This window comes from Macellibacteroides sp. (genome assembly GCF_050251695.1).
In the GTDB taxonomy this organism is placed as follows: domain Bacteria; phylum Bacteroidota; class Bacteroidia; order Bacteroidales; family Tannerellaceae; genus Macellibacteroides; species Macellibacteroides fermentans.
Map to the genome: position 1 here is coordinate 1 of NZ_JBFWMI010000016.1, position 44037 is coordinate 44037.

The window sequence follows — 44037 nt, forward strand, 5'->3', positions numbered from 1 at the left end:
CAAATTTTTCTACATGTTCATTTGTTATCATACTGCAGTTTATTTAAAATAAGAACCATACTGTTATAAATAGAACACATCCCACAGAAAATCAGCTTTAAAATAAGTTATGTTTTTCAACACAGATTATGGTTTATAATCACCTAAGGTGCTCCCTTCATTATATCTCTGATTATTATCCAGTCCTTTTCGTCCGACTCCTACCAACATTAACTCTTTCAATTCTTCCAAATGGTTCGTGTAAATGTCTCGTGGTGTTTCTCCATATTTCTTACACAAAGAAGCTGCCATACCAACCACTTCCCCTAAAATCCCGGTGGTACGCATTACCCGTACGGTTCCTAATGCTACGTGAGTAACGCTTATATTTCTTCCGGCCATAAATAGATTCTCGATATTTCTGGAATATAAACACCTGTATGGTACCGGATAAGGATGAATTGGTTTATGCTTGGCTATGGATTTGAATTCGGCACCCGGAAAATACTTTGTGTTATCCGGATCCGGATAATGCAAATCTATTGTCCACGTTGTGGAGCCGCTTCCATCCGGATAAATGCGATAATTTGTCAAATCGTTTTCTGTAAGGATATGATCTCCAAGCAATCGTCTGGACTCCCTTTTTCCCGAAATAAAAGCAACCCATCCAAGCGCACGATTCTTATAGAGGTTATTCTCCTTAAATTCGTTTTTCAAAAAAGACCAATTAGAATATACCACCATCAGTCCGTAATCGCGGATTCGTTCAAAATCGTTAATCTGATCATAATTCATTCCGGTTTCCCAGGTCCACTCCCCCATGGTGACCTTCTCTGAACTTAAATTATCAAATGACAAACCGTATTTAAATATGGGGAACGATACAGGCTCTTTTTTATCTACTGAATACCATTGAACGGAAGCTCCCATAGTTAATTTATCTGCCTCTTCAGGAGCCGTACTCTCATTGAATTCAGCTTTTGACTCACGTCCCATTTTATAGTCAGCTCCAGCCAAAAAGCCTATTGTACCATCGCCTGTACAATCAGAGAAAACAGCTCCTTCAAAAGCCATTTCCATCCCTGTTTCAATGTGCTTTGCTATCACTTTATGAATCTTATTACCGTTCATTTCAACGGCAAAAGCATGATAATTCGAGAATAACGTAATATTCTTTTCGCCCTCAATAATAGCCGCCTTCTTTTCATCCTCGTAATAGTCCTCAGGCTGAGCATTTCCACCACGTAGCGGACCGAACTCTTTTTGCAGACTGCCTAATTCCGTATACGGTTTCGATTCGATACGTCCGCCCAAATGAACCCGCACTTCCGAACTGTTATTCCCCCCCAGTACAGGGCGGTCGTGCACAAGTGCCACCTTCACGCCAAGTCTTGCAGCAGAAACAGCTGCACTGATCCCGGCAATTCCGCCTCCTATAACAACCAAATCGAAGGTTCCTGCATTTTTAGGAATTTCAGGAATTCCAAGTTTTTCCTTTCTAAATAGATTTAACGACGTCAAGTCAGAGGGAGGCACCATAGCATCATCTGTTGTAAAAAAGATAGCATCGCATCGGCCGTTAAAACCCGTAAGGTCCTGCAGACTGATTTTTGTCATTCCTGCTGGAATTTTAACTTTTCCGGCCAACTGCCATAACCATTTCTTTCCGGTAGTTCCTAAAACAGTGGATAACTCTTCTCCATTTATTGAAATTTTGAAACGTCCGGCCCCCTCTCCATCACTCCATGGAGAGGTCCAGTTAAATGTCCGTACATATACATTATAGACTCCGGATTCACGAAAAGTAACCTCGGTAAATGCATTCTTTACCGGATTTCCCATTCCATGAGCCATTAAATAAGGGGAACCCATTTGATCCATGAACTGCTGATCAACCACCCATCCACCTTTATGTTTAAAGCTTTCTGCCTCAACAAGTAATTCTGCAGCCGATAAAATTCCTCCACATACCAATAAGAGGCAAATAAGAATACTTCTTGTTTTCATAATTTATATCAGTTATATTCCAACCACGTTTTAACTTCGGCATTCGAATCTGTAACAAACCGGATCCACTTTGCCTGAAAGGAAGATGGGAAATTATGTACAAACTCCTCCCCGGCTTTTACCGGATAAACTGCGTATTTCATCCAATCGCCATTTCCGGTCGGATCTACCTCAACCGTAAAATGAACCGTCTTTGTTTCTTTATGAGACAGTTTCAGAACTCGTTTATCATAGAATCCAATTAAAAAAGGATCAGAAGTTTCATTAGCCTGAACCTTATCATCTACCCACGGTCCACCGTGCCCGTTCGGTTTCCCCATTTGCCATAAATCGTCTATGACTCCTGCCCAGACAGCAGCTTTCTGATCATCAGAGATAATTATATGAGGATTCTCGGCGCTATTTTGCATATTAACACCTGTAATTATCAGCATACCTCTGTATGAAGCATAGTCGTTAATCTTAAATTGATGCGATGCGATGGGACGAATTTTTGCAAATCCGTCTGCGTTTTCTGCAGGCAGTTCATAAAATGTTCCGTGGCAATTAAATAAATCCCTTTCCGTAGCTACTTCCCGGCAAATACGCAATTCGCCTTTATTTGTTGTCTCAGTAAATTTATCATCCCCTAACGGCAACCGCCATCTTCGATCTTTATCATCAACAATTAAAACCGAACCTTCATCAATAGAAACAACTTGTTGCGGAATTGCAAATTTATCTCTTATGAAGGTGGAAGTTTTAGGATCTTCGGTGCGGACAAGCTCAAATTCATCCTTCATCTCATAATAACCGGTTTCTATGGTTTGACCATTTTCGGTCGTGTTGGCCAATATTCCTAAACTCCGTCTGTTATCTCCAAGACCGTACAACAAGCCCCCGGAGCTGTTTTTATCATTTACATCTGCAATTCCATTAAACATTTTGTCTGCATTGGTTAGTCTGGCATCTTTTGCTGTATACGAGAATGTTACTGTTGCAGAGGTATTTTTATTTGCTGTTACACGAACCCATTCTCCGGTCTCTTTTTCTGAAAATGGAAGAAACAATGACGATTTAGCCTCAACCTCAATTACCTTGAGTCGAGTCCATTCTTTATTCCCATTTTTATCTACCTCAAAAAGAAATTGAACATGCTGATTGCCATCATTTTTTATCCAGGCGCAACGCTCTGTCCATCCCGAAAACAAAAACGGATCGGAAGGGACTCCACCTTTTACAGATTCATTGATCCAGATGGAACCTTCGGCTGTAGTCGGACCTAATTGATCTGGTTTATCTTCTGATGTAAACCAAAGGTTTGAGTTTGATTGTCCCGGACCTTCGATGCTTCCCTTCACCTTTCGCTTGTTCAGAAACTCTTTCTGTGCCGAATCATCACATCCAAACACCAATTGATCGTTCCATCTTGTAAAATCGCCAATAACTTTCAGATAAGCAGATCGGGGTCTGATACCGGAAGCATCAGAGGATTTGAAATTTTGGGGGAATTTCCAGAACATGCCATGCATTGTCATTAACAAATTTGGTTCAGACGGAGTGCCTATATCCCGTATCCGGGGCCATTCGGTATTCCATCCATGAGCTCCGTCGTAACTATGACTAGCTTTAGGTAACCGGTAAAAAGCCCATTCTCCATTTTCTCTCACACCAAGAAGAACAGACTTATAATCCCAACCGGTACTCCATATCGGATCACTTTCGGGATTCTTATTTCCATAAATTCCACCCGGTCCTGTAACCTCGGTAAATTGATTCCGTCTCACCAGTTTCCAATCCTTTCCATTCCATTCCGACAACGATCCTGCCTCAATATTAAAATGAGTAAGCGCCTCTTTACTGTCTTCACCATTATTGGAATAAACTAATACACCCTGCCCCGAATACAAACCCTTTCCATGGCATCCGGGGAGAAGAGGACTGAACTGACCTGCGTCACTCTCTTTTCTCAATAGGTTTCCGTCTTTAAACAATGTTTTACCCTGAAGAGTATGTACGTCAAATTCGTAAAATCCCTCTTCCATTGTACCTGCATATATTTTATTTTCAGGGTCAGTCAGGTGTCTTGCCATTCCAGTATATCTTCCAGGGTACTCCTTTATGGATATGGTACGAACTTTTCCTGTATCGTCAATAGCATATGATCCTATGAAAAGCTGGTTGCTTTCTTTATGAATCATACGATTGGCGGGAGTCCCTCCCACACTTTCAGAACGGACAATCTGCTTATAATCTTTTGTAACCTGATATAGTTTGTCGGAAGACCCAAATGGCAAATGAGGACCGTACGTAATTACCCATAAGTCGCCCGCCCAAGGAACTACGGACCCTGTTCCACATTCTCCTTCGTTATTATAATATGCCAACGACGGATATATGCCCGATATGGAATCGGGGTTGGAAACAGTTTCTTTTTGAGTACTGCAAGCCGATAAGTAAACAAGCAACAAACAACACACTATTATTATATTTCTCATATTATTAAATTTAAAAATACAAAGGCCTCTCTATTGAGTTGATTCCATAAAGAGGCCTTCATTAAACCATATCACAAATTAATACCCTGGATTCTGACTAAGATTATCATTTATAAGCACCTCTTTAGTAGGTATAGGCCATAAATATTGTCTGTCATCCCAGTTACGCTTTGACAGAACTGTTATCTGACCCGCATTTTCCATCTCCGAGAAATCAGGAATCCCGTCTTCATCCAGCTTAGGTGTTACAGGCCAAAACCATAAGCCTTTGCTGGTAACCTTTTCACGAAGCAATGCTGCAGGATACAAAATTCCGTAGCTCTTATTTGTAAGAGCCTTCGTTGCTAAACGCCAACGTACCAAATCCATATACCTCAATCCCTCTTTTGCAAATTCCATACGTCTCTCTGTTCGCAGAATCTTACGTAACGATGCTTGTCCCTGATTTGTTACTGCCGGATAATCATTCACCGCAGCCTTATCCACTCCATAAGCCCGTGAACGAACTCTGTTTATCGCGTCCAGCACGGATTCATCTATTTGATTAAGTTCTATTTTCGCTTCAGCATACATTAGCAGCACATCTGCATAACGGATAATTATCTTGTCCGGATCTGCATCCTTTCCATTTTCGAGCCACGACTCATCTACTCCCTTTTTCCATATCAACGCATTAAAAGATGCATACTGTGCATTAGCCCTGTTATCATTATTCTTCTGCATTTTGCCTGTATTATAATTAAGTACTTCTAGAGCATCAGGATGAGGATCGTACACAAAGCCTAAATGACGGGAACCAAATTCAACAATCGTAGCATTACATCTGGGATCGCGGTTTTTAAAGGGTTCATGCGGGTTAAAAAGAGGCGATTCATCTATTGGCTTGCCATCCGTACAGGTATAAGCTGCAAGTAAATCCCATGATGGATCCATAGCTGCCCAACCGCCCGGATTACGTGAAATAGTATTTAAAACGGTACCATTTCCTATGGTCACCTTGTTTGTTATAGATCGGGGTATAACAAAAATTGATTCTTCCGAATTCCGGGTAGTGGTAAGAAAGAGTTTCGTATAATTTGAATGTAATTTATAAACATTCAGATCCATACAAGCTTTCGCCGCATCGGCAGCAACCGACCAATCACCGTTGTATAAAGCAAACCGGGCCTTTAAAGCCAATGCGGCTCCTTTTGTTGCCCTTTGAGACCCACCAGAATATTTAACAGGAAGTCCTGCTGCAGCTTTATCAAAATCCGCATAAGTTGCCTTAATTATATCTGCCTTTGGTGTACGCCCAATGGTAAAAGCAGTTTCAATATCAACAACTTCTGTCAGGTATACCACATCTCCAAAATGAGAAACCAAACGGGCATACATACAAGCACGCATAAAACTAGCCTCGGCGATATATAAATCTATTTTAGATTGATTAATTCCTTTGGAAGCCGCTTTTTCCATATTAGCCAATATGGTATTGGCTCGTGCAATCGCTTTATACTGATTTGTCCACAATGAGGTAACAGAACCATCTTGTCCATTCAGTGTTCCATTTACAATACTTGAATTTGTTTCTCTATAAGTATAATCATCCGTCCAATCTTCACTATCCATTGGCCAGAAAATATCCCTGTACAGATCTTTGAGAGCCATCTCTATTTCGACCTCATTTGAATACCAATTTTCGCTGGAACCTTCAGCCAGCGGATTAAGATCAAGATCATTGCAACTACTTGTAAGAAGAACAAATCCTATCAATAATGTCCATATATTTTTTTTCATTACATCTTCAATTTAAAAGTTAACAGATACTCCTAGTAGTAAAGAGGTAGTTATCGGATAAGAAGAAGATCCCATTTCCGGATCCCATCCTTTCGGAAATTTACTCAGACAAAACAGATCATTAGCAGAAGCATAAATCCGGATTTTATCAATACTAACTTTATTCGTCAACGATAAAGGCAACGTATAACCCAAAGTAAGATTCTTTAAACGGACATATCTGCCATTAAACAACCAAAAATCAGACATGGCTTGGTTGGAGGATATGTTTGAACGGGTAAGACGCGGGTACCTTGCCTTGGCATTTTCCGCTTCAGATTTTAACGAACTCCAATATTTTCCATCCAAAATAGAAGGTATATTACCCCAGTTTTCACTCAATGGCTCTATCATCATACTATTTAAACGAACAAGCTGACTTCCAACTCCCTGAAATGCCATAGAAAAATCAAAGCCTTTGTATTTTGCTGATACATTTCCTCCAAACATATAACGTGGTAAAGATCCGCCAAGCAGTACACGGTCGTATTCGGAAGAAATTTTCCCGTCGGGAACTCCGTCCGGACCTGAAATGTCTTTATACTTTACATCTCCCACCTTCACGTTATTATTTATCTTAGCCGAATTATTTAAATCTTCCTGCGTTTGAAACAATCCCTCACTAATGTATCCATACCACTCATTGAACTGACTACCCTTCATCTTCACCTGATCTCCAATAAACTGGGTTCCTCCCAAATCGCCCATTTCCGAAAGGAAATCTGAAAAGTTAACGGATACACTGTAACTAAAATCACCAGCCTTGTCATTCCAGCCAACCTCAAGTTCATATCCGTTTGTGCTCATTTTACCCGTATTTTTATCCGGATTATCAAAACCTACATAATCAGGAATTTCCAGGGCAAGCAACATATCCTTGGTTGTTTTATGATAATAGTCTCCGGTGAATCGTAATCTATTATCCAAAAACGAAAGGTCCATTCCAAGATCGAGAGATTCCGTAGTTTCCCACGATATATTCTGAATTGCATATTGTTGCTGAGCTGCTGTCAGTTCTGAAACAGCAATTCCGTTTTGGTAAAACAGAGCATTACTAAAGGCAATTGTAGCCTGATACGGATAATTTCCGATACGTTCGTTTCCCAAGGTACCCCACGAAGCGCGCAATTTTGCAAAAGACAACCAATTTAAATCGGCATCTTTCATAAAACTTTCTTCACTTACCACCCATCCGGCAGAAAAAGAAGGGAAAGAACCCCATCGATAGTCTTTATGAAAACGAGACGAACCATCATAACGGATATTAGCCTGTAAAAGATATTTATTCGCATACGAATACATTATTCGGCCGAACATAGACCGATAAGCAGTTTCGTATGCACTACCACCATTATCACGTAAGGAAAGGGGACCCAGATCCAGGTATGGATAATTGGTCAGCTCGTACTGATCTCTTGAAGCAAAAAGAGTTTCATTATATTGAAAATAGTTTTCATAACCCAACATTACATTTAAGTCATGTTTGCCCAGTGTTTTAAGATAGGTTGCAATAAACTGGGTGGTAATGTTATAACTATCGTTACGGTCCTCATTTAACTTAGTTGTTGAATGTCCTTCGTAATATCCCCCAATTGTATTGGGGTCATTAGCTAAAGTATAGGCTGCGGCAAGACTGAATGATTTAATTTTATCAAAATTATAAATCGGAGCTACGATACCCGATATTTTCAATCCTTCTATCGGAGTAAAATCAATGGAGGCTTTTCCTCCTATCTGATTATACCATGAATCCTTACTTCCTCCATTTTCCATAATTGCATACGGATTCGATCCGGATTTACCTTCGGCCATCCGTCCGTCGTCCCAAACAGCTGCATAAACCGGAGCAGCAATTCGCATTCTGTTTATAGGGTCAAATACGGGCTGATGGGATTTCGATCTTTTAAAATTAAAATCCAATGTAGCACCCAAATAGTTATTGATCTTGAAATCGTTATTAACACGCGTCATAAACCGCTCGTAATACCGATCTGCATACAGCCCATCTGTCTTGTCGTATGTAACAGACGCTTTGGTGCGGACCGACTTACTTCCCCCTGCAATATTCAACGAGTGGGTTTGTCGGGGTGCAGAACTTTTTAAGATTAAATCCGTCCAATCAGTTATCGGATAATTGTTCGGATCCGTGGCGTTATATTTAACCCAGTTCTCTACCTGGTCCTGGGAATAGGTCTGATACATTCCCCCGGCATTATTATCGTTATACCTCAGCTCATTTGTCATCTCTAAAAACCGCTGTATGCCTACATATTCCGGTTGCTTGGTTGGAATTTCCCATCCATACTCAAAATTATAACCTAACGTAAGATCATTCTCACTGGCTCGTTTGGTTGTTATCAGGATAACACCGGCAGCAGCTCTGGAACCATAAATAGATGCTGAGGCAGCATCCTTCAATACAGACATATTTTCTACATCGTTCGGATTTACCTGATTGATATCTCCGGGAACACCGTCAACAATTACTAAAGGGCTTGAATCTCCGATGGTGGTTACCCCCCTTATCTTAATACTCCCGGCCGTTGCACCAGGAGCACTGTTATCTCTTGTAACCAACACACCGGCCACAGCACCTTGTAAGGCAGCAGACAATTGCGTTGTTTTTCTTGAAGATAGCAAATCTCCTTGTAATGAAGCAACTGCACCCGTAAGATCTTTCTTTTTAACAGTACCGTATCCAACCACAATTACTTCGTCCAACCCCTGACTATCAAGGGTTAGCTGTACATTGTAATGATCTTCTGATCCCACTTTCAGATTTGCTGAAACATACCCAACATAGGTAAGCAACAGGTCGGCATTTAAGGGAACATCTAGTGAGAATTTACCTTCTAAGTCGGTTATTGTTCCATTGGTTGTACCTGCTTCCACCACGTTGGCTCCGATAACGGGAATACCGGTTTCGTCTACTACAACTCCGGTAATTTTCTTTTTGGATTGAGTGGATTTAAAGTTATCTCTGGGAATAAGGGCGATCTGATGATCGGTAATCTTATATTGCAGATCTGTTGTTTTCAGCAACAGATTAAGAACATCCTCAATCTTCTGATTGTCTGCTTTTAAAGTAACTTGTTGACGCAAATTTGTTTTTATCGCATCATAAAAAAAAGTATAATCACTAGCGGCCTCAATTTTCTTTATAGCTTCTGCCAACGTGACTTTTGCAAGGGGGATTGTAATTCCTTCGGCATTCTCCATTGCGAAAATTCGGGGCGATGAAAGAAAAATAAAAACGGCCAAAAGCAATAAACCGAATCTCCTTCTTATGAATATTCTCGTATAATTCATATCTTTGTATAAATTTAAAGTTAACATTATGTGAACCAGCACCAAACTGACATTTGTTAAATGGCTCACGTTGAAATTTTAAAGAGGAAGTAATTCCGAAAGGCATAGACTATCAGCTATGCCTTTTTTAATAATATCATTTACATAGGCATCTCATTTTAAAGGTTCTACATTTTTTATTGTCACCACATTGTTTTTATCAAAAGAATAGGATATAGGGTTGATACTCGCCATAATTCGAAGAATTACCTCAAGCGGTTCTTGCTTAATTGTAAATGTATAGGCCTGAGATAATGAAAGTGCAGGATCCAGTACAATGTCTACATGATACCATTTTTCAAGATATCGTACGATGTATTCAAGTGGTTTAGCTTCGAAAGTTATGGAAGAATTTGCCCAAAATGATTCAAAATTCACATCATCCTTTAAGAATGTAAGCTCACGAGATGTCTTACAATAAGTAGCCACCTGTCCGGGGATCAAGTATTTCTCCTCTTTGCAATCATTTTTATAGACAGAAACGGAACCTTCAAGCAATGCAATTTTAACATCCTTATTCTCCGGATAAGCATTCATATTAAATTTTGTACCATATACTTTTGTACAAAGATCGGCTGTATGGACGATGAAAGGTTTATCCGGGTCTTTTGATACAGAAAAGAAAGCTTCTCCTGTAAGTTTAACCTCCCTCGACTTTTCATAAGCAGAATAATAGGTAAGTGTTGTTTCATTATTCAACCAAACAACAGAACTATCCGGTAGAATTACTTTAGACTTTCCACTCATAGACAGGTAGGTTAAGGCCTTGGGTGTTTCACGGTTAAATTCCGCACCCAGATAATAACTGGCGCCAATGGCAAGCATGATAAATAACAAGGCGACCATACCTGCCATCCGAAGAAATGAGAATGTAAACGTATACTGTTTTTTTGCAGAGCGATGCATTTTTTGTTGCATTTCGGCCCAATAGTAGGATAAATCGGGATTATAAACACCCGACTCTTCCCTTACTTTATTCCAAACATTCTCCAGTTCAGCAAAAAGAAGGCGATTATCAGCGTCAAGCATCCATTGTTTGAACAGACTCTCGGATTGCTCGTCGGTTTCATTTTTAAGATGGGCAAGTATCAGTTTCCAGGGTATATCTTTTTTCATAATAAGAATCACTTTCAAATGTGACACATCAAAAAGAAGAAACCCTAACGCCAACTAAATAATTTACCACAAAAATGAATAACTGTCTCCCAGATATTCTTTTATATATTTAAGAGCTTTTGTAATCTGAGCTTCAACCGTTTTTACCGTTATGCCCATTTCATTTGCAATTTCCTTATTGGACAAATTGTCAAACCGGCTTTTTCTAAAGACCGCTTCACATTTTTCAGGAAGCGAACAGATAGCCTCCTCAATTAAATTCAATAATTCCTGTTCTTCTAATTTAGAATCGGTTTCGGCAAAATTAAATATAGACATATCATTTATCCATATAAACTTCTCATTATTGCGGATATAATTCAATGCCCTGTTGCGGGCCGACTGAAACAAATAAGCTTTGAAAGTAACCTTAATATGAAGAATTTCCCTTAATTCCCAAACATTTTCAAAAACTTCGAGTACAATCTCTTCTGCCTGGGTACCCTCTTTTACATACAGCCGTACAAATCGGCATAGCGGTGTAAAATAAGTCTCAAACAATAATTTAAAAGCCTGTTCATTTCCTTTACTGATCAGCTTCAGCAAAAAAATATCATCTTCTTTAGCGTCCATTCATCAGTAATTAGACTGGTTGCGGTGGTCCATGTGGGGTCTTTCGGTTCGCTTTAGCGGAATGCTCATGCCGTCTGTAGATTCCAGCCAGTTGTAAAGATCATGATTCAGCTCTTTAATCAGTGCCTGGTGTTGGGGGGCGGCAATCAGATTCCTTGTCTCATAAGGATCTTCCTGCAGATCGTAAAACTCGTTGGTATCCCATACGCCATGGTAGCGGATGTATTTATAACGGTCCGTACGTACACCGTGCATGGTGGGTGTTTGGGGGAATTCATGCTCCCAGTAATATTCGTAAAATATACGGTCTCTCCAGGGAATATCCTTCCCCTGCAGTAACGGCAGAAACGAATAACCAACCATCTGCGGAGCCTTATCCAATCCGGCACAAGCCAATATGGTAGGTGCCACATCCACATTCTGCACCATTTTCTCCAGAACTTGTCCGCCTTTAATCAGTTTCGGACTACGGATCAGCATCGGTACACGGACAGATTCTTCGTAAAACTGCCGTTTGTCTATCAATCCATGCTCACCCCAGGCAAAACCATTGTCGCCCATATATATCACCACCGTATTCTCATCCAGTCCCGCCTCTTTCAGGTAATCAAGCACAGAACCGATACTTTCGTCTACCGAACGCAACGTTTCACAATAGTTCCTCACCTGATCTTCCCACGGGCGGCCGTGGTAGGAATAGTCGACGCCATGCCAGCTTTCCCGCTGATTCTTCACCCAGTCGGGCAGCATATTCTCGCCATAATAGTCCTTTCCCGCTGCAGCTTTGCCTGTTGACGGATCGATGGTAGGAAGTGCCTTTATCTTCTCCTTCGAAGTATCGAAAGAGGGAGGAATAACCAATGGTTTTCCGCTGTAACATCCTTTATGCCGTTTGGCCGGCGAGAAATTATCGTGCACCCCTTTATGGGAAAGATACACCATGAAAGGCTTATGGGAGGTTTGCTGCTGTTTCATAAACTCGATGGCATGGGTTGTAAGCAGATCGGTAACATAGGTACTGTCGGCATACCGGATCCACTTTCCGTTCACATTCAACCGCGGGTTGTAGTACTCACCCTGTCCGCTGAAAGATTCCCAGTGATTAAAGCCCGGCTGCGGATCGCCCGTATCGTTGCCCATATGCCATTTTCCAAAGAATCCGGTCTGGTATCCCACCTGCTGCAGATATTCGGGGAAGAAGGTGAGTCCGGCCGGCATGGGTGCGGAATTATCCACCACTTTATGGCTGTGCGAATACATCCCCGTCAGAATGGAGGCCCGGCTGGGAGAAGAAAGCGAGGTGGTTACAAATGCATTTCTGATCCAGGCTCCTTCGCGGGCCATCCTGTCCATCGCCGGCGTTTCCAGCCAGGGTACTTTGCCAACAAAACCCATGTAGTCGTACCGATGATCGTCGGACAAGATAAAGACAACGTTCAACGGCTTACCGGATTCAGAAAGTTTGGAAAGCTGCTGCCGGGCAACCGCAGTAGTGGAACTTCCTCCGGCAATCGCAGCACTGATCAATGCCAGGTTGAGACAAGATGGTTTCATACACAACAGATTTAAGATTCAATCATACAAACATACAGAATTTTGGCTGCAAACAGAACTTACAGCGAAAAAAAACAAATTTATAAAGAATAAAGACAAATTCATAAAAAGTTAAGAGAGTTGTTAATGAGAACTTTGTATCAAATATGATACCTTTGCGAAATAGAAAAACACAAATTAGCTCTATCATGGAAAAAAAACAAGCCATTCTGCTGGCCGGAGTAACAGCCCTTGCTGCAACCTCTTCCGCTTGCCAGGCTAAACAAAAAGCAGAAAACAAGAAACCGCTGAATATTGTCTTTATTATGACGGACGACCATTCATTGCAGACAATCAGTGCATACGACAAGCGATTCATCCAAACTCCCAATATCGATCGCATTGCCAACGAGGGTGTACTTTTTGCCAACAGTTTTGTGGCCAACTCCATCAGCGGTCCCAGTCGTGCCTGTATGCTTACCGGCAAACACAGTCACAAGAACGGATTTATCGACAACAATCACCATTTCGACGGGGCACAGCAAACGTTCCCCAAATTACTGCAGAAGGCCGGGTACCAGACTGCCGTAGTTGGTAAATGGCACCTCACCTCCAACCCCACCGGATTCGATTACTGGAATATCCTGATCGGTCAGGGCGATTACTACAATCCATTCTTTATCGACAACGGTGTAAAGAAACAGTACACCGGATATGCAACCAACATCACCACAGAGCTGGCATTGGACTGGCTGGGAAACAAGCGCGATAAGAACAAACCGTTCTGTCTGCTGCTTCACCACAAGGCTCCGCACCGTACCTGGATGCCCGATACCTGCGACCTGGGAATGTTCGACGACAAAGTATACCCGCTACCGGCCAATTTCTACGACAAGTATGAAGGACGCTTGGCTGCAGCCCAGCAGGAGATGAGCATCATCGAAGATATGGACGAAGTGTACGACCTGAAGATGGCCGACAAGGAGAATGAAGTCCGCACAAAAAGCAAAGGGCTGGAAGGAGCCGGACGTGCCATGTACAACCGGATGAACCCCGACCAGAAGGCTGCGTGGGATAAGTACTACGATCCGATCATCAAAGACTTCAAGGAAAAGAAAAGAACCGGTAAGGAGCTTGCCGAGTGGAAATACCAACGTTACATGCATGATTACCTCAGCGTGATCCATTCGGTAGACCGTAACATCGGTGTGGTACTGGAATACCTGGAAAAGAACAACCTGCTTGAGAATACGCTGATTGTCTACACCTCCGACCAGGGGTTCTATATGGGCGAACATGGTTGGTTCGACAAACGGTTCATGTATGAAGAATCGTTCCGCACACCGCTGCTCATGCGTCTGCCGGGCGGTAAAAAGGGAAAAGTGGATCAGCTGGTGCAGAATATCGACTATGCCCCCACCTTCCTCGAACTGGCTGGAGTGAACATCCCCAATGATATACAGGGTGAATCGCTGCTTCCATTGCTGAAAGGGAAAAAGCCGGGCGACTGGAGAAGTTCGCTTTACTATCACTTCTACGAATATCCGGGCGAACATGCAGTGAAACGTCATTATGGCGTGCGCGACAGCCGGTATAAGCTTATTCATTTCTATAACGACATCGATGTATGGGAACTTTACGACCTGAAGGAAGATCCAAGCGAGATGAACAACCTCTATGGCAAACCGGGTACTGAAAAGATTACAAACCGGTTGAAAGAAGAGCTTAAGAAGTTACAGAAACAATACGACGATCCAATCGAAAGCAAACTTGCAGAATAAACCGGAACCGTCCCTATAAATACAATCAATCCGTTCCCTCCTTCCGGAGTGGACGGATTTTTTTACTTCGTATGCAGGCGCCGCTGCTTCCACAGATGGGGTCATCTGCAGCACAAAAAAGATGGCGTAACTATTTATTGAGGCGCAGCTGCCTCAGCACATGAGCCATCTGCAATACAACCGGAAAAAAGAAGTAGTTTGATCGTTGTTATTTCTTTTCTAAATATATTTGTCGGCACAATAAGACACTAAAATTTAAAAAAATCATGAAAGTAAAAACAGTATTTAAAGGTGTATGCGGAATCATGCTTGCTCTGGCTTTTACCGCTTGTAGCAAAACTAGTATCGAAGGGTCATGGGTAGAACCTGTACCCGGAATGGAACAGATGATGCAAGGTTTTAAATTAGAAAAGAATGGAAAAGCGTCTTCTATCAATATGGCCACCTTGCAATACGAAACATGGGAAAGGAGTAAAAACTTGCTAATCCTTACAGGAAAAAGCATAGGAAATAGTCAGACCATTACTTTCTCGGATACATTAACTATTGAAGAGCTGACTACTGAAAAACTTGTATTAAAAAAAGGAAATTTAACTTTCTATTATCAGAAAACAGTAGATGCTAAACAGGAAAATGAGATACCTGTTGATATGCATACTGCCGAAATTTCTTTAGATTATTATGGAACCTATAAAGGAACCTTACCTGCCGCTGATTGTCCGGGCATTAATGTAACATTAACGTTGAACAAAAACAAAACATTTTCTAAAACTGAAGAATATATTGACAGAGACACATTCAACTCTACAGGAACATATAGCATTAATGGAAACTACTTATACACTATAGATGAAAGACAAGATACGGTCTTTTATAAAGTGGAAGAAAACCGTCTTCGTATGCTTGACAGAAATAAAGAAGTGATAACAGGCAACCTTGAGGAACACTACATTCTGAAAAAATAGATATCTCTATTGTCTATTTGATCCATAAAAGGTGACTGTTATATTGGGTGTTTGTATGCCCCTGCAGTAAAAACAACATTTTACAGTATAAAATTCATAATTTCATACTGTAAAATGATCGTATAGATCTGTTTTAAGAGTATAAAGAATTAGTAAAAATAGATATTTAGCTCAGTAGAATGAATTAAATTTAATCAATAAGATTTATCTTTGTCTTAAAAAATACGAATATGAATAAAGAAAAAGTAAACGAAAGTTTATCTATGGAAACAGAGACTGGTAACCCAATTGTTGTTACCATACGAGAAGGATTGTTTACTTTAAGTCGTGGTATCGGCCAGGTGATGTTCCAGAACAATGCATTCTCCGGAGTGCTGATGTTGGCCGGACTTCTATGCAATTCATGGCAATTGGCTCTGTTGGCTGTTTTGGGTAATCTTGTAAGTACAGCTACCGCCTTGATTTGTACGTATAACCGTGAAGCCATAAAAAATGGGTTGTTTGGTTTTAACGGAACTCTTGTTGGCATTGCCGTAGGAGTGTTTATGGAGATTACGTGGCTTTCAGTGCTGCTGTTGGCCTTTACTTCTGCCCTGTCTACATGGATCACCAGGCTTTTCAGCCTTCAGCAACACTTGTCGGGATTTACAGCACCTTTTATTTTGTCTGTATGGATACTGTTGATTGGATGCAATTGGTTCGGACCGTCTTTACTGCTGACCGGTGCAGCAGCCGATATCACACCCTCTCCCGATCTGCCGGCTGCCTTCTGCCTCAACATCGGACAAGTGATGTTTCAGGGGAATACGATATGGGCGGGATTGTTTTTTCTGCTGGCCATAAGTATCAATTCCCGGATCAATGCCTTTTACGTCATCCTGGCCTCCTCCGTTTCCATCGGTGTAGCGCTGATTACCGGCATGGATAATGCAGCACTTAACGCCGGACTGATCGGATACAACGGTGTTCTGTGTGCCATAGTGGTAGGAAGCAAAAGCCTGCAGTCCGGATTGTGGGCCGTACTCTCCGTACTGATATCCATCCTCCTGCAGTGGATAGGGATGCAATGGAATATTATAACACTTACAGCACCCTTCGTACTCTCGGTATGGGTAGTCACCATCCTTCGGGATTTCCTGGAGAAAAGTCGTTAAGATCCATTTCCTTTTTTCGGGGGAGATACATCCTACTCTTTTCCGGGGGATAACTCCTCCTAGAGATGGCATGCCTATTTATTGAGTCGCCGCTGCTTCATCACATGAGCCATCTGTAGTACAACCGAAAATACGATAAGCGTCAACCCGGCATAGAACGACAGGGTAAGCTCTTTGGCCTCACCCAGAATAAGCATGGCCAAGGCGATGCTGTAAACAGGTTCGAGGTTATAGCTTAAATTCATCGTAAAGGCAGAAATACTTTTCAGCGCCTGTATCTGAAGTATGCACATGCAGATGGTACAGAAAAAAGCAAAAAGGAAAAGATATACCAGGTCGGTTATGCCGGGTATCAGGTAATCCTGCGGATAAAAATAAAGATAAACCGGAAGCAGGATCGTTATAAACAAAAATCCGCCAACCAGCTCGTACAGCAAGACGGTAGACGGAGCCGTGATTGTACCCACTTTTTTATTGGCAACCGTAAACAAGGCGGCCAGGGCCGACGAGACAACCCCTAACAGTATCCCGTAACGGAAACGCATTTCAAAATGAAAGATCAGTACGATACCCAGTAGTGTTATCAGGCTGAAGCCCAACTCAAGCAGCGAGATGCGCTTCCGGTTCAAAAGCGGTTCAAACAGGGCGGTAAAAAAACCGGTCAGCGAAAAACAGACCACACCGATGGATACGTTAGACGCCTTGATGCTTCCGTAAAAGAACAACCAGTGGAGCGACAGGAGCATACCGGCTCCGGCAATCTTCATAAAACTACCCCAGGAGACCTTCCGCAGCTTCTTTCCCATCCACAGGAATGCCAGCAGCATCAATGAGGCGATAAGCATGCGGTACCAGACCAGCACCCCTTCGCTTAAGGAGATCAACTTACCGAATATCCCCGTAAACCCGGCCAACAGAATGGAAAGATGCAATTTTATAAAGGCTTCCCGCATAGTTTCTATTCATTATTTCTTATTGGACTTCAACACAGATCTTACACCGGCATAGAGCAACCTTACACCTACGGATACGGCATACAGGAATACTGCAATGGCCAAAACCCAAAGCAATTGAGTATAGAGCTCTTTCCATTCGGTATTAAATGCAACGATGGCATACACATTCATCAAAAACGACACCAAAAGGCATACACCAAACACAATCAACTCCGTGCGCTGTCTTTTTGCGGTAAATACAATATCTTTCATATAACTAGAATTTTACGACCTCGTTTTTTAACTATGCGTGATTTAAATACGGAATCTTATACTCCTCCGGGAAATCAATAATACTACGCTCTTCCATGGCTTTTAGTCCCAGCAGGGCAAGCACCGAAGAGTAGTAAGCCTCTTCCACCAACACCGGAATAGGCTTGCCGGTTATCACCGAGTCGCAGAACGAAGCCACCAGCTCTTCCGAACCGTCGCCCGCAGCTCCCGTTGTATTGGATCCATCGTGGGTCTTCACCTTATCTACAATAAATTCGCCGTTATCTTCCGATGCCGTCTCGGGCACCCAACTCGGACCGGCAAACGAAACCTGGTCGAACACCTTATGTTCAATCTGGTTGATCAGTTGCTGGATACCCGGGGCCGGTTTAACCTCTTCAAAAAAGTACTTCCCTTTGGCAAGCTCCAGGGTACCCTTATGCCCCAGTATCTGTTCATCCATCCCGTATTTCTTATTGGAGATGATCGACTCAAAGGTCATCTTCACGCCGTTGGGATAATGGTAAATCACATTCACATTGTCGTATACCTCGCGTCCATCTTTCCAGAAGGTGATATCTCCGCTACCCATGATGTAATCGGGGATCGACTTCAGCGCCCAGGTACCGATCTGCAGCTGATGTGTAGCCAGCTCCGTCATCAGTCCCCCGGAATATTCCTTATACAGACGCCAGTTTATCTGACGCTCCAGTGAAGGCTCCGGAACCGGCCTGCGCCAGTCGTTGTTACGGAACCAGAAGTTACGCAGTCCCACTACCTCACCGATGGTACCGTTATGCACCATTTCGAGGGCCTTGATATATTTTTTGTCGAACAAGCGTTGCTGACCGATATACAGAACCTGGCCGGTCTGCTTGTACACATCGTACATCTCCTTACACTGGTCCAGGGTGCGGGCCATGGACTTCTCGCTGAATACATGCTTTCCGGCTTTCATCCCGGCAATGGCGATGGGAGCATGTTCGTGAAGCGGACAGGCGATTATGATGCCTTGCACATCAGGCGAAGCAAGTACCTCCCGGTAATCACTGTATTTTTTTGCCTTCGGACAAAGGGCGGCTGCCTGGTCGAGGTGAGGTTTATAGATATCACAAAGGGCTACAATCTCAGCCTGACGGGTGTTGAGCAGGTTGTTGATGTGATACATCCCTCTTGAACCCGTACCGATGATTGCCAGTTTAGCCTTTTCACCCTTCAGCGCCTTCTGATTATCGGCGGCAAAGGATTGTAACCAAGGAAAAGCGGTAAGCAGCAATCCGCTGCTGCCCAGTGCTCCTACGGTTTTTAGAAAGTCTCTTCTTCCTATTTCTGTTGTTTCCATTCTTATTAGATTGTCAATAAATTATCAATAAAAACAACTTATTGAATATCCGCTTGGCCAGATTGCTCAGACACAGACGGGTATTCAATAAGTTCAAGGCATCAAAAGCTGAGCTCCGATGCAAAATTAAATCCAAACGTCGCGAATCCTTCCTCAATTTGCGTATATCAGTCTTCACAATACGACAAAATCTTTCATGGAATGCTGAAAGTGGAGATTCCTTCGTCCAATTCACGCTCTGTACCTTTCCAGCAGAACGTTCCGCCGGTACCTGCCGGCAGCTCGATACGTACCTGCAGGTCGCCTTTTTTCCCTATTTTATAGGATACAGCCACCTTACCCGCAGGGTGAGGCATGGATCCGGATACCTCCTTCAGGTTGCCCAGCGAAGGGGCAATCCTGATTTTACGGAAACCCGGAGCCGCACTGTCTATTCCAAGCAGGATGCGGTAAAATTCGATATTCGGACTGGCACCCCAGGCATGGCAGTCGGATCGCGACGGCTCGGGCATCTCCGCCCAGGTTGTTAGTCCCAGTGCCATCTGATCCCTCCATATCTGCAGGTTGTCCAGCAACTGATCTCCCATGCCGGCCTTGTTCAGGGCATTGTGCACATAGTATCTGAAATAGATGGTTGCCTGGGCCAGCGACGTATCCGCCAGGCAGCGGCTCATCACCCGTGCCGCTTCGTCGCCTTTCACCACATCGGCCAGCACAGCCAGCGAGTTAACATGCTGGGAGTAGCTTTTCTGCTCGTAGGTGTCGGCAAACAACCCCTTGGCCTCGTTCCAGTACTTGGCACGGATCGTGTTACGCATGGCAGTGGCTATTTCGCGGTAATGACCGGCCATGGAAGGCATCCCGAAACGCTCCTCCATGGGGGCGGCAGCATCGAGGGTGAGGATATACATCAGATCCTGAAATGCGGAATTCCCCTCCTTCTCGCGGATAGGTTCGCCATTGGGAAAATCGTCGCTCCAGTCGGCAAAGAACCAATGGGGCACATAAGCCAGACTGGCGTCCGGTTTCAGGTATTGTTCGTACCAGGATAAAATACCCCGATAGGCAGGTAACAGCGTTTTAAGATAGGCCTCGTCGCCGCGATACATCCAGTAATCGTGACCCATACATATCCACCACAAGGAGAAGGACGAAATAAACTGGTGCAGGTACGAAGGGTACCTGCTCATGGTGATGCCATCGGCTACGATGGACTGACGGCCCTGTTCAAGGGCATTCTTCACCATAAACGTATCACGCGTATTGAACATGGTAACCATTGCCTGGATACGTGTATCGCCAAAATATTGCAACTGCTCGTAATAGGGACAATCCATATAGGTCTCGTTGGCACACAGGCGGGCCGTACGCCAACCGATGGAAAGCATCTCATTCAGTTCGGGAAGTGCAGGTGCCGCAAAGGTAATATCTTGTTTGAACGGATAACCCGTAAAAGTGCCGTACAGGTCGTCCACCACCAGAGGCTCATCGGCGGTGGTGATGGTAAGCTGCACATAGCGCCAGGTACGCCACCACAAGGAGGTGAAAGAACGGCCGTCGCCACCGTCGGGCAAGAGCCTGTCTTCGTAACCGATCATCTTTTTACCTTCGATGCTGTCTCTGTGTCCTTTTACCGGGAGACTATAGGATTTGGTAGTCTTATCCACCTTATCTTCGTACATGGCCTCAGCATAGGTAATTCGTATTTCCGACCCTTTTCCTTTGCTGAACAGCAGGGTGAGGTAGCCGGTAGTAAGTTGTTTCTGATCCAGCAGCAGCACCGCTTCGGTATGTGCCGGTATATGTAAAGCAACCTTTTTCTGTGGAAAATCCTTGGGACAAGTGATGCCCTGTGCCCTGCGTACGGCCTGGAAACGCTCCGTATTCATCTCCATGGGCGGAATCGCACGCGGTACCAGCAGTCGGCCGGGATAATCCCTCGCCCCTTTGGCAGCTCCTTCCATTCCCGCACGTGCCTTCTTCCATCCGGCATCGTCGTATCGGGGTTGTTCCCATCCCCACGGATAAAGGGCGGCATCCAGCTGTTCGCAGGCACCAACGGCATAGTAGCCATGTACCGGCTTCCACCACGGTGCATAGGCCTTGTTGGTGGTACACAGCCAGCTTGCATCGGTATTCACCACCTCGTCGGTGGCAGAGTTGCCCTGTATCAGGAAACCGGTCTGATTAAAGCTTACCTGGGCCAGCGGCTTCTGCTCGGCAAAGTTCCACACCTCGGCAGCCAGCACGTTGACTCCCTTACGAAGCCAGGGTGAGAGATCCACCGTCTCGTACGACCAGTTATATACATCTCCCCGGGCCGGACCCAGCGAAACCATCGTTCCGTTCAGGAACAGCTTATACCGGTTGTCGGCTGTTACATGCACCAGAAAACGTTCCGGCAGGGTATCCAGTGAAAAGGATTTACGGAAATGGTATACTCCGTAGGTATTCGCCGCCTCGTCGGGTACGGAAATCCAGCGGGCCTTCCATCGGCCCTGCAGCAAAGAGGGGTTTATATCGTTTTGGCTGACTCCCATGAGCCGTGTCTGCGCAAACATAGGCAGACTTAAAAGCAGGATAAACAGGCAGAGAAGATGTGTTTTCATAATAATTGAGATATCAGATTAAAAAAAACGGAGTCCAAAGATAGGCTTTTTGAAAAAAAGGGAAGCAATTATTGCTTGATTATAATCAATCTTAACTCAATTTAAGGTTATCCGCAACAAATTCATATCCGTTTAAATTTATACCTTTGCAACCTAAATTTATCGATTCATATGAAAACAGGAATCCTATCTTCCATCCTTTTTCTGCTCTGTGCCATGGTGCTTTTCAGCTGTCAGGAAAAAACGCAGTATTTCGAAACTGCCGGTAGTCTGCATACCCCTTACCACATCAAATACAGCTATACCAAGGCATTGGACAAAGAGATACAGGAGGCATTGAGGGGATATTATCACTCCATCAATCCCTTCGACTCGACCTCCATCATATCGCAGGTAAACCGGAATGAAGCGGTGGAAGTAGATTCTCTCTTCGGTGTTGTTTTCAACAAGGCGATGGAAATCTCTCAAAAGACCGATGGGATGTTCGATGTAACCTGTGCCCCGTTGATCAATCTCTGGGGATTCGGGTTCAGCAAAAAAGACAGTGTCACACCCCAGGCGATAGATAGCATCCGTTCTTTTGTAGGCTATACCAAGGTGCACCTGCAGGGCAACCGGGTAACGAAGGACGACCCACGTATTCTGCTTAATTTTTCGGCCCTGGGCGACGGACTAAGCTGCGACGTGATTGCCAACCTGCTGGACAGCAAGGGTATCGAAAACTATATGGTGGAGATTGGCGGCGAAGTGATGGCCAAAGGGGTGAATCCCAAAGGCGAATGCTGGCGTATCGGGATAAACAAACCCACCGACGATCCGGCCGGACTGAACCAGGAGCTGGAGGAGATTGCACACTTGTGCGGTAAAGTGGGATTGGCCACCTCCGGAAATTACCGTAACTTTTATGAAAAAGGCGGTAAGAAGTATGGTCACACCATCAATCCGATTACGGGATATCCTGCCGAACAAGACATCCTGAGTGCCACCATCATCGCACCCGACTGTACAACAGCCGATGGCTATGCCACCTCTTTCATGGCACTGGGATCCGAAAAGGCACGCGAACTTAAAAAGAGGGTGCCGGAAATTGAATACTTTATTATTTACACCGATTCTGTAGGCAACTACAAAACCGAACATTCCGAAGGCTTCACCCAATACCTGGCGAATAAAGGGCGCTAAAGAATAAAAGAGAGTCTATAAAATCAGGATATGGTCTTGTATCAAATTAACAAAAGTGCCTGCTCAAATCCGGATTAATCAAGATTCAAATCAGTAAAAGTCACAATCCCCCCTATTGGAAAATCTTCCCTTAAGTGAAAATAAAACTTCTCTTAAGGGTAATTTTTTTTATCCTTAAGGAAAGTTTTACGTTCCCTTAAGGATAAAAAACATACTGAAATCGTTGACACCGGAGCGTTATTCCTTTATCAAATAACCAGTGTCTGAAAGGGTAACAATAAAATTATAAGAAAAATAAAAGTTTCCATCCAGCTTTTTTCATATTGACAGCATCTAATAGAAAGAACCATAAATTTGTTAGCTTATGATAAAGCAAGTTTTCCTTATTAACCTGATTCTTTGGTGTTCAATGACTTCTGTCACATCGCAGGTAAGCACCACCGGAGATAAAGCCCTGATGGAAAAAGGGTATATCCACATGAAAGACGGCTCTGTTGTGAAAGGTAAGTACATCTACTCATCCGATCTGGAAAAGATCCGGATCATGCAGGGCAAAGAGTCGAAGATTATCAACGCTTCCGAAGTTGAAAAGATCACCCTTAACAAACCGGAAGCAGCAACCAGACAAGCCAGGGAGAAAGGAGATGCCGAATTCTTCGATATCCGCCCCGGGAAATGGTTCAACCTTTCCGAAGGGGGAGTGATGATTGGCAATCCCGACAACGAGCATAAGGCTCCTTTTCTGTTTCATTCTTCCATGAATTATTCGTTCCGCAATAACCTTTCGGCAGGGGCCGGTATCGGTGTTGAATTCTACAATGAAACCTATCTGCCTGTATTTGCCAACCTGCTATACAAATTCAACAACCGCAAGGTGTCGCCTTTTGTATCGCTTCAGGCCGGTTACCTCATCGCCCTTGAGAACAAGACCCGCATCAGCGGCGGTTATTATCCTTACGACTACCTGAGTTCCTACTGGCCGCAACCCATCACCAGAGACAACCTCGATGCTCAGGGAGGTTTTCTTATCAACCCATCCGCCGGACTGTTTTTTAAAACCAGCCATGGATATGGCATTACGCTGTCGGCCGGATACCGCTTCCACCAACTTCGCTTCAGCGACAAGAGCGATTATAAATTACGGGCCGATTACAACCGGTTATCCATCAAATTAGGTATTCTATTCCATTAAAAAAACAGCTATATGAAACGAATCTACACACACTTGTTCTGCCTGCTTTCTCTGTTGGGAATGCTTTCGTGCACAGACAAGTACACCGAGATATTTACCGCCAACGCACCGGTATACATGAGTTACGACGATCTGCGGAGTGCCGTAAAGACATCATCCGCCCAGCCGATGAAGCATCCGGGCAAGATCTATTTCAAGGATAATTACATCCTGATAATAGAGCAGATGAAGGGTATTCATTTGATTGATGTATCCACTCCTTCCTCCCCCAAAAACATCGGTTTTATAGAGATACCGGGCTGTACGGACATGGCCATACGTAACCAGATGCTTTTTGCCGACAGCTATGTAGACCTTGTGGCACTGGATGTATCCAACTTAAGCAACGTAAAAGAGAGTCACCGGCTAAAGGACGTACTACCCTACCGGGTTCCCGCTACCGACAACGAATTTCCGGTAACCAGAATAGATCAGAAAAAAGGGGTGATTCTGGAGTGGGAGGTCATCACCGAGAAAAGGGAGCTGGAACCTAGCTACTATCCAAATTATCCGATGTACGACAACCTGATGCACTCCAATTCGTCGGATAAACTTTCGGCCGGAGGGATCAGCGGGAGCGGTTTTGGAAAGAGCGGATCCATGGCCCGGTTCGGGTTATACGACAAGTACCTTTACATAGCCGACACCTATATCCTGAATATATTCGATGTAAGCGGTACGCTGGTAAATGTGGGCAAATCGAGTCTGAACGGCAATGTAGAGACGATGTTTGTGTACGACAAACATCTCTTTTTCGGGACTCCCAACGGAATGCTGATCTACTCGCTGCAGGTTCCCAACACGCCTGCACTGGTTAGTACGTTCTGGCATGCCACCAGCTGCGACCCGGTGGTGGTGCAGGATGGATATGCTTACATCACGCTGAGAGGCGGACAGGTTTGTCACGCCGACTTCAACCGGCTGGATGTGGTTAAGTTGTCGGCCGACTATAAGACAAACACCCTCGCAGCCTCGTACAACCTTACCAACCCCTACGGACTGGCAATCGACAATAATACGTTGTTCGTATGCGACGGCAAAGCGGGACTGAAGGTGTACGATGCAACCGACAAGCAGGCTATCACATCGCATCAGCTGGCGGCATTTCCGGATATTAAAACCTACGATGTGATTCCGGTAAACGGATATCTCTTCATGGTGGGCGACGATGGATTTTACCTGTATGACTATGCCGATCTGCAACATATCAAGCAGATAGGACATATTCCCGTGGTAAAAGAGTAACCGCACGGCGTATGCCGGGGTTTAAATTTGACTAAACAATGTTTGAAAATATCTAAACTTTACTTTTTAAACAAATAACAAACTTCTTCTGGACATAAACAGACATCCTTTTTATACTAAACCCGGATATTTGCTGTGAACTATGAAATTCACTCAAGATTTAGGTTAGTATGAATATACAAAAGATTGTATTAGGTATCTGTTTGTGCTTTGTAACACCCGGCTACGCACAGCTGGGTGTTATTGCACAATCCAAACGCATCCAGGTAGTGCCACAGCCTGTGGCACAGGTAGATTGTCCGGGAACTTTTATGCTTACCCCCGCCGCCGCCTGGCAGGTAGAAAATGATGAACAGGCTGAAGTGGTGAAGCGCTTCGGGCAACAACTGGCTGCTGAGGAAGCCGGATTGAAATGGAAGATAATCTGTACAGAGATCGCCGGTAAGTTACCTGCATCGACACCAACGATGGCATTGCCGACAGCTTCGTCGGCGGCTTTGGTCTCCGGCACACGCCCGGCATCAACTACAACGATGGCATTACCGGCAGCTACGTCGGCGACTTTGGTCTCCGGGAAACTGTCTGCTCCTACACCCGCCCACAGCCCGCAGGTAATCAGTCTGACTCACTGCGATTCTCTGGCCGACGAGGGATACCGGCTCCGCATCACCCCCGATTCTCTTCATATACAGGCCTCCGGAAAGGCAGGCTTCTATTATGCGCTGCAGACCATCCGTCAGCTGCTGCCCCCCGACCTTCGGAAGGATACGAACAGCCAGACGCAGGAATGGGAGCTTCCCTGTGTGGAGATTACCGATCAGCCCCGTTTCGGGTACAGGGGACTCATGCTGGATGTTTCGCGTTATTTTATTCCCAAAGCAACCCTCCTGCGAACCATCGATTGCATGGCTCTGCTCAAACTAAATAAATTGCACCTGCATCTGGTGGATGATAATGGCTGGCGACTCGAAATAAAACGTTATCCGCGTTTAACCCAGGTAGGAGCCTGGCGGGTGAAAAGGGATGAACCTTTTCCGGCCAGAAAAAACCCGCTTCCCGGCGAACAAACAACTGAGGGGGGATTCTACACCCAACAGGAGATGAAAGAGATTGTCGATTACGCCGAAAGCCGGCAGATCGAAATTATTCCGGAAATAGAAATGCCCGCCCATACCAACTCCTCCCTTGCCGCTTACCCCGAACTGGCCTGTCCGGTGGTGAAATCCTTCATCGGAGTGATTCCGGGTCTAGGAGGTAAAAATGCAGAGATTATTTATTGTGCAGGCAACGACAGCGTATTTTCCTTTATCGAAAATGTGCTGGACGAGGTGATGGCGCTCTTTCCCTCGCGCTATGTACACCTGGGTGGCGACGAAGCTGCAAAGACCCACTGGAAAAACTGTCCGCTTTGTCAGCATCGCATCCATACAGAGAATCTGGCCAATGAAGAGGAATTACAAGGATACTTCATGGAACGGGTAAGCCGTTACGTACGCAGCAAAGGAAAAACCGTGATGGGCTGGGACGAGCTCACCAACAGCAAGCTTCCCGAGGGGGCCGTAATCTATGGCTGGAGAGGCGATGGCGAAGCTGCACTGAAAGCTGCCGAACTGGGACATCCGTTTATACTCACCCCCGCCCGCACCCTCTACCTGATACGTTACCAGGGTCCCCAATGGTTCGAGCCTCTCACCTATTTTGGGAACAATACCCTGAAGGATGTATACCAATATGAGCCGGTAAAGGATAAATGGAAACCGGGTTACAGTCAACTGCTGCAAGGGATCCAGGGTTCGTTGTGGACGGAATTCTGCAGTACCCCCCAGGATGTGGAGTACCTGATTTACCCACGGTTGGCCGCCCTGGCCGAGGTAGCCTGGAGCGAAAAGGGGAAAAAGGACTGGACCGGCTTCTTAAGCCGACTGGACCGTTTTAACCTTCATCTTTCGCATAAAGGAATCGATTATGCCCGTTCCATGTACAACATCGACCATAAGGTATTACCCCGCAACGGTGAACTGGAGATTTCCTTAAGCTGTATCAGACCGGACCTGGAGATTCGTTATACTACCAACGGAGACGCACCCGATGGCCGGTCGGCCCTCTACTCAACGCCTCTCACCATCGCCGGCAATTGCAACCTGAAGGCGGCTACCTTCAACGGATCCGAACAAAAAGGCGAGGTGCTTACCCTGCCGGTACATTTCAATATAGCAACAGCCAAACCGGTGACCGGAGAAAATATCAACACCCGTCTGCTTACCAACGGACTGAGGGGAAGCGACCGCCATACCGACGGTGAATGGTGCGGTTGGTATGCACAAGACGGATCCTTCGTGGCTGACCTGGGAGAGCGACAAAAAATCACCCGTGTAAGTCTGGGGTCCCTCAACAACTTCGGCATGGGGGTACATCCGCCCCGGTATGTAAAACTCTATCTGTCGGACAACGGTCAGAGCTACCACCAGGTGGCCACCATCCAACGCACACAGGCGCAAAACTTTGCAGAGGGTACTCAAGTCGTAGATATCCATCTGGATGTACACCCTCAGAAAGGGCGCTTCCTGAAAGTTGAGTTCGGCAACCCCGGCAAATGTCCGGCAAACCATGTAAGAGCACAGCAAGACACCTGGGTATACTTCGACGAATTGATTGTAGAATAGTTTTACCGAAAAAAACTATCTTTACATCCTGAAAGAAGACCAGTTAATCAACTTACAGGATAAACCATGAATCGGATACAAAAGAAACTAGTATTACCGGCAGCGGCGTTGCTGTCAATTTTTACGGCAGAAGCACAGAAACAGCCCAATATAATTGTCATCCTCATGGATGACATGGGCTACGGAGATATCGGAACCCAGGGAGCTATTGGATACGAAACACCCAACCTCGACAAGATGGCCAACGAGGGCATGCGTTTCACCCGTTTTTACTCCGTACAGGCGGTAAGCGGAGCCTCGCGTGCGGGACTGCTTACCGGTTGCTATCCCAACCGTATCGGTTTTTCAGGAGCACCCGGTCCGGATGCGGTTACGGGCATCAATGAAAACGAAAGCACGATGGCTGAGGTGCTCAAACAAAAAGGATATGCCTGCGCCGCCTACGGTAAGTGGCACCTGGGTCACCATACCAAATTCCTCCCCACACACAACGGGTTCGACGAGTATTACGGCATTCCCTACTCCAACGACATGTGGCCCCATCATCCAACCGGAACCTATCCGGATTTACCTTTATACGAAGGAGACAAGGTGATTGCATACAACCCGGATCAAAGTCAGTTTACAACCAACTTCACCGAACGGGCCATCCAGTTTATTGACAAAAACAAAAAACGTCCTTTCTTTATCTATCTGGCCCACCCCATGCCCCACGTTCCGCTGTTTGTTTCGGATAAGTTTAAGGGAAAAAGCAAACAGGGACTGTATGGCGACGTGATAATGGAAATTGACTGGAGTGTAGGGCAAATACTGCAGAAGCTACGCAAAGAGGGTCTGGATGAGAATACGTTGGTGGTGGTAACCTCCGACAATGGACCATGGATTAATTACGGCAACCATGCCGGAAGCACAGGCGGTCTGAGGGAAGGCAAGGGCACCAGCTTCGAGGGTGGTCAGCGTGTACCCTGCCTGATGCAATGGAAAGGAACCATTCCTGCAGGATCTGTATGCAACAAACTGGCCGTAAACATCGACCTGCTGCCTACCTTTGCCCATATCAGCGGTGCAGCGATGCCGTCTCATAAAACGGACGGTGTAAATCTGTTCTCTCTATTGCAAGGAGATACAAAATCTACTCCACGAACCAGCTTTCTATATTATTACAGAAGAAACAGCCTGGAAGCTGTAAGTGATGGCGAGTTTAAACTCATCTTCCCTCACCCCACACGTACTTACGAAGGTTTTGCCCCCGGAAACGATGGCATGCCGGGCCGGGTGGACGAAAATAAGATGTTGGAAGAGAAGATATTGATCGATTTACGCAGAGATCCCGGCGAGCGTTATAACGTTCTTTCGCAATATCCCGAAGCTGCCGGCAGACTGGAACAAATGGCCAACGAAGCCAGGGAAGACCTGGGCGACGATTTACAAAAGAAAGAGGGAAAAAACAGAAGGGCCATCGGAACCCTTTAATCCGTACAATCCACACAGACAGGCCTCCGAAAGGAGGTGCTGTCCCTTTTAGTTTAATGTAATGGGATTTTGTTAAAGAGAATCAATAAAATAGATTGCAAAACCATTAAATTTCTATTATTTTTCAATGAAAAATAGAGTTCCGATGCTATTTTTTAATAAAAAGATGTTGAAAATACAAAAATATATCACATCTTTGTAGTCAGTATATCTGTTACGAACAAACCATTTGTTGTCATTCCCGTGGGGGTGACGAACCTTTGGTATGCTGCACAAGAAGCCCTTAAGCCAAAAGAACCCTTTAAAATTTTAGAAATGAAAACGAACATTCAAGCTAAGTTAAGCAAACTAGCCCAGATTAAGTATCTAAGCCGTTGGATTATATTTACTGCAGATCTTACTACCTCCACTGCGGTAACATTATTCACCATCTTTTTTCTGCGTTATGCCATCAATCTGAATGTAGATTTGGCCATGTTCTTGCGGATGGGGACCTTTTCCATTTTTGCAAGCATTCTGTCATTTGCCGTTTTTCAACCCTACAAGGGAGTGGTACGCCATTCCACCCTGCAGGAATTGTGGCGAATCGGACTAGCTGCAGTGGCGAAATCGACCCTGTTACTGCTATTAGTCTACATGCTTGGATCGCCCAAACCCATGAAATTCTGGATGATGTGCTTCTTTATCGATACGCTGACTACCAGTGCATTACTTGTGGGCCTGCGTGTAACGCTGATCAACATCTACAATTTTATATTAAACAATACGGGCAAGACCCAGCGCAGCCTCCTTATCTACGGAACCACTCCCCAAAGCATCACCGCAGCAGCCCTGATGCCCCACGCCTACCTGAGCGAATATAAAGTAGGAGGCTATCTGGTGGTTGGTCCCAAGGGAAAAGAGCTGAGCATCGGAGGGTTGCCGGTTTATTATGTGGAAGACAGGCTGGCACTCACCACCCTGATGAACCGGAATGCCCTGGAAGGGATTCTGTTTGTAGGGGTAAACGATGCCAAACAAGAACAAGACCGGTTGATTCGTTATTGCGAGAAACTGAATTTACGGACTCTTATCCTCCCCCCGATGGAAGAACTGATGGATGGAAAGGTACGCCGTACGGTTCGTCCGGTACGCATCGAAGACCTGCTGGGACGCGACGAGATTAAGATCAACATGAGCGAGATTGGCAACAGCCTTGCCGGAAAGACTGTGATGGTAACCGGTGCCGCCGGATCCATCGGCAGCGAGATATGCCGGCAGCTTGCTAAATTCCATATCAAGCACCTGGTATTGTTCGACAGTGCCGAAACACCTATGCATAACCTGCGTCTCGAGCTTGAAGAGAAGTTCCCAACCCTGCCTTTCACCCCGGTGATTGGTGATGTGCGCAGCGAAACCCGTGTAGATTCCATTTTCGGCTGCTATCAGCCCAACGTGGTATTCCATGCCGCTGCCTATAAGCATGTGCCCCTCATGGAGAGCAATCCCTGCGAAGCCATCCGCGTAAACGTACGGGGTACCCGCAACGTTGCCGATATGGCCGTAAAATACAATGTGGAACGCTTCGTGATGGTGTCTACCGACAAGGCCGTGAATCCCACCAATGTAATGGGTTGCAGCAAACGTCTGGCAGAAATATACGTTCAGAGTCTGGCAACCGCCCTTAAGAACGGAAGCAAGCAGGGATCCACTAAATTTATAACCACCCGTTTCGGAAACGTACTGGGCAGCAACGGATCGGTGATACCCCGTTTCCGCGAGCAGATTGCCAACGGCGGACCGGTTACGGTGACGCATCCGGACATCATCCGCTACTTTATGACCATCCCCGAAGCCTGCCGTTTAGTACTTGAGGCCGGAACCATGGGTAAGGGTGGCGAAATCTTCATATTCGAGATGGGCGAACCAGTAAAGATTGCAAACCTGGCACGACGTATGATCGAATTGGCCGGATTCGAACCAGATAAAGACATCCGCATCGAATATACCGGTCTGCGTCCGGGCGAAAAACTCTACGAAGAGCTGCTCAGCGACGAAGAGAATACCTTGCCTACCCCGCACGAAAAGATCCGTGTAGCCAAAGTAAGGGAATACGACTACAGGGAAGTAGAGCCCCGCATCGATTTCCTTACCGAAAACGCACGCTCCGGAAAGGTGTTGGACACGGTACGCATCATGAAACAGATTGTGCCCGAATTTATCAGTCAGAATTCCGTTTACGAAAAATTCGACATCAAGGAAAACTCCGAGGAAAAAAAGAATGTAAAGAAGCTGATTATCTGATTCTGAGATAAAATAAGATCCACAAACAGGAAAGGTTGCCCAAACAAGGCAACCTTTTCTGTTTTATACCTGTAAAGCCATAACCACCTGCAATGATAGTCAGTGGCCTGTTGTAACACAATATGAGACGATACTGATCAAGCCATGGCAACTTATGGGTAAAGGCCCGTATATAAGAGAGTTGTATAATTATCGAATCGTTAAAATCAAAGCATAATGTCAGTAATTTGCAATAAATTGGCATGATTCGCTCTGATAATTAAAAAAAATAGTTTGAATATTTGTCGCAAAGGAATATTTCTTCTAACTGATTTCAGATAAATCTCCAGCGAACACTACTTTTCTTATTCCTTTAGAATATCTCATGTATGTTCTTTAACCTGAAAAGCAGGAAAGAATCATACAGAGATATTTCATTTTTATGCTACCTATATTATATTTTGATCGGTCTCAGACAAAATGAATTAAACTTTTTATCAGCGTAATTGGAAGTCTTCCCGTCCAGCGGCGTGTAAAAAGACCGGAGTTTCTGATGGAGCCCATTGGGTGTATCATTGAATTTCTTCTTACAATAATTTGTAAAATGAGAAGACGATGCAAAACCAAACTTTTCAGATATTGCATTCATCTCCGCATCGTGAAACGATAAGCTCTGAAGTATTTGTCCATCCCTTTTATCTGCAATCCACTTTCCCGGCGAAACTCCGAACTCCTCGGTGAAACGTCGTGAAAAGTTTCGCACAGACATATTACACTTTTCTGCAAGCTCAATAACATTTATCAAAGGATGAAAGTTAGACAACACCTGATGTCTGAACATCCTGTTGCTGGTACGGAGCGGAGCCAGAAACGAGGTGTAGGATTCTTCAGGATAAAAGATGGCCATCAAACGAAAAAACTCCTCTATTTTAAGATCATGCAGATGTTGGCAATAGATATCCGCCCTTATATAATCGTCGACCGAGAAAAGGAAACGCTGCATCTCTTCGATAATCCGGGTTTGAGTGAATGCCCTCTCTACAATCTCGTTCGTGCATTTTTGAAGCATATATTCCAACACCAGACTTTCCAGATTCTTGAATTTAAGGATCAGCAGTTCGGCCCTGTTCAGGCTGGTTATGTGTATGGAGGCATCTCCCGATGTACAGAGTGACATCGTTCCGGCGGATAATTGCATCCGGTTCTCACTATCAGAAATGATAAGGTCGCCATCCATTCCGAACAGAAACAGATTACAATCCCCTTTATGAAATTCAATGGATTCGTTTTCAGTCAGCGTCTGCTTTCTAAAACCGTTTTTCTCCTTTGCGGTGTAATAAATACAGGACTTATGGTCCTTGAAACTGAGGGTTTTTACATCATCCATAAATAAATTACATATATGCCATGGACTAGGTAATCGGATCCATGGATGTTTACGACTAAATAATTGGCACAAACATTGGCTAATGTTTACATACTCAAATACTTATTAGTTTTTGACGTATCGCTATTATTCAAATCCTTTATTGTGTTTACATTTAAAACAAAAAAAGCAGCCGGATTTATTAACCGTGCAAATATTCCAATTAATTATACAAAGAACAAAGAACATTTACGCCAACAATTTACAAATCCATGCCTTAACAATCCATAAGAAGAATCCGAAAATCAGTTATATACATACAATGTTTTCTTATATTGACAGTACTTCTTATCGATTGCAACCCGCGCCTCATTTTCAAAATCGGAGATAAGCCGATCGGCTTCTTTCAGAAATTGTGGCAGATCTGCGGGCAAATTATATAAATAATTGATCTCTACTGATTCCAAAGGAGCCGATTCATAGGGCCACATTGCGTTGATATTCGTAACAACATCCTGCAAACCCTTCAATAAGTTAAACTTCTCCAATACAACATCCGCCGGAAATAACGAAGCAGAACGTGAAGACCAGAACTTATCAGAAATGTATACAACCAACAAACCAGCCAACATAAGCAGGATGCCAGGTATAGAGAGGGACTCATCTTTGATAAAGACCGTAAATGAAATAAAAGCACCGATAAAAATCAGCAACAGGGCAAAAGCAACACCCCAATTCGTTTTGCGCAGAGATGATTTTTCCACATTCAATGCATTTCGAAGCTCCGACAAACGAGATCTGCAACGCAACAGCCCGCTCTCCAATAATCTGACCGAACTGATCTGAATCAATGTAAATTCGTCATTCGGCAAATCAAAATTCTCCCAATATCGTTTTCTGTTCATACCTAACTAGTGTTCTAATAAAATAGTGTTCCGGAAGCCTTTACCACCTTTAAATAAGGTAGTTAATATGGCAGCAATATAGTAAAAAAAATGATATAACTTCATTATTTTCAATTTTTTATTACAAGCGGATGCGCAAAATCAGCACCTAATTATTCTAACTTTCTGCTGGTTGATATCCGTTCCGCCGGCTGCCGTTTCAAACTTTGACGTCTCATTCGTAAATGCGCTGCGCTGTTCTGGTTCACAGGGGCAGTATAGAGGGCTATCTAACCAAGCTAATGGGATTAGGCAGAAGGTAAATGCAGGTTCTGATGAAAGATGGAAATGGGCAGATGGTAGGGGCAGGTTGGAGGTGATAGGAACGGGCGATGCCGGAGGCGAGCCGCAAAGAAGGACCCGACCTCGGCTGGGGGAGCGTTAAAAAGCTGACTGATGGAAGCGGTTAAAACGGAAATCTGTTTGAGCGAAGCGAGTTTATTTCCGTTCAGCCTCCAGCAGACAGCTTTAGCTCAACCAGGCGCAGTCTTGATTTTTGCTTCTTTTCATCAAGGAAAAGAAGGTGCTACCCTTCACAAGGGTAGAAGCCCCCCTTCACAAGGGAAAAGAGAGCTACTTTACTTTGCTGAAGATAAACTTACAGTTGTTGGCATCGGAACCTGTTCCATGTCGCCAAAACCATGTGATTACAGGCGTACCGTCGGTAGTTTTCCATCCCGATACATTCACAATCTGATGATAATTAAAGGGCACTTCCATGAAAGTGGTATATTGGTAATCTTCGGATGGTCCATGCTCCAGCCACCACAGGAACTCCTCCTTCTGGGCAATAAGCCGGCTGCCGTTAACAGGCGTACCCGCTATCCCCAGGTATCGGCCATCCATGGTCTGAATGGTGAATAAAGACATAGGCTGCCTGTTCATATTCAAAGCGGTCTTCTTGTATGTAATCCGGAACTGCTGCTTCTGAGAATTGCTCAGTTCCACCTTGCCCGCGGCATTGACAAAAAGATGGGGCTGATTTGGTTTTTTACCCAGCATGGTCTTTATGGTAAACGTACCATCGCACATAGATACAGTACCCCCATACTTCACATTCGCAGTCGCCTCATACTTGGCACCGGTCACCCGTTCCTGATCGTGGTTCCATATCAAAACCTTGTCGCAAAGCATCCGGGCCTGCTCCTTGGTACAAAGAGCATTGGGATTTTTGTCGCCGCCTATGCCGAATGCAGCAATATCCGCTTTGGTCAGCCTGCTGCTCCGGTTGTCGCGCTTGCTGTCGTACTCCATCAGCTTGAAAACAAGATCCGTCATCTCACCGTAAGTAACCGTACCCTGCGGGTTGAACTTTCCGCCGGGAACAATCCCCCAGTAAGCCAACCGGCCCGCATAAAAACTTTCCGTATCGGTAAAGAAACCCTGTACGGGAGCTTCCACTACCCCTTTCAACGTAAACTTCACCGACCAGTTGCCATAAATATTCTCCATGATATCATGCACAAGAAACTCCGCCATTTCGGCACGGGTAACCGGTTTGGTCCAGTCGTCGGCCACCTCGCCCCACTCACCGGCCGTACCGATGTAAGCATCGTTATAGGCAAACCACTCTTTGGCCCAGGGAGAAGCCACCACATCCGGCTTATCCACTTTGTCAAGGCGCGATTTATACAGATAATATTCACCGTGTCTGAGCTTTATCTTTAACCAGTCGCCTTCCACGGCAAGCACTTCATACACTTGCGATCGCAGCACTTCACCCACTACAGGCTCGTTTGTCTTAATTCTGTAAGGCGTTTGAGTAAAGTCTTTTGATGCATAATTCACCTTATACAACATTGGTTTGGCTGACTTCTGCCCGGTAGCGGGAACAAAATTAAACATCGTGCACACTAAAAAAACTACACTGAAAAATCGATTCCATTCATACCACTTCTTGCCGCTTGGCGACAGTTTCATCTGTTTTTTCATACTATTTTTATCAATTTATAAAAGGAGAAGTCGCGTATCCGCCCCCATTCCAAAAAAAACCGGAAAGTTAAACATAATCCGTTAATAAGCAAAATATCTTTGTCATTATCCCTGTTCAGGATCATTCATTTTAAGTCTTCAAAGTATCCAGGGTATATTTTTCCCATAGTGAATTGACACAAATTACAAATATCCGAACCACTTTTGCAAATGCAAGATATAATGATGAAAAGAATATACCAGATTATAAAGCAATGAATCAAGAAAAAGAAGAGAAAAGAAGGCCTCTTTTACAAATACTGAAAATAATCAATAAATTTATATATCTTTGCTAAGTAACCAAAACACAAGAAAAGTTACATATTTTATTAATTATTAAACAGAAATTTAATTATGGAAGAACAAGGAAGTATCGTTACTATTCATTTCGATAACGGAAAAGTATTAGAATCTTATTCAAGAATCAAAACCCAGGAGATGAAAGAAATCGTAAACAATTTGATTAACGAATACCGACAAGCCTCCACCGAAGGTAAAGCCTATTTCAACGACCTGGTGATAGAAAGTCTCTCAACAAGCGAAACAACAAGAATACCAGCCGAAAAGCTATCTTCTTTAATTGTAAACATCAGTCCCCTGCTAGGGCATCCTCTCTTTTAATACAACGTTAATCCCTGTAAGTAAACCATACAACCGTAGTATGGTAAAAGATCAAGAAAGCCTTGCCCTAAACGGCAGGGCTTTCTTTTAATGTAGTTCATATATTTGTGAATATAAAAAACAGGTGTTATATTTGTTAAATATTGAAGCAATTGTTGTCAATAAAAAAGTATGGGAACAACAACTAACAAATACACACCTTATTTCCCCATTCACCCGGGCGAAATACTTAAAGACGAAATCGAATATCTCGGGATATCGCAACGCCGCCTTGCCTCAGAAATGGGTATTTCTTACACTTTACTCAACGAGGTATTGAACGGCAAACGGCAGGTAAACGCCGAACTTGCCATGCTTGCCGAAGCCGCTTTAGGATTAGATGCCGATACTTTGGTGCGTATGCAAGCACGCTACAATATGCAGCTGGCACGACAGGACAAAACTTTTTCCGAGCGTCTCGCCAAAATCCGCAAACTCACGGCAATGCTTTGAAAGGCAATTTACGTAACATGAAGCAGGTAACCGACACCGGATCAGAACAACCAGATATGACGATAGAAACAAAGTATTTTGAACACAGGGATGATTGGCGCAAGTGGCTGAACGACAACTTTGAGACGGCCCGGGAAGTCTGGTTTGTATTTCCCCATAAATCGTCGGGCAAAAAAAGCATCACTTACAACGACGCTGTCGAAGAAGCCCTCTGTTTCGGGTGGATAGACAGTACGATAAAGTCGCTCGACAAAGAACATAAAATTCAGCGCTTCACCCCCAGAAAACCCAAAAGCCCCTACTCGCAAGCCAACAAGGAAAGACTCCGGTGGCTGCTGGAAAACAACCTGATCCACCCCAAACTAGTGGACAAAATACGAAATGTATTGTCGGAACCCTTTGTCTTCCCCGATAACATCCTCAACAAATTGCAAGCAGACCCAACCGTATGGAATAACTATCAACAATTCTCCGATACATACAAACGCATCCGGATAGCCTACATCCAGGCCGCAGAGATACGCCCCGAAGAATTTGAAAAGCGCCTCAACAACTTTATCAACAAAACAAAAGAGAATAAAATAATGTCCGGCTTCGGCGGAATCGACAAGTACTATTGAACCCAATAACAGCTTTAGTCCGCACAGGCGCAGTCTTGATTTCTGCTTCTTAATATCAGGGTAAAGAACAGCCCTTTCAGCACCCGAAAAACTAAAGAGTAATCCGCGGATGAAAATCCGCAATACAGGTTACAGGTAACTTACTACCCTTCGCGAGAACCTTGGTAATAAAATCATCACATTCTTTTTCGGTCATGATTTTTGTATGGAAAGCTTGATAAATAAAATCTAACGTCGTAAAGTATACAATCTTATTTTCTTCACAATACGAAATAATATCTTTTAAATTACTGCTTGCCAGCACATCGTTGTTATATTTACAGTAAACCATGGATAAACTTTCGCCTAAACCGAATTTTTTATTCAACTTAAGAAATTCACCCAATGCTTCACCTTTTGGTTCCCAATCCACCATCGTTATATTCTTCAAGATAGTTATTTGTTGCATAATTTGCGTCCGATGCAAATCACGCAACTCCCTATCAAACACCATCTTCAATAAAACATAAGAATAATTCGGCAGAATTTGAGGTAATAATGATAAACATTCACCTTTTATAAAATGGATAATCACATCCGCATCCAGAATAATTTTAATATCCTTTCCCATTTCATTCTTCCAGGGTTGGATCGATACCAATCTTTGACAGTAATTCCAGATAGTGACCCTCAGAAATTTTAGACTCCTCAAAAAGCTGACGAGCCTTCATTCCATAATCACCAATTACCAAATTTTCGTTACCTGGCTTATAAAGGGCCAAATCATATCCATGTTCAAGAGCAGACTTTAATACCGGAATCATTTTCAAAGCATCAAACTGACTCTTGGTAATAAGGCCGATATCTTTTAAACGGACTAGCATTGCTGTACGCGAAACACCAAAGTATTGTTCTAATTTAATAACGGAAGCAAGAGATACCGTTTTATTTTCCAGTTCAGCTTCAGGTAGCATCCTTAAAATACCTATTTCCGGCATTAGCAGTAATGATGCAAAAAAATCGGCCTCTTTCTCCTGAGGTTCTTTATTTACGCCGGGATTACACACATGAAGTTCAAAGTTATCCTGAATAAAAAGATGAAAAAATTCATGCGCGATTGTAAAATGCTGTCTTCCTCGGGAGTGATTTGAGTTAATAAGAATAAAACTGCTATTTTTCCTTTTGATACACATCCCTGAAAAAGTTTCACTCATTGGAGCGTACATTGTAAGCACATTCAGATCAAGTAACAGGCGCTTCAGGTTTACCGGATCACCAGGTCCTACTCTAACTTTGTCGCGAAAAGCAGTCTCTTTAACTTTTATTACATCCTTTATCATAATCTATAACAACCTTTCCATTTTGAGATATCCCATAACCATATCTTTAAACTTTGAAATTTGTTTCATGTCGTCATCACAGAGATTTTCCATTCGAAAAGAACAAACCAGTTTATCTTCAACCTTATCCTGATCCTCTTCATAAAAATCAGAAAGCTCTACACCATACAGACTGCTCAGTTTTACCAACACCTCGAGAGGCGCTTCACGTGTTTCTCTTTCATAATTCGACAATGTACCCCGCTCCACTCCAAGATAAGAGGCAACTTGATCCTGGGTGTACATATTAGCATCTCTAAAAAGTTTCAGATTTTTCCCAATCATGATATATTTATTATTAGGCGTTGCAAATATACAATATATTACATAACAACACAAATAATGAAACAGTTTAACAAAATAAATTCAAAAATAAACAAAACCGTATAAATCTATATTTAAGCCATTTACAGCATTTATTCAACAACCTAAAGAAGAAAACACAAATAACTCTATACATTCTAACAGATACATATTGCAATAAAACGAAACACCTCCAATTTATATTCCAACAAGAATTAAATATCCAACGGATTCAGCATAACTCAATTCGAAGTAAAAGCAATGTTGTATGATAAGAGAACGGCTGATGCCGTACAGAACTTTTCCCTCTTATTGAATTATCAATTTATTTGTTAATTAAAAAATAAAGTTTCATATTTGTGGAGCCTTAAATACAATTAAACATCCTTTTATTAACTGAATGAAAACAAGGATTTCATTAGGTTGCGGCCGGTTTACCGTGGGTGATTGTTCCCAAAGGCGCATCTAATAGGGGTTCGAAAATTATTACACTATGGATTTAAGAAATATTCTGATCGGATTTGGTGTTGCAGTAACATGTATTGCTTTTCAATCTTGTTCTGAAGACGAAAAAGGCGGGTATACGCCTGTTAATTACAATGTGAATGGAAAAGTAGAGAAGGGCCCGTTTGTAAGCGGATCCACCATCGATGTACAACCGATGGATGCCGAAATGCAACCTCTGGGAAGTATTTATTCCACTACAATATCCGATAATACGGGAAGTTTTTCTTTCGGTTCGAAGGAGTTCGAAACACCCTTTGCCCAGCTCAAGGCCAATGGATATTTCTTTAATGAAGTAGATGGCCAGTTGTCACGGGGAACTTTAACGTTGATGGCCGTTGTTAATTTGGCGGATCAATCCACTGTAAATGTAAACATCCTGACGCATCTTAAATACAAACGGATTATCAACTTAACCGGACAAAACAAATCTTATTCAGACGCCAACAAACAGGCTCAGAAAGAGCTGCTTACCGCATTTGGCCTCCAGCGGTTTCTGGATGTAGATGTTTCCCAATATTCTATAACTACCGGTTCGGACGAGGCCGGGGCACTCCTTGCAATTTCCTCCTTATTGTTGGTGGACAGGTCCGAAGCCGTACTAACCGAATACCTGGCTAAGCTTAGCGAAGAGTTTGGGCAAGAAGGTAAATTTTCTGAAACCTCCCTGCAACAAATTAAAAAGGACCGCAACAAATTAAACAGCAAGTTGCCATCTATCGCAAGCAATGTTGTTTCAAGATACAACAGTTTGGGCAAAACGGTATCGGTTAAAGATCTGGCCTATTTCTTCGACTGGAACGACGACGGCATTGCAGGTAACGAGATTGCCGGGAACGGCACCCCTGTAACGCTGGAGACATCCCGGATAACCGTACCCAAAGAAGGAGGCGAATATTCCATTAAAATAAGCACGAGCATTCCACTCACCCTCGACACACAGGAATCAGACGGCATCCATTCAATACATGAAAGTATGTTTGATAAATTGTATGAAACTCCCGGTCTAACATTGATAAAGGTTGAAAAAGCGCTTGAAAATAATGTATTGAAAGTAAACATAAAGCCGTCGGCCTCCAGAAGAAACGTAACCGACTCCGTTGCAATTTATGACTTCCGCGACCAGAAAGTCGCCATTCTTACAATAAGTCAGGAAGGAGATCCCAGTGCCCCACTTCCCAAACTAGGCGAGGCTGGTGTGCAGGCTTTTTATGCGTATGCCTCGTCTTTGTCGGAAGTCATAACAAGCTCCAACACCCTGGAAGCGAAATACTCCGGAATTACGACCGATTGGGAATTCCGGGCACCGCTGTCTTCATCCAACGGAAATATAAACGATATTTTTTCTAAATATTATCGGGCTATCAATCGTAATCTTATCATACTTGAAGCAGATGCAACGAGAGAATCGGCTTATCCGGACTATTTAAACACCTTCAATGCAATCTGTTACTACAATATGGTTGTGTATTGGGGAGGCGTTCCGTACCTGACAACGGTGCCAGATTTAAATAGTTTATATTTACCTCGTACTTCGGAAAAAGATATTTTCCAAGCCCTTACTTCAAATTTAGAAACAGCCATTAGCAAATCAGACGAAAAAAAGAACCGGTTTGCCACTTCCGATTTAAATGATCTTCTTTTTGTCTCAAAGGATGTTGCCCGGATAATTCTTGCCAATATTCATATGTACCAAAGCGAATATAGCAAGGCGAAATCACTATTGGCGAAGGTTGTTTCAAACAACTTTTATCAGCTTGAAAGCACCACAAGTTATACCCCAACCAGCAAAGAGTTGATATTGGGACTATTCAATACCCCCATTTTAACCTATACGGATGTACTACTCTCGTTGGCCGAATGCGAAGCGCATCTGGGGAATGACGCCGCTGCCCTCAACTACCTGAAAATGGTAACCCGTGCAAAGGGAATAGCCGAAACTTCGGATGTAATTACAGGAATTAAAGAAGCCCGTAAAATAGCGCTGACAGACCAGGTCGGATACTTTGCCTTTTTAAAACGGAACGGTTTGGCAAAGTCGGAATTGAAGCTCGAAGACTATCAACTACTATTCCCAATCCCGCAAAGAGAAATAGATATAAATCCGGGTATGACGCAAAACCCGGGATATTAATCATAAAGATGCGATTTACTTAACAAGAGACAATTTTAAACATATATATTTATTTATTTCTATTATTATAAACATATATGTGTATATTTGCACCAATATTTAAACATATATATTTATGATAAATAGAGCTAACAAACTATATCTAGAGCAGATTGATCGAAAAATCAAGGCTTTTAGTGGAGTACTTCCTGATAGTAAACCTATGGGGGGCTGGATTGAAGCCGTTCGAAAAGCAATTGGGATGAATATGCGTCAACTAGCTACCAAAATGAATAAAACTCCACAAGCAATCAAACAAATTCAGGAAAGAGAAAAAGCCGGTACTATAACTTTGAACAGTCTGGAAGAAACGGCCGCAGCAATGAATATGAGACTTGTTTATGCAATTGTCCCCATGGAAACATCCAGCTTATCAGAGCTAATACAACAACAAGCCGAAAAAATGGCAAAGGAAATTGTCATACGAGCAAATAAAACGATGTCATTAGAAGATCAAAAGATAAGTGAAAAGAGAATTAAAAATTCTATTAAAGAAATATCTGCAGAGCTTGCAGAGAATCCCGAGAAATTATGGGAATAAATTTAAGTTACATTGAAGGGCAAACTCCTATAGATGAAGACGAAAAATCAGGATTAAAAATAAAAACCATCACAACAAGAAATGAACTTGATGAATGGGAACAATTAAATATTGAAGACGCAATAAAATGGTCTATAAAAATTAAGAAAACTGCTGAAGATTTAATCACTGCAGATTTTGTTAGAGATCTGCATACACGAATGTATGGGAGAGTCTGGAAATGGGCAGGACAATTCAGAAACACTAATAAAAATATCGGAGTAGATAAGTACCAAATCGGAACTGAACTAAAAATGCTTTGCGACGATTTTCTGTACTGGCATATCAATAACACCTTTACCCCCCACGAAAGAGTAATTCGGTTTAAACATAGAATTGTTTCAATTCACTGCTTTCCGAATGGAAACGGTAGGCATTCACGTCTTATTGCAGACATTCTTATTAGCAAATTATACGGAGAGCCCGTTTTCAAATGGGGAGGATCACAAAATCTATCCTCCGAATCCGAAATACGAAAAACCTATTTACGCGCTCTTCGGGAAGCAGACAAAGGCAAGTTCGCCCCTTTAATTGAATTTGCAATCTAAAATACAAATAAATACAAACAGCACTTTAACACATATATTTATTTGACATACAATTCTTTATTTCATATATTTGCAATTCGCGAATCGCAAATTAAAGAATCCATTATATTATTGTATATTTGTACCGAAATAAGTGCCCGCATCGGCTAAGTCCCGATGTTCTGCACTCTAAAAGAGTTAATAAGCCTTGCCCATGCCGGCAGGGCTTTCTTTTTTGGTATAGAAGAGAAAGAACCACTTTTGCAAATCCAAGCTATTATTATACAAAAGGAGCTCCTTCTATTCCTTATTTTAATTTTAGATCAAAATTTAAAATAGTCCATTTTTTATTATACTTTTACAACAAAAACTATAATAAAGGGGCGCGAGCCCCTTCTTTACAACACCGAGGGCGGGCGGTTCAAGAGGGCGGAGACCTTCACCAGCCGTTCCCGCAGCGTAGAGAGGCGGGCAATCATCCGCTGTTTCTCTGTTGGGCGGGCCACATAGGCCAACGACGCCACCAGACTGTCCACATCCCTTATCAGCAAATCCTCTTCCGAAACAGCTGCC

General features: G+C 43.6%; 32 protein-coding genes. 15 read left to right on the plus strand and 17 right to left on the minus strand.

Annotation, left to right across the window (positions count from 1 at the left end; all coding sequences use genetic code 11):
- Nucleotides 1–126 precede the first annotated feature (126 nt).
- The 7 genes from AB7E53_RS04065 to AB7E53_RS04095 all read right to left on the minus strand — a co-directional run bounded on the left by AB7E53_RS04065 (nucleotide 127) and on the right by AB7E53_RS04095 (nucleotide 12911).
- Nucleotides 127–1986 (minus strand): FAD-dependent oxidoreductase, encoded by a 1860-nt coding sequence (locus AB7E53_RS04065; protein WP_446774310.1) that lies wholly within the window; start codon nucleotides 1984–1986, stop codon nucleotides 127–129.
- Nucleotides 1987–1994: 8 nt separating this feature from the next.
- The gene (locus AB7E53_RS04070) at nucleotides 1995–4463 is read right to left on the minus strand and encodes a hypothetical protein (RefSeq protein ID WP_446774312.1); all 2469 of its coding nucleotides are present in this window, start codon (nucleotides 4461–4463) and stop codon (nucleotides 1995–1997) included.
- A gap of 78 nt (nucleotides 4464–4541) precedes the next feature.
- A complete protein-coding gene (locus AB7E53_RS04075; protein WP_068179383.1) occupies nucleotides 4542–6242 on the minus strand; it encodes a RagB/SusD family nutrient uptake outer membrane protein in 1701 nt (566 codons plus the stop codon).
- 12 nt (nucleotides 6243–6254) lie between these two features.
- Nucleotides 6255–9500, minus strand: coding sequence for a TonB-dependent receptor (locus AB7E53_RS04080; protein WP_446774350.1), 3246 nt, complete (start codon nucleotides 9498–9500; stop codon nucleotides 6255–6257).
- Nucleotides 9501–9743: 243 nt separating this feature from the next.
- Nucleotides 9744–10745, minus strand: a complete 1002-nt coding sequence (locus AB7E53_RS04085; RefSeq protein WP_446774314.1) for a FecR family protein — start codon at nucleotides 10743–10745, stop codon at nucleotides 9744–9746.
- Nucleotides 10746–10808: 63 nt separating this feature from the next.
- The gene (locus tag AB7E53_RS04090) at nucleotides 10809–11357 is read right to left on the minus strand and encodes an RNA polymerase sigma-70 factor (protein ID WP_446774316.1); all 549 of its coding nucleotides are present in this window, start codon (nucleotides 11355–11357) and stop codon (nucleotides 10809–10811) included.
- 3 nt (nucleotides 11358–11360) lie between these two features.
- Complete coding sequence (locus tag AB7E53_RS04095; RefSeq protein WP_446774318.1) at nucleotides 11361–12911, minus strand: sulfatase family protein; 1551 nt, start codon at nucleotides 12909–12911, stop codon at nucleotides 11361–11363.
- Between the two features lie 188 nt (nucleotides 12912–13099).
- On the opposite strand from AB7E53_RS04095, the gene AB7E53_RS04100 reads away from it, so the two are divergent.
- The 3 genes from AB7E53_RS04100 (at nucleotide 13100) to AB7E53_RS04110 (ending at nucleotide 16790) form a co-directional block, all read left to right on the plus strand.
- Nucleotides 13100–14671, plus strand: a complete 1572-nt coding sequence (locus AB7E53_RS04100; protein WP_446774320.1) for a sulfatase family protein — start codon at nucleotides 13100–13102, stop codon at nucleotides 14669–14671.
- A gap of 266 nt (nucleotides 14672–14937) precedes the next feature.
- Nucleotides 14938–15636: a lipocalin family protein gene (locus AB7E53_RS04105; protein WP_446774322.1), complete on the plus strand. Its 699-nt coding sequence runs from the start codon at nucleotides 14938–14940 to the stop codon at nucleotides 15634–15636.
- A 299-nt stretch (nucleotides 15637–15935) separates the two neighbouring features.
- Entirely contained in the window at nucleotides 15936–16790 is an 855-nt protein-coding gene (locus AB7E53_RS04110) for an urea transporter (protein WP_446774352.1), read from the plus strand.
- 74 nt (nucleotides 16791–16864) lie between these two features.
- Here the strand turns inward: AB7E53_RS04110 and AB7E53_RS04115 are convergent, their stop codons facing one another.
- From AB7E53_RS04115 to AB7E53_RS04130, 4 genes are all read right to left on the minus strand, one after another.
- Nucleotides 16865–17743, minus strand: coding sequence for a DMT family transporter (locus AB7E53_RS04115; protein ID WP_446774324.1), 879 nt, complete (start codon nucleotides 17741–17743; stop codon nucleotides 16865–16867).
- A 12-nt stretch (nucleotides 17744–17755) separates the two neighbouring features.
- Nucleotides 17756–17998, minus strand: a complete 243-nt coding sequence (locus AB7E53_RS04120; RefSeq protein WP_079683566.1) for a hypothetical protein — start codon at nucleotides 17996–17998, stop codon at nucleotides 17756–17758.
- A gap of 31 nt (nucleotides 17999–18029) precedes the next feature.
- Complete coding sequence (locus AB7E53_RS04125) at nucleotides 18030–19340, minus strand: Gfo/Idh/MocA family protein (RefSeq protein WP_371689591.1); 1311 nt, start codon at nucleotides 19338–19340, stop codon at nucleotides 18030–18032.
- 194 nt (nucleotides 19341–19534) lie between these two features.
- Nucleotides 19535–21949 carry an alpha-L-rhamnosidase-related protein gene (locus AB7E53_RS04130; protein ID WP_446774326.1) on the minus strand — a complete coding sequence of 805 codons (2415 nt, stop codon included), beginning with the start codon at nucleotides 21947–21949 and terminating at the stop codon, nucleotides 19535–19537.
- 171 nt (nucleotides 21950–22120) lie between these two features.
- On the opposite strand from AB7E53_RS04130, the gene AB7E53_RS04135 reads away from it, so the two are divergent.
- The 6 genes from AB7E53_RS04135 (at nucleotide 22121) to AB7E53_RS04160 (ending at nucleotide 32026) form a co-directional block, all read left to right on the plus strand.
- Nucleotides 22121–23131, plus strand: coding sequence for an FAD:protein FMN transferase (locus AB7E53_RS04135; protein WP_446774328.1), 1011 nt, complete (start codon nucleotides 22121–22123; stop codon nucleotides 23129–23131).
- 364 nt (nucleotides 23132–23495) lie between these two features.
- A complete protein-coding gene (locus AB7E53_RS04140; RefSeq protein ID WP_446774330.1) occupies nucleotides 23496–24323 on the plus strand; it encodes a hypothetical protein in 828 nt (275 codons plus the stop codon).
- Between the two features lie 12 nt (nucleotides 24324–24335).
- Nucleotides 24336–25607 (plus strand): LVIVD repeat-containing protein, encoded by a 1272-nt coding sequence (locus tag AB7E53_RS04145; protein WP_446774331.1) that lies wholly within the window; start codon nucleotides 24336–24338, stop codon nucleotides 25605–25607.
- Nucleotides 25608–25777: 170 nt separating this feature from the next.
- Nucleotides 25778–28270 carry a glycoside hydrolase family 20 protein gene (locus tag AB7E53_RS04150; RefSeq protein ID WP_446774333.1) on the plus strand — a complete coding sequence of 831 codons (2493 nt, stop codon included), beginning with the start codon at nucleotides 25778–25780 and terminating at the stop codon, nucleotides 28268–28270.
- A gap of 75 nt (nucleotides 28271–28345) precedes the next feature.
- Nucleotides 28346–29743 (plus strand): sulfatase family protein, encoded by a 1398-nt coding sequence (locus tag AB7E53_RS04155; protein ID WP_446774354.1) that lies wholly within the window; start codon nucleotides 28346–28348, stop codon nucleotides 29741–29743.
- 315 nt (nucleotides 29744–30058) lie between these two features.
- On the plus strand, nucleotides 30059–32026 hold the full coding sequence (locus AB7E53_RS04160) for a polysaccharide biosynthesis protein (protein ID WP_446774335.1): 1968 nt from the start codon (nucleotides 30059–30061) through the stop codon (nucleotides 32024–32026).
- 433 nt (nucleotides 32027–32459) lie between these two features.
- On the opposite strand, the gene AB7E53_RS04165 is transcribed toward AB7E53_RS04160, so the two are convergent.
- From AB7E53_RS04165 to AB7E53_RS04175, 3 genes are all read right to left on the minus strand, one after another.
- A complete protein-coding gene (locus AB7E53_RS04165; RefSeq protein WP_446774337.1) occupies nucleotides 32460–33392 on the minus strand; it encodes a helix-turn-helix domain-containing protein in 933 nt (310 codons plus the stop codon).
- A gap of 284 nt (nucleotides 33393–33676) precedes the next feature.
- A complete protein-coding gene (locus AB7E53_RS04170) occupies nucleotides 33677–34276 on the minus strand; it encodes a hypothetical protein (protein WP_446774339.1) in 600 nt (199 codons plus the stop codon).
- Nucleotides 34277–34888: 612 nt separating this feature from the next.
- Nucleotides 34889–36247, minus strand: coding sequence for a hypothetical protein (locus tag AB7E53_RS04175; protein WP_446774341.1), 1359 nt, complete (start codon nucleotides 36245–36247; stop codon nucleotides 34889–34891).
- Between the two features lie 393 nt (nucleotides 36248–36640).
- Here AB7E53_RS04175 and AB7E53_RS04180 point away from each other — a divergent pair, with 393 nt between their 5' ends.
- From AB7E53_RS04180 to AB7E53_RS04190, 3 genes are all read left to right on the plus strand, one after another.
- Complete coding sequence (locus AB7E53_RS04180) at nucleotides 36641–36907, plus strand: hypothetical protein (protein WP_350456062.1); 267 nt, start codon at nucleotides 36641–36643, stop codon at nucleotides 36905–36907.
- A 171-nt stretch (nucleotides 36908–37078) separates the two neighbouring features.
- Nucleotides 37079–37399 (plus strand): HigA family addiction module antitoxin, encoded by a 321-nt coding sequence (locus AB7E53_RS04185; RefSeq protein WP_421468043.1) that lies wholly within the window; start codon nucleotides 37079–37081, stop codon nucleotides 37397–37399.
- 56 nt (nucleotides 37400–37455) lie between these two features.
- Nucleotides 37456–38019, plus strand: a complete 564-nt coding sequence (locus tag AB7E53_RS04190; protein ID WP_446774355.1) for a YdeI/OmpD-associated family protein — start codon at nucleotides 37456–37458, stop codon at nucleotides 38017–38019.
- A gap of 91 nt (nucleotides 38020–38110) precedes the next feature.
- Here AB7E53_RS04190 and AB7E53_RS04195 read toward each other — a convergent pair whose 3' ends face one another.
- Genes AB7E53_RS04195 through AB7E53_RS04205 form a run of 3 tightly spaced genes read right to left on the minus strand, consistent with a single transcriptional unit; the run spans nucleotide 38111 to nucleotide 39662 of the window.
- Nucleotides 38111–38629: a hypothetical protein gene (locus tag AB7E53_RS04195; RefSeq protein ID WP_446774343.1), complete on the minus strand. Its 519-nt coding sequence runs from the start codon at nucleotides 38627–38629 to the stop codon at nucleotides 38111–38113.
- Nucleotide 38630: 1 nt separating this feature from the next.
- Nucleotides 38631–39338: an ImmA/IrrE family metallo-endopeptidase gene (locus AB7E53_RS04200; protein WP_446774345.1), complete on the minus strand. Its 708-nt coding sequence runs from the start codon at nucleotides 39336–39338 to the stop codon at nucleotides 38631–38633.
- Between the two features lie 3 nt (nucleotides 39339–39341).
- Nucleotides 39342–39662 carry a helix-turn-helix domain-containing protein gene (locus AB7E53_RS04205; RefSeq protein ID WP_079682453.1) on the minus strand — a complete coding sequence of 107 codons (321 nt, stop codon included), beginning with the start codon at nucleotides 39660–39662 and terminating at the stop codon, nucleotides 39342–39344.
- Between the two features lie 511 nt (nucleotides 39663–40173).
- Between AB7E53_RS04205 and AB7E53_RS04210 the strand changes: the two genes are divergently transcribed.
- The 3 genes from AB7E53_RS04210 to AB7E53_RS04220 all read left to right on the plus strand — a co-directional run bounded on the left by AB7E53_RS04210 (nucleotide 40174) and on the right by AB7E53_RS04220 (nucleotide 43485).
- A complete protein-coding gene (locus tag AB7E53_RS04210) occupies nucleotides 40174–42318 on the plus strand; it encodes a RagB/SusD family nutrient uptake outer membrane protein (RefSeq protein ID WP_446774347.1) in 2145 nt (714 codons plus the stop codon).
- Nucleotides 42319–42433: 115 nt separating this feature from the next.
- Nucleotides 42434–42898, plus strand: a complete 465-nt coding sequence (locus AB7E53_RS04215; RefSeq protein WP_079682455.1) for a mobile mystery protein A — start codon at nucleotides 42434–42436, stop codon at nucleotides 42896–42898.
- The gene (locus AB7E53_RS04220) at nucleotides 42889–43485 is read left to right on the plus strand and encodes a mobile mystery protein B (RefSeq protein WP_446774348.1); all 597 of its coding nucleotides are present in this window, start codon (nucleotides 42889–42891) and stop codon (nucleotides 43483–43485) included. The genes AB7E53_RS04215 and AB7E53_RS04220 overlap by 10 nt, the downstream gene beginning before the upstream one ends.
- Nucleotides 43486–44037: the final 552 nt, after the last annotated feature.

What these genes read in the sequence shown, in the direction of transcription:
- AB7E53_RS04065 (WP_446774310.1), bottom strand. Translation starts at nt 1,986, where the DNA reads ATGAAAACAAGAAGTATTCTTATTTGCCTCTTATTGGTATGTGGAGGA.
- AB7E53_RS04070 (WP_446774312.1), bottom strand. Translation starts at nt 4,463, where the DNA reads ATGAGAAATATAATAATAGTGTGTTGTTTGTTGCTTGTTTACTTATCG.
- AB7E53_RS04075 (WP_068179383.1), bottom strand. Translation starts at nt 6,242, where the DNA reads ATGAAAAAAAATATATGGACATTATTGATAGGATTTGTTCTTCTTACA.
- AB7E53_RS04080 (WP_446774350.1), bottom strand. Translation starts at nt 9,500, where the DNA reads ATGGAGAATGCCGAAGGAATTACAATCCCCCTTGCAAAAGTCACGTTG.
- AB7E53_RS04085 (WP_446774314.1), bottom strand. Translation starts at nt 10,745, where the DNA reads ATGAAAAAAGATATACCCTGGAAACTGATACTTGCCCATCTTAAAAAT.
- AB7E53_RS04090 (WP_446774316.1), bottom strand. Translation starts at nt 11,357, where the DNA reads ATGGACGCTAAAGAAGATGATATTTTTTTGCTGAAGCTGATCAGTAAA.
- AB7E53_RS04095 (WP_446774318.1), bottom strand. Translation starts at nt 12,911, where the DNA reads ATGAAACCATCTTGTCTCAACCTGGCATTGATCAGTGCTGCGATTGCC.
- AB7E53_RS04100 (WP_446774320.1), top strand. Translation starts at nt 13,100, where the DNA reads ATGGAAAAAAAACAAGCCATTCTGCTGGCCGGAGTAACAGCCCTTGCT.
- AB7E53_RS04105 (WP_446774322.1), top strand. Translation starts at nt 14,938, where the DNA reads ATGAAAGTAAAAACAGTATTTAAAGGTGTATGCGGAATCATGCTTGCT.
- AB7E53_RS04115 (WP_446774324.1), bottom strand. Translation starts at nt 17,743, where the DNA reads ATGCGGGAAGCCTTTATAAAATTGCATCTTTCCATTCTGTTGGCCGGG.
- AB7E53_RS04120 (WP_079683566.1), bottom strand. Translation starts at nt 17,998, where the DNA reads ATGAAAGATATTGTATTTACCGCAAAAAGACAGCGCACGGAGTTGATT.
- AB7E53_RS04125 (WP_371689591.1), bottom strand. Translation starts at nt 19,340, where the DNA reads ATGGAAACAACAGAAATAGGAAGAAGAGACTTTCTAAAAACCGTAGGA.
- AB7E53_RS04130 (WP_446774326.1), bottom strand. Translation starts at nt 21,949, where the DNA reads ATGAAAACACATCTTCTCTGCCTGTTTATCCTGCTTTTAAGTCTGCCT.
- AB7E53_RS04135 (WP_446774328.1), top strand. Translation starts at nt 22,121, where the DNA reads ATGAAAACAGGAATCCTATCTTCCATCCTTTTTCTGCTCTGTGCCATG.
- AB7E53_RS04140 (WP_446774330.1), top strand. Translation starts at nt 23,496, where the DNA reads ATGATAAAGCAAGTTTTCCTTATTAACCTGATTCTTTGGTGTTCAATG.
- AB7E53_RS04145 (WP_446774331.1), top strand. Translation starts at nt 24,336, where the DNA reads ATGAAACGAATCTACACACACTTGTTCTGCCTGCTTTCTCTGTTGGGA.
- AB7E53_RS04150 (WP_446774333.1), top strand. Translation starts at nt 25,778, where the DNA reads ATGAATATACAAAAGATTGTATTAGGTATCTGTTTGTGCTTTGTAACA.
- AB7E53_RS04160 (WP_446774335.1), top strand. Translation starts at nt 30,059, where the DNA reads ATGAAAACGAACATTCAAGCTAAGTTAAGCAAACTAGCCCAGATTAAG.
- AB7E53_RS04165 (WP_446774337.1), bottom strand. Translation starts at nt 33,392, where the DNA reads ATGGATGATGTAAAAACCCTCAGTTTCAAGGACCATAAGTCCTGTATT.
- AB7E53_RS04170 (WP_446774339.1), bottom strand. Translation starts at nt 34,276, where the DNA reads ATGAACAGAAAACGATATTGGGAGAATTTTGATTTGCCGAATGACGAA.
- AB7E53_RS04175 (WP_446774341.1), bottom strand. Translation starts at nt 36,247, where the DNA reads ATGAAAAAACAGATGAAACTGTCGCCAAGCGGCAAGAAGTGGTATGAA.
- AB7E53_RS04180 (WP_350456062.1), top strand. Translation starts at nt 36,641, where the DNA reads ATGGAAGAACAAGGAAGTATCGTTACTATTCATTTCGATAACGGAAAA.
- AB7E53_RS04185 (WP_421468043.1), top strand. Translation starts at nt 37,079, where the DNA reads ATGGGAACAACAACTAACAAATACACACCTTATTTCCCCATTCACCCG.
- AB7E53_RS04190 (WP_446774355.1), top strand. Translation starts at nt 37,456, where the DNA reads ATGACGATAGAAACAAAGTATTTTGAACACAGGGATGATTGGCGCAAG.
- AB7E53_RS04195 (WP_446774343.1), bottom strand. Translation starts at nt 38,629, where the DNA reads ATGGGAAAGGATATTAAAATTATTCTGGATGCGGATGTGATTATCCAT.
- AB7E53_RS04200 (WP_446774345.1), bottom strand. Translation starts at nt 39,338, where the DNA reads ATGATAAAGGATGTAATAAAAGTTAAAGAGACTGCTTTTCGCGACAAA.
- AB7E53_RS04205 (WP_079682453.1), bottom strand. Translation starts at nt 39,662, where the DNA reads ATGATTGGGAAAAATCTGAAACTTTTTAGAGATGCTAATATGTACACC.
- AB7E53_RS04210 (WP_446774347.1), top strand. Translation starts at nt 40,174, where the DNA reads ATGGATTTAAGAAATATTCTGATCGGATTTGGTGTTGCAGTAACATGT.
- AB7E53_RS04215 (WP_079682455.1), top strand. Translation starts at nt 42,434, where the DNA reads ATGATAAATAGAGCTAACAAACTATATCTAGAGCAGATTGATCGAAAA.
- AB7E53_RS04220 (WP_446774348.1), top strand. Translation starts at nt 42,889, where the DNA reads ATGGGAATAAATTTAAGTTACATTGAAGGGCAAACTCCTATAGATGAA.